The sequence below is a fragment of the Micromonospora xinjiangensis genome (assembly GCF_056150165.1).
Genome location: NZ_JAXCFO010000001.1, coordinates 347,698 through 400,284, shown reverse-complemented (window position 1 = coordinate 400,284; position 52,587 = coordinate 347,698). Strand labels below are relative to the sequence as shown.

General features: G+C 69.1%; 73 protein-coding genes (2 of these 73 cut by a window edge). 53 read left to right on the top strand and 20 right to left on the bottom strand.

Annotated features, from left to right (window positions below):
* The 5 genes from SM573_RS01960 to SM573_RS01940 form a co-directional block, all read right to left on the bottom strand.
* A protein-coding gene (locus tag SM573_RS01960; protein ID WP_474615318.1) for a hypothetical protein crosses the window boundary here: on the bottom strand, positions 1–129 show its 5' portion. Its footprint begins 78 nt before the window's first position; 129 of the gene's 207 nt are visible here — the first part of the coding sequence; its start codon is at positions 127–129; its stop codon lies beyond the left edge, outside the window.
* A 124-nt stretch (positions 130–253) separates the two neighbouring features.
* The gene (locus SM573_RS01955; protein ID WP_474615317.1) at positions 254–604 is read right to left on the bottom strand and encodes a hypothetical protein; all 351 of its coding nucleotides are present in this window, start codon (positions 602–604) and stop codon (positions 254–256) included.
* A gap of 80 nt (positions 605–684) precedes the next feature.
* Positions 685–930: a hypothetical protein gene (locus SM573_RS01950; RefSeq protein ID WP_474615316.1), complete on the bottom strand. Its 246-nt coding sequence runs from the start codon at positions 928–930 to the stop codon at positions 685–687.
* Between the two features lie 92 nt (positions 931–1,022).
* Positions 1,023–1,406 carry a hypothetical protein gene (locus SM573_RS01945; protein WP_474615315.1) on the bottom strand — a complete coding sequence of 128 codons (384 nt, stop codon included), beginning with the start codon at positions 1,404–1,406 and terminating at the stop codon, positions 1,023–1,025.
* 1,172 nt (positions 1,407–2,578) lie between these two features.
* The gene (locus SM573_RS01940; RefSeq protein ID WP_474615314.1) at positions 2,579–2,764 is read right to left on the bottom strand and encodes a hypothetical protein; all 186 of its coding nucleotides are present in this window, start codon (positions 2,762–2,764) and stop codon (positions 2,579–2,581) included.
* 614 nt (positions 2,765–3,378) lie between these two features.
* Here SM573_RS01940 and SM573_RS01935 point away from each other — a divergent pair.
* Positions 3,379–3,693, top strand: coding sequence for an HNH endonuclease (locus SM573_RS01935; RefSeq protein ID WP_474615313.1), 315 nt, complete (start codon positions 3,379–3,381; stop codon positions 3,691–3,693).
* Between the two features lie 123 nt (positions 3,694–3,816).
* Here SM573_RS01935 and SM573_RS01930 read toward each other — a convergent pair whose 3' ends face one another.
* Complete coding sequence (locus tag SM573_RS01930) at positions 3,817–4,089, bottom strand: hypothetical protein (protein ID WP_474615312.1); 273 nt, start codon at positions 4,087–4,089, stop codon at positions 3,817–3,819.
* Between the two features lie 100 nt (positions 4,090–4,189).
* Here SM573_RS01930 and SM573_RS01925 point away from each other — a divergent pair, with 100 nt between their 5' ends.
* The 26 genes from SM573_RS01925 to SM573_RS01800 all read left to right on the top strand — a co-directional run bounded on the left by SM573_RS01925 (position 4,190) and on the right by SM573_RS01800 (position 25,291).
* Positions 4,190–4,441: a hypothetical protein gene (locus SM573_RS01925; protein WP_474615311.1), complete on the top strand. Its 252-nt coding sequence runs from the start codon at positions 4,190–4,192 to the stop codon at positions 4,439–4,441.
* Positions 4,438–4,590, top strand: a complete 153-nt coding sequence (locus SM573_RS01920) for a hypothetical protein (protein WP_474615310.1) — start codon at positions 4,438–4,440, stop codon at positions 4,588–4,590. The genes SM573_RS01925 and SM573_RS01920 overlap by 4 nt, the downstream gene beginning before the upstream one ends.
* Before the next feature lie 15 nt (positions 4,591–4,605).
* The gene (locus SM573_RS01915; protein WP_474615309.1) at positions 4,606–5,037 is read left to right on the top strand and encodes a phage terminase small subunit; all 432 of its coding nucleotides are present in this window, start codon (positions 4,606–4,608) and stop codon (positions 5,035–5,037) included.
* Entirely contained in the window at positions 5,037–5,189 is a 153-nt protein-coding gene (locus SM573_RS01910; RefSeq protein ID WP_474615308.1) for a hypothetical protein, read from the top strand. Before SM573_RS01915 ends, SM573_RS01910 begins: the two co-directional genes overlap by 1 nt.
* 4 nt (positions 5,190–5,193) lie before the next feature.
* Positions 5,194–6,873, top strand: coding sequence for a terminase (locus SM573_RS01905; RefSeq protein ID WP_474615307.1), 1,680 nt, complete (start codon positions 5,194–5,196; stop codon positions 6,871–6,873).
* 34 nt (positions 6,874–6,907) lie between these two features.
* Positions 6,908–8,332 (top strand): phage portal protein, encoded by a 1,425-nt coding sequence (locus SM573_RS01900; protein WP_474615306.1) that lies wholly within the window; start codon positions 6,908–6,910, stop codon positions 8,330–8,332.
* On the top strand, positions 8,329–9,375 hold the full coding sequence (locus SM573_RS01895; protein ID WP_474615305.1) for a VG15 protein: 1,047 nt from the start codon (positions 8,329–8,331) through the stop codon (positions 9,373–9,375). The genes SM573_RS01900 and SM573_RS01895 overlap by 4 nt, the downstream gene beginning before the upstream one ends.
* Positions 9,372–9,905, top strand: coding sequence for a hypothetical protein (locus SM573_RS01890; RefSeq protein ID WP_474615304.1), 534 nt, complete (start codon positions 9,372–9,374; stop codon positions 9,903–9,905). The genes SM573_RS01895 and SM573_RS01890 overlap by 4 nt, the downstream gene beginning before the upstream one ends.
* A 67-nt stretch (positions 9,906–9,972) precedes the next feature.
* Positions 9,973–11,016, top strand: a complete 1,044-nt coding sequence (locus tag SM573_RS01885) for a hypothetical protein (RefSeq protein ID WP_474615303.1) — start codon at positions 9,973–9,975, stop codon at positions 11,014–11,016.
* 78 nt (positions 11,017–11,094) lie between these two features.
* Positions 11,095–11,556: a hypothetical protein gene (locus tag SM573_RS01880; protein ID WP_474615302.1), complete on the top strand. Its 462-nt coding sequence runs from the start codon at positions 11,095–11,097 to the stop codon at positions 11,554–11,556.
* A gap of 2 nt (positions 11,557–11,558) precedes the next feature.
* Positions 11,559–11,888, top strand: coding sequence for a phage head-tail adapter protein (locus SM573_RS01875; protein WP_474615301.1), 330 nt, complete (start codon positions 11,559–11,561; stop codon positions 11,886–11,888).
* The gene (locus tag SM573_RS01870; protein ID WP_474615300.1) at positions 11,888–12,418 is read left to right on the top strand and encodes a hypothetical protein; all 531 of its coding nucleotides are present in this window, start codon (positions 11,888–11,890) and stop codon (positions 12,416–12,418) included. The genes SM573_RS01875 and SM573_RS01870 overlap by 1 nt, the downstream gene beginning before the upstream one ends.
* Complete coding sequence (locus SM573_RS01865; protein ID WP_474615299.1) at positions 12,418–12,912, top strand: hypothetical protein; 495 nt, start codon at positions 12,418–12,420, stop codon at positions 12,910–12,912. Before SM573_RS01870 ends, SM573_RS01865 begins: the two co-directional genes overlap by 1 nt.
* A gap of 72 nt (positions 12,913–12,984) precedes the next feature.
* Complete coding sequence (locus SM573_RS01860; RefSeq protein WP_474615298.1) at positions 12,985–13,548, top strand: phage tail tube protein; 564 nt, start codon at positions 12,985–12,987, stop codon at positions 13,546–13,548.
* Positions 13,549–13,671: 123 nt separating this feature from the next.
* Positions 13,672–14,016, top strand: coding sequence for a phage tail assembly protein (locus tag SM573_RS01855; RefSeq protein ID WP_474615297.1), 345 nt, complete (start codon positions 13,672–13,674; stop codon positions 14,014–14,016).
* Positions 14,017–14,081: 65 nt separating this feature from the next.
* Positions 14,082–14,387, top strand: coding sequence for a hypothetical protein (locus SM573_RS01850; protein ID WP_474615296.1), 306 nt, complete (start codon positions 14,082–14,084; stop codon positions 14,385–14,387).
* 3 nt (positions 14,388–14,390) lie between these two features.
* On the top strand, positions 14,391–17,846 hold the full coding sequence (locus SM573_RS01845) for a phage tail protein (RefSeq protein WP_474615295.1): 3,456 nt from the start codon (positions 14,391–14,393) through the stop codon (positions 17,844–17,846).
* Positions 17,847–17,850: 4 nt separating this feature from the next.
* Positions 17,851–18,708, top strand: coding sequence for a phage tail family protein (locus SM573_RS01840; protein WP_474615294.1), 858 nt, complete (start codon positions 17,851–17,853; stop codon positions 18,706–18,708).
* A gap of 1 nt (position 18,709) precedes the next feature.
* The gene (locus tag SM573_RS01835; protein WP_474615293.1) at positions 18,710–20,878 is read left to right on the top strand and encodes a siphovirus ReqiPepy6 Gp37-like family protein; all 2,169 of its coding nucleotides are present in this window, start codon (positions 18,710–18,712) and stop codon (positions 20,876–20,878) included.
* Between the two features lie 9 nt (positions 20,879–20,887).
* Positions 20,888–21,178 (top strand): hypothetical protein, encoded by a 291-nt coding sequence (locus tag SM573_RS01830; protein WP_474615292.1) that lies wholly within the window; start codon positions 20,888–20,890, stop codon positions 21,176–21,178.
* A gap of 71 nt (positions 21,179–21,249) precedes the next feature.
* A complete protein-coding gene (locus SM573_RS01825) occupies positions 21,250–21,936 on the top strand; it encodes a hypothetical protein (RefSeq protein WP_474615291.1) in 687 nt (228 codons plus the stop codon).
* 10 nt (positions 21,937–21,946) lie between these two features.
* Positions 21,947–23,305, top strand: a complete 1,359-nt coding sequence (locus SM573_RS01820; RefSeq protein ID WP_474615290.1) for a fibronectin type III domain-containing protein — start codon at positions 21,947–21,949, stop codon at positions 23,303–23,305.
* 10 nt (positions 23,306–23,315) lie between these two features.
* On the top strand, positions 23,316–23,672 hold the full coding sequence (locus tag SM573_RS01815) for a DUF2746 domain-containing protein (RefSeq protein WP_474615289.1): 357 nt from the start codon (positions 23,316–23,318) through the stop codon (positions 23,670–23,672).
* Positions 23,669–24,082, top strand: a complete 414-nt coding sequence (locus SM573_RS01810; protein WP_474615288.1) for a deoxycytidylate deaminase — start codon at positions 23,669–23,671, stop codon at positions 24,080–24,082. The genes SM573_RS01815 and SM573_RS01810 overlap by 4 nt, the downstream gene beginning before the upstream one ends.
* 4 nt (positions 24,083–24,086) lie before the next feature.
* Entirely contained in the window at positions 24,087–24,968 is an 882-nt protein-coding gene (locus SM573_RS01805) for a hypothetical protein (RefSeq protein WP_474615287.1), read from the top strand.
* Between the two features lie 17 nt (positions 24,969–24,985).
* Positions 24,986–25,291, top strand: a complete 306-nt coding sequence (locus tag SM573_RS01800; protein WP_474615286.1) for a hypothetical protein — start codon at positions 24,986–24,988, stop codon at positions 25,289–25,291.
* A 49-nt stretch (positions 25,292–25,340) separates the two neighbouring features.
* On the opposite strand, the gene SM573_RS01795 is transcribed toward SM573_RS01800, so the two are convergent.
* On the bottom strand, positions 25,341–25,577 hold the full coding sequence (locus SM573_RS01795; protein ID WP_474615285.1) for a hypothetical protein: 237 nt from the start codon (positions 25,575–25,577) through the stop codon (positions 25,341–25,343).
* Between the two features lie 196 nt (positions 25,578–25,773).
* Between SM573_RS01795 and SM573_RS01790 the strand changes: the two genes are divergently transcribed.
* The gene (locus tag SM573_RS01790) at positions 25,774–26,238 is read left to right on the top strand and encodes a hypothetical protein (protein WP_474615284.1); all 465 of its coding nucleotides are present in this window, start codon (positions 25,774–25,776) and stop codon (positions 26,236–26,238) included.
* Between the two features lie 63 nt (positions 26,239–26,301).
* On the opposite strand, the gene SM573_RS01785 is transcribed toward SM573_RS01790, so the two are convergent.
* Both SM573_RS01785 and SM573_RS01780 read right to left on the bottom strand, forming a co-directional pair.
* Positions 26,302–27,798 carry a hypothetical protein gene (locus SM573_RS01785; RefSeq protein ID WP_474615283.1) on the bottom strand — a complete coding sequence of 499 codons (1,497 nt, stop codon included), beginning with the start codon at positions 27,796–27,798 and terminating at the stop codon, positions 26,302–26,304.
* 108 nt (positions 27,799–27,906) lie between these two features.
* Positions 27,907–28,317 (bottom strand): hypothetical protein, encoded by a 411-nt coding sequence (locus tag SM573_RS01780; protein ID WP_474615282.1) that lies wholly within the window; start codon positions 28,315–28,317, stop codon positions 27,907–27,909.
* A 246-nt stretch (positions 28,318–28,563) separates the two neighbouring features.
* Here SM573_RS01780 and SM573_RS01775 point away from each other — a divergent pair, with 246 nt between their 5' ends.
* The 17 genes from SM573_RS01775 to nrdJ all read left to right on the top strand — a co-directional run bounded on the left by SM573_RS01775 (position 28,564) and on the right by nrdJ (position 38,677).
* Positions 28,564–28,818, top strand: a complete 255-nt coding sequence (locus SM573_RS01775; RefSeq protein ID WP_474615281.1) for a hypothetical protein — start codon at positions 28,564–28,566, stop codon at positions 28,816–28,818.
* Positions 28,815–29,744 (top strand): hypothetical protein, encoded by a 930-nt coding sequence (locus tag SM573_RS01770; protein WP_474615280.1) that lies wholly within the window; start codon positions 28,815–28,817, stop codon positions 29,742–29,744. Before SM573_RS01775 ends, SM573_RS01770 begins: the two co-directional genes overlap by 4 nt.
* A 95-nt stretch (positions 29,745–29,839) precedes the next feature.
* A complete protein-coding gene (locus SM573_RS01765) occupies positions 29,840–30,334 on the top strand; it encodes a hypothetical protein (RefSeq protein WP_474615279.1) in 495 nt (164 codons plus the stop codon).
* Positions 30,331–30,495 (top strand): hypothetical protein, encoded by a 165-nt coding sequence (locus SM573_RS01760; protein ID WP_474615278.1) that lies wholly within the window; start codon positions 30,331–30,333, stop codon positions 30,493–30,495. Before SM573_RS01765 ends, SM573_RS01760 begins: the two co-directional genes overlap by 4 nt.
* Before the next feature lie 16 nt (positions 30,496–30,511).
* Positions 30,512–30,778: a hypothetical protein gene (locus SM573_RS01755; protein ID WP_474615277.1), complete on the top strand. Its 267-nt coding sequence runs from the start codon at positions 30,512–30,514 to the stop codon at positions 30,776–30,778.
* A gap of 64 nt (positions 30,779–30,842) precedes the next feature.
* Entirely contained in the window at positions 30,843–31,295 is a 453-nt protein-coding gene (locus tag SM573_RS01750) for a hypothetical protein (protein ID WP_474615276.1), read from the top strand.
* A 78-nt stretch (positions 31,296–31,373) separates the two neighbouring features.
* A complete protein-coding gene (locus tag SM573_RS01745; RefSeq protein WP_474615275.1) occupies positions 31,374–32,201 on the top strand; it encodes an AAA family ATPase in 828 nt (275 codons plus the stop codon).
* The gene (locus tag SM573_RS01740; protein ID WP_474615274.1) at positions 32,201–32,632 is read left to right on the top strand and encodes an endonuclease VII domain-containing protein; all 432 of its coding nucleotides are present in this window, start codon (positions 32,201–32,203) and stop codon (positions 32,630–32,632) included. The genes SM573_RS01745 and SM573_RS01740 overlap by 1 nt, the downstream gene beginning before the upstream one ends.
* On the top strand, positions 32,625–32,834 hold the full coding sequence (locus SM573_RS01735; RefSeq protein ID WP_474615273.1) for a hypothetical protein: 210 nt from the start codon (positions 32,625–32,627) through the stop codon (positions 32,832–32,834). The genes SM573_RS01740 and SM573_RS01735 overlap by 8 nt, the downstream gene beginning before the upstream one ends.
* Positions 32,835–32,893: 59 nt before the next feature.
* Positions 32,894–33,217, top strand: coding sequence for a CHC2 zinc finger domain-containing protein (locus SM573_RS01730; RefSeq protein WP_474615717.1), 324 nt, complete (start codon positions 32,894–32,896; stop codon positions 33,215–33,217).
* On the top strand, positions 33,099–33,716 hold the full coding sequence (locus tag SM573_RS01725) for a toprim domain-containing protein (RefSeq protein WP_474615716.1): 618 nt from the start codon (positions 33,099–33,101) through the stop codon (positions 33,714–33,716). The genes SM573_RS01730 and SM573_RS01725 overlap by 119 nt, the downstream gene beginning before the upstream one ends.
* A complete protein-coding gene (locus SM573_RS01720; RefSeq protein ID WP_474615272.1) occupies positions 33,713–34,126 on the top strand; it encodes a hypothetical protein in 414 nt (137 codons plus the stop codon). The genes SM573_RS01725 and SM573_RS01720 overlap by 4 nt, the downstream gene beginning before the upstream one ends.
* Entirely contained in the window at positions 34,119–34,388 is a 270-nt protein-coding gene (locus tag SM573_RS01715; RefSeq protein WP_474615271.1) for a hypothetical protein, read from the top strand. The genes SM573_RS01720 and SM573_RS01715 overlap by 8 nt, the downstream gene beginning before the upstream one ends.
* A gap of 222 nt (positions 34,389–34,610) precedes the next feature.
* On the top strand, positions 34,611–35,798 hold the full coding sequence (locus tag SM573_RS01710) for a hypothetical protein (RefSeq protein ID WP_474615270.1): 1,188 nt from the start codon (positions 34,611–34,613) through the stop codon (positions 35,796–35,798).
* On the top strand, positions 35,798–36,118 hold the full coding sequence (locus SM573_RS01705; RefSeq protein WP_474615269.1) for a hypothetical protein: 321 nt from the start codon (positions 35,798–35,800) through the stop codon (positions 36,116–36,118). Before SM573_RS01710 ends, SM573_RS01705 begins: the two co-directional genes overlap by 1 nt.
* Positions 36,111–36,581 carry a sigma factor-like helix-turn-helix DNA-binding protein gene (locus tag SM573_RS01700; RefSeq protein ID WP_474615268.1) on the top strand — a complete coding sequence of 157 codons (471 nt, stop codon included), beginning with the start codon at positions 36,111–36,113 and terminating at the stop codon, positions 36,579–36,581. The genes SM573_RS01705 and SM573_RS01700 overlap by 8 nt, the downstream gene beginning before the upstream one ends.
* A complete protein-coding gene (gene nrdJ / locus SM573_RS01695; RefSeq protein WP_474615267.1) occupies positions 36,578–38,677 on the top strand; it encodes a ribonucleoside-triphosphate reductase, adenosylcobalamin-dependent in 2,100 nt (699 codons plus the stop codon). The genes SM573_RS01700 and nrdJ overlap by 4 nt, the downstream gene beginning before the upstream one ends.
* A gap of 207 nt (positions 38,678–38,884) precedes the next feature.
* Here the strand turns inward: nrdJ and SM573_RS01690 are convergent, their stop codons facing one another.
* Entirely contained in the window at positions 38,885–39,073 is a 189-nt protein-coding gene (locus SM573_RS01690; RefSeq protein WP_474615266.1) for a DUF397 domain-containing protein, read from the bottom strand.
* Positions 39,060–39,857 (bottom strand): helix-turn-helix domain-containing protein, encoded by a 798-nt coding sequence (locus tag SM573_RS01685; RefSeq protein ID WP_474615265.1) that lies wholly within the window; start codon positions 39,855–39,857, stop codon positions 39,060–39,062. Before SM573_RS01685 ends, SM573_RS01690 begins: the two co-directional genes overlap by 14 nt.
* A 500-nt stretch (positions 39,858–40,357) precedes the next feature.
* Here SM573_RS01685 and SM573_RS01680 point away from each other — a divergent pair, with 500 nt between their 5' ends.
* Complete coding sequence (locus SM573_RS01680; protein ID WP_474615264.1) at positions 40,358–40,510, top strand: hypothetical protein; 153 nt, start codon at positions 40,358–40,360, stop codon at positions 40,508–40,510.
* Between the two features lie 55 nt (positions 40,511–40,565).
* A complete protein-coding gene (locus SM573_RS01675) occupies positions 40,566–40,751 on the top strand; it encodes a DUF397 domain-containing protein (protein WP_474615263.1) in 186 nt (61 codons plus the stop codon).
* Between the two features lie 59 nt (positions 40,752–40,810).
* Here the strand turns inward: SM573_RS01675 and SM573_RS01670 are convergent, their stop codons facing one another.
* Both SM573_RS01670 and SM573_RS01665 read right to left on the bottom strand, forming a co-directional pair.
* Complete coding sequence (locus SM573_RS01670) at positions 40,811–41,647, bottom strand: DUF2637 domain-containing protein (protein ID WP_474615262.1); 837 nt, start codon at positions 41,645–41,647, stop codon at positions 40,811–40,813.
* Positions 41,647–42,243 (bottom strand): hypothetical protein, encoded by a 597-nt coding sequence (locus SM573_RS01665; protein WP_474615261.1) that lies wholly within the window; start codon positions 42,241–42,243, stop codon positions 41,647–41,649. Before SM573_RS01665 ends, SM573_RS01670 begins: the two co-directional genes overlap by 1 nt.
* A 142-nt stretch (positions 42,244–42,385) precedes the next feature.
* Here SM573_RS01665 and SM573_RS01660 point away from each other — a divergent pair, with 142 nt between their 5' ends.
* Positions 42,386–42,871 (top strand): HhH-GPD-type base excision DNA repair protein, encoded by a 486-nt coding sequence (locus SM573_RS01660; protein WP_474615715.1) that lies wholly within the window; start codon positions 42,386–42,388, stop codon positions 42,869–42,871.
* 39 nt (positions 42,872–42,910) lie between these two features.
* Here SM573_RS01660 and SM573_RS01655 read toward each other — a convergent pair whose 3' ends face one another.
* The gene (locus SM573_RS01655; protein ID WP_474612484.1) at positions 42,911–43,222 is read right to left on the bottom strand and encodes a hypothetical protein; all 312 of its coding nucleotides are present in this window, start codon (positions 43,220–43,222) and stop codon (positions 42,911–42,913) included.
* 13 nt (positions 43,223–43,235) lie between these two features.
* Positions 43,236–43,523 carry a hypothetical protein gene (locus SM573_RS01650; protein ID WP_474612358.1) on the bottom strand — a complete coding sequence of 96 codons (288 nt, stop codon included), beginning with the start codon at positions 43,521–43,523 and terminating at the stop codon, positions 43,236–43,238.
* A gap of 117 nt (positions 43,524–43,640) precedes the next feature.
* Here SM573_RS01650 and SM573_RS01645 point away from each other — a divergent pair, with 117 nt between their 5' ends.
* Positions 43,641–43,997 (top strand): DUF3099 domain-containing protein, encoded by a 357-nt coding sequence (locus SM573_RS01645; RefSeq protein WP_474612357.1) that lies wholly within the window; start codon positions 43,641–43,643, stop codon positions 43,995–43,997.
* A gap of 6 nt (positions 43,998–44,003) precedes the next feature.
* Here the strand turns inward: SM573_RS01645 and SM573_RS01640 are convergent, their stop codons facing one another.
* Positions 44,004–44,903: a carbohydrate kinase family protein gene (locus tag SM573_RS01640; RefSeq protein ID WP_474615260.1), complete on the bottom strand. Its 900-nt coding sequence runs from the start codon at positions 44,901–44,903 to the stop codon at positions 44,004–44,006.
* Positions 44,900–45,835: a pseudouridine-5'-phosphate glycosidase gene (locus tag SM573_RS01635; protein ID WP_474615259.1), complete on the bottom strand. Its 936-nt coding sequence runs from the start codon at positions 45,833–45,835 to the stop codon at positions 44,900–44,902. Before SM573_RS01635 ends, SM573_RS01640 begins: the two co-directional genes overlap by 4 nt.
* Positions 45,836–45,922: 87 nt before the next feature.
* Here SM573_RS01635 and SM573_RS01630 point away from each other — a divergent pair, with 87 nt between their 5' ends.
* The 3 genes from SM573_RS01630 (at position 45,923) to SM573_RS01620 (ending at position 48,749) form a co-directional block, all read left to right on the top strand.
* Positions 45,923–46,141 carry a DUF3039 domain-containing protein gene (locus tag SM573_RS01630; protein ID WP_091590693.1) on the top strand — a complete coding sequence of 73 codons (219 nt, stop codon included), beginning with the start codon at positions 45,923–45,925 and terminating at the stop codon, positions 46,139–46,141.
* A 40-nt stretch (positions 46,142–46,181) separates the two neighbouring features.
* On the top strand, positions 46,182–46,838 hold the full coding sequence (locus SM573_RS01625; protein ID WP_474612354.1) for a trimeric intracellular cation channel family protein: 657 nt from the start codon (positions 46,182–46,184) through the stop codon (positions 46,836–46,838).
* A 177-nt stretch (positions 46,839–47,015) separates the two neighbouring features.
* Complete coding sequence (locus SM573_RS01620; protein ID WP_474615258.1) at positions 47,016–48,749, top strand: DEAD/DEAH box helicase; 1,734 nt, start codon at positions 47,016–47,018, stop codon at positions 48,747–48,749.
* A 179-nt stretch (positions 48,750–48,928) separates the two neighbouring features.
* On the opposite strand, the gene SM573_RS01615 is transcribed toward SM573_RS01620, so the two are convergent.
* Both SM573_RS01615 and SM573_RS01610 read right to left on the bottom strand, forming a co-directional pair.
* A complete protein-coding gene (locus tag SM573_RS01615) occupies positions 48,929–49,162 on the bottom strand; it encodes a DUF7455 domain-containing protein (protein ID WP_474612352.1) in 234 nt (77 codons plus the stop codon).
* A gap of 245 nt (positions 49,163–49,407) precedes the next feature.
* Entirely contained in the window at positions 49,408–51,018 is a 1,611-nt protein-coding gene (locus tag SM573_RS01610) for an RNA polymerase sigma factor (RefSeq protein WP_474612351.1), read from the bottom strand.
* Positions 51,019–51,307: 289 nt separating this feature from the next.
* Between SM573_RS01610 and SM573_RS01605 the strand changes: the two genes are divergently transcribed.
* Complete coding sequence (locus SM573_RS01605) at positions 51,308–52,123, top strand: inositol monophosphatase family protein (RefSeq protein ID WP_474612350.1); 816 nt, start codon at positions 51,308–51,310, stop codon at positions 52,121–52,123.
* A 107-nt stretch (positions 52,124–52,230) separates the two neighbouring features.
* Here SM573_RS01605 and SM573_RS01600 read toward each other — a convergent pair whose 3' ends face one another.
* On the bottom strand, positions 52,231–52,587 hold the 3' portion of the coding sequence (locus SM573_RS01600) for a LytR C-terminal domain-containing protein (protein ID WP_474612483.1). The gene runs 156 nt beyond the window's last position; 357 of the gene's 513 nt are visible here — the last part of the coding sequence; the start codon falls outside the window, past its right edge — the gene reads right to left on this strand; it ends in the stop codon at positions 52,231–52,233.

Here is a 52,587-nt window from a genome sequence, read left to right as displayed (position 1 = left end):
ATCGTCGTCCTCACCCTCGTAGGTGAGCCAAGGCTTCTCGGTGCCCTGCTCGATCAGCTTCCGCCACTCGGTCAGCGCATCCAGCAGGACGTGCGCGTGGTCGACGGCCAGCTCGGCAGCGCTTGACATGGTGTCAACCTTCCTGTATCGGCAGCCATCATCAGCGAGGGGATGCCAGCCCCCCGGACGCCTCCCGGCGTTTCGGCTTGTGCCCGGTGACCTTCGCTCTCGCGTGATCCCGCCGGGCGGTGTGTCAGTAGCTCTCGACTCGCACTCCGCCACGCGGACCCACGGTCAGCCGGGCGTACGGGTAGTCGCTCACCCGGTACTTCCCGCGCCCGACGCGGTCGGCGGCGTACAGGTCGATTCGGGTCTCGGCATCGACGCAGGGGCGCAGGCTCCCGCTCGACTCGCCGAGCGTGGCAACGCCGTCCTCGTCGACGTTCACCACCTGGGCGCGGGACGCACTGCTCCAGTGCCCGCAGTTCAGGCGATCGATGAGGTCGGCCTTGGCGTCGGCCAGCGTCGGCCAGGACTCCCCGTCCGTAGGCATCTCGCCAAGGGAGTAGCCGTTGCCGCCGTACCACAGTCCGAAGACTCGCATGGTGTCAACCTTCCACTATGGCAGCCATCATCAGGGGCGGGATGCCAGCCCACCCGACGCCTCCCGGCGTTTCGGCGTGATCACCCGTGGTTGACGCACTTGCAGACGCACGGGCGAGCATCACGCTTCGCCTGCTCTGCCGCCTGGCGCTTGCCGACCCACTCCAGGACGGCGGCGCGGCTGTACGTCGTGCCGAACACGGGCGCAGGGAAGTCCTGGTGACGCTTCGCCCAGTTGGCGAACGCCGCCCGGCTGACGCCCACCTCACGCGCCAGCGTGGCGGGCGAGGCCATGTCGTCCGGGTCGATCAGGATCATGTTGCCCACGTGTCAACCTTCCAGTTTGGCAGCCATCATCAGGCAGGACATGCCAAGTCCTGCGACGCCTCCCGGCGTTTCGGCCTGTCAGCCTTGCAGTATCAGCCAACGATGTAGTCGGCCGCGAAGATGGTTCGCTCGCCCCCGAGGTCGTAGATCGCCAGCTCGCCCCGCGCAGTGGCGTCGGCGAAGGCAGGCATGACCTCCGAGTGCACCCGGACCACGTCCAGGTAGGTCACACCCTCGTGCACCCAGATGCCCAGGTATAGGCCGGGGTGGAACGCAACCTCCGGCAGCACCTTGGCAACCCACGCCTCAGTGGCCTTCAGCAGGTCTTCCCCGGTCTCGGTGACCTTGATCCCGTGCTGCCCAACGGCGTACCCGCTGGTCGGGACGAGCTGCCCAGCCATGGCGGGCACCGTCCCACCCTCACCCTGGTTCAGCAGGTCGAAGGCGATGGCGGCAGCGTCACGGGTGGTAGCCATGTCAGACTCCTCGTGTGTCAGTGTGTCAACGATGCAGTATCACGCGGGCGCTTCCCGCGCTTACCGCGCCCTCATGCCAGACTCTCGACGTCTGGTAAGCCCATCCCTCCGGCAGGTTGATGCCATCACGGGGACGCTTCAGAGGGGACGGGCAGCGAGTCTGTCAGCGTGGCCGGATCGAGCGCATCGCCGGCCGCCGGGACAGAGTCCTCCCGTCGTTCTCTATGTCACGCTATGTAGTTCTCAACTTACGACCTACCGGCGCTTCCGAGCCCCCACCAAGGTTGGCCCCTCAGCTCGCCCCAGGCTTGCTGTGTTGCGTGTAAGCCTTGCAGTTTCGATCCGGCTTGTCAAGCCGCCCGCTTGGCTTCGGAGGGTGCCTGCTGGGCTGCGGCCGAACCGTTCTAACCCGGTACCCCCGGCGAGCGCTGCCCGCCGTCCCTGCCTTGCGGAACCGAGCCTAGGTGATCCGGCCCGATACTGCAAGTCTGACATCCGTTCCGCTGGTCGGAGCATGTGGGTACCGGGCCCTGGCAGGTGGGGTAGCGACGCTACCCGGCATCCCTGCCGCCCGTTCCCGCTCAACTCCCGGCGAGTCCGGCCCGCTCCGCCGTGGTGGCCGGTGCGATGGGAAGAACGCTAGTGCCAGCCTTGCAGTATCGCAAGCTGGAGTGACCGCGCTCACATCTTCGCCCGTCTTCCCTGCTCAGGTGGGGTGAGCGTGACGCCATGCGGTGACGTTTCTCTATGCCTGCCTGGTGGACCAACGCTGTGACCAGGCACAACGGCCTGAGCGCCAATCTCCGGCCCCGTCATGGGCCGACCCATCCGACCATACCCAGCCGCGCCCGTTCGCCCGCGTGTCAGCTCTACAGCATGGCCGCTGTGCGTTCTGCCTGATGGGCCCTGCCCTGGCAGCGGCGCGTCTCTTCGTTGGGGAGGAACCGTGCGCCGCGTGGTACAGCACAGCGCTCGCCCTGTCTATGTGCGCTGCCTCACGCTTGACGTCGCGCGGGGGAGTGGGGTACAACCCCTCGGCCTCGTCAGGGGGACCGCCACGTGATAGCAGCTCCCATCGCGCCACGGTTTCCAAGTCGATCAAGACACGAAGAAGCGCCGCCCCGAAACGGGAACGGCGCTGCTCGTCGGCGGGATGCTGGGCCCCTGGAGGCTCAGTCCTCCCGGTGCATAATCTCGTCAAACTCCTGCGGGGTGATCTCGCCCAGCCGGAGCCGGCGGGCGTTGGCCGCGAACTTGCCGAGGCCCTGGCCGACCTGAGACGGCGTGACCAGCTCGTTGCGGATCATCATGTTCTCGAACTCGCGGTTCGTCTCCTGCCGGCTCATCTGCTCACCCATGCTGCAAGCATAACATCGGATCGCCGATGCTGGCCCCCTCCTGGGGGCCCCTGCCGGCCTGCCGGCGAGGGGTTGGGGTTGAAGCGAAGCGAGAGACAAGATCGGTTCTCTGACGGTTCAAGGACGGTTAGGGCGAAGCCCGCTTCGTGTCGCTCGGAAGCCGGCTTCGTGTCGTTCGGAAGCCCACTTCACCCCGGTCGCCACCGGGGCGAAGCCCACTTCGCGTCGGTTGACCTGGCATCCCCCCGATCCGCCGATGCAGCGAAGCGACCGGGGCGAAGCCCACTTCATGCCGGTTGGCCTGGGGATTCTCTGAACCCTCCTTCCCCTCCGCCGCTGCCTGGATACTGCAAGGGTGACATGGCTCACCCTCACGCAACTTCCGTGCCCGCCGACCGGGATACATAGATGTAAGGGTTAAACAGCTAAGCCGCGACGCTGGTAGAGACCCCTTCGGGGTCAACATGGCGAGCCAGCAGAGGCCCCTTCGGGGCCCACATGCTTCGCCGCTACGCAGCTTCGCAGGCACCCTTCCTTGATCTGGGCCCTGGGTCGGCAGCTCACGAGCACACGTCGTCGGGGCCATCCCTCATCACGGCAAGGGGGGAGCCGCGTTGCCTGGTTGGCAGAACTCAGACCGGCGCGACCGGCTCCCCCCTAACTGGGACAAGATCCGCAAGGACGTCCTGAAGGACGCCGGCTACCGCTGCGAGGCGACGAACGCCTACGACGAGCGGTGCAACGAACGTGCGGTCGACGTCGACCACAAGCGGCGCGGCGACGACCACAGCCGAGAGAACCTACGGGCGCTGTGCGAGTGGCACCACGACAAGAAGTCGGGTGGCGAGGGCGCGGCGGCCCTGGCGGCGAAGCGTCGCCGGATCAGCAAGAAGTTCCGCAGGACCGAGGTTCACCCCGGCCTGATGTAGTGCGCTCCGGGTGGCCATCCCCGTAGAGCGCTCCGAGGGGTTAGAGCGACGCGCACAACCTGCCCGCTCCCTCTCGTTGGCCCCTGCCCTGCCACCCCTCTCCAGGGCAGGGGCCACACAGCGTCAGCGCGGCACGGTCACCTTGTGCTTCTTGGCGAACAGCCACGCGAGGAACCAGACCGGTGCCCACAGTCCGCACGTGAACAGCGTGATCATCGCGTGCATCCCGTGGCGAGCCCCGCCGGTCTTGATGACCTTGAACTGCTGTTGCGGGGGCATCTGCTGCGGCGGCGGGTACGCCTGCGGCGGGTAGGGCTGCTGCGGATACGGCTGGGGCGGGTAGCCCTGCGGACCCGGCTGCTGAGGCGGATACGGCTGGTACTGCTGGTCGCTCATGGTTCCCCCATGCGATCGGACACACAGGATGCCGATCTTGCCATCACCGTACGACAACCAGTGACCGACGAACGGCCCAGAGCCGAGGACGGAGCGACGAGTGGATAACCGGTATCGCCGGCTCTGGGCCGCCATCTGGAGGATCTGGCTGGTCCTGGTGGCGGTCAGCTTCGCCGTCCTGGAGGGCCTGGCGCTGATCAAGCGCAAGCCGGGGGACACCCTCAGCGAGAACACCCGCACATGGCTGCGGGTCGACAAGGGATGGAAGTCCGCCGGCCCGCTCGCCTTCATGGCGGCGCTGATCGCGTTCGTCATCTGGTTCATCCCGCACATCGTCTGGGAGACCTGGTGAAGCTGGCCCTGCACTTCGAGTGGGGCCAGTTCCGCCTGGCCGTCGAGCACGCCGCCAAGGCGCTCGACGAGCTGGCCGACGCGATGGATGACGAGCCGGTCGACGAGGAGCCGGTGCCAGGGGAGCACCGCGACGGCATGTACCTGTAAGAGGAGGTGACCACGATGGGCGTACGAGGCCCGGTCCCGAACCGCGAGGAAGACCTCGCGCGACCGCGAGAGCGGAAGGGCGGCGACGTCCAGGAGGTCACCAAGGGCATCGCCCTGCCGACGAAGGTTCCGCACGCGGACCAGGACTGGCACCCCATCGCCCGCAAGCTCTGGGACGGCGTCAAGGCCAGCGGCCAGACCGCCTACTACCAGCAGAGCGACTGGGCCTACCTCTACTCGCTGTGCGACGACCTGAGCCACTACAAGAAGTCGTTCAAGCGCAGCTCGCAGATGGCGCAGGTCATCTACTCCGCGCTCGGGAACCTCCTCGTCACCGAGGGGGACCGGCGACGCGCTCGCATCGAGCTGAGCGAGCCGGAGCCCGAGCAGAAGCCGGCGGCCGTAATCGCCATCGAGGACTACAAGCGCGACCTCGGGATTGCCTGATGGCACGCCGCAGCCGGCGGTGCCGACGCAAGGGCTGCCGGCTGACCGCCGAGGAGCACGAGCTGGTCGCCTGGCTGGAGCGCCTGAAGCTGACCACCGTCAGCCCCGACCTGCAACCTCCCCCGAACGGAGGCACCCCCGAGGGGAGGTGATCGCATGGCCGACGAGCCGCAGTCGTTGACCCGCGAGGAGATCGAACTCCTCCAGCCGATCTACATCGGACCTACCTGGAAGCGGAACCCAGACGGCAACTGGCTCCTGCCGGAGCGGACCCTCGGCTGGCAGATCGCCGGCTGGTGCGCGGAGTACCTGCTCGCCGCCGATGGCGGCCCCTGGAAGTTCACCAGGGAGCAGCTTCGCTTCATCCTCTGGTGGTACGCGGTCGACGAGAACGGCCGGTTCATCTACCGCAAGGGCGTCCTCCAGCGCATGAAGGGCTGGGGCAAGGACCCCCTGCTCGCGGTGCTCTGCCTCGTTGAGCTGGTCGGCCCGAGCCGGTTCTCCCACTGGGACGACGCTGGCAACCCGGTTGGCGTACCGCACCCGCAGGCATGGGTGCAGGTCACCGCCGTCAACCAGTCGCAAACGACGAACACCATGGCCTTGATCCCGTCGCTGATGTCGGATCACTTCATCAAGACGTACCGCATCAAGGCCGGCGCGACGCTCATCCGCGCCAACGGCGGGAAGTGCCGACTGGAGGCCGTTACCTCCAGCTACCGGGCGCTCGAAGGTAAGCGCACGACCTTCACCCTGCTAAACGAGACGCACCACTGGATCGCCGGCAACCACGGCCACCAGATGTACCAGACGATCGACGGTAACGCGACGAAGCTCGATAGCCGTTACCTGGCCATCACGAACGCCTACCTGCCCGGTGAGGACAGCGTCGGCGAGCGGATGCGCGAGGCGTACGACAAGCTGGAGGAGCGCCGCCAGCGGGCGCGCTTGACCGGCGAGGAGCTACAGGCCGTCGACATCGGCTACCTGTACGACAGCATCGAGGCCCACCCGAAGACGCCGCTCACCGAAGAGGCGCTGGAGATCGTCCTCCCGAAGATCCGGGGCGACGCGGTCTGGCTGAACGTCAAGACGATCATCCAGTCCATCCACGACACGACGATGAGCATCGCCCGCTCACGGCGCATGTGGCTCAACCAGGTCGTGGCCGACGAGGACGCCCTCTACGGGCCGGGGGACTGGGACCCGCTGAAGGACGAGGAGCTGATGCTCCGTCCGGGCGATGAGATCGTGGTCGGCTTCGACGGCGGCAAGACGGACGACAGCACAGCCCTCGTCGGGCTGCGGCTGCGCGACCAGGCCGCCTTCGTCCTGGGGCTCTGGGAGAAGCCGGACGGGCCAGCCGGCGACGGCTGGGAAGTCAACCGGATGCAGGTCGACTCGGCCGTGCACGAGGTCTTCCGCACGTTCAAGGTCAAGGCGATGTTCGCCGACGTCGCACTCTGGGAGAGCTTCATCCTCGACTGGGAGTCGGCATACGGGGAGGGCCTGGGCGTCAAGGCGTCCGAGCGTTCCGCCATCGGCTGGGACATGCGCCAGTCGCTCCAGCGGGTCACCCGCGCGCACGAGCGCCTGGTGACCGCGATCCTCGACGGGAAGATCAAGCATGACGGCGACCGCGCGCTGCGTCGCCACGTACTCAACGTGTTCCGCCGCGAGAACAACTACGGCGTGAGCTTCGGGAAGCAGTCCCGTGAGAGCAAGCGCAAGGTCGATCTCTACGCCGCCCTGATGCTCGCGCACGAGGCGATGCACGACCTCCGCACTCGCGGCAAGAAGCAGAAGGTCAAGACCGGTCGGGGCTACTTCCTCTGACCGATACTGCAAGGCTGACAGGACGGTGATGAACATGCCGGCTGCGAGTCCAACGGGCCTGGCGAAGCAACTGCTTGCCGTCCTGCACAAGGACCGCGACACGCTCCTGCGAATCGACGACTACCTCCAGGGCCATCACGACGACCCGTACATGCCGGAGAACTGCTCGGACGAGTACAAGCTCCTGGCCAAGCGGTGCGTCTCGAACTGGATGCCACTGCTCGTCGGTACGCCGGCTCAGGCGATGTACGTCGACAGCTTCCGGCGCGGCAACCAGAGCGAACGGCCCTCCGGCAACGTCGTGCTGCCCGAGTGGCGGCACTGGCAGGAGTCGCGTCTCGACGCCCGGCAGATCGCCGTGCACCGGGGCGCGCTGACCTACGGCCACGCCTTCACCGTCACGGAGAAGCTGCGGAACAACAAGGTCCGCACCAAGGGCCTGTCGGCCCTGCGCACCTCGGCGCTGTTCGAGGACCCGGCCAACGACCTCGTCCCGGTGGTGGCGCTCACGGTCACTCGCTTCCCGCAAGGGGAGGAGGACAAGGGCAAGGCCCGGATGTGGGATGGCCGGCGCGAGTACGAGGTGACCTTCAAGTCGCTCGGCGACGACGAGGGCGTGACCGTCAAGAAGATCAGGGCCCACGGCGCGACCGAGTGTCCGGTGACCCGGTTCGCCGCAGCGGTGGACCTGGAGGGTCGGACCTGCGGCGTGATCGCGCCCATGATCGAACTCCAGAACCGCATCAACCAGAGCGTCTTCGACTTGCTGGTGGCGCAGACCTACAGCTCGACGAAGGTCCGCACCGTGACGGGCATGGCTCCGCCCCTGGAGCGCGACGAAGAGGGCAACCTCGTCCTCGACGAGCGGGGGCAGCCGAAGCCGCTGCCCATCAACGCCAACGCCTCCCGCTTCCTCTTCGCCGAGGACAGCGACGTCAAGTGGGACACGCTCGACGAGACGCCGCTCGGCGGCTTCATCGAGTCGATCGACATGTCCATCCGGCACCTGTCGGCGCTCAGCCAGACCCCGCCCCACCACCTGCTCGGCCAGATCGCCAACCTCTCGGCCGAGGCGCTTCTCGCCGCCGAGACGGCCCTCGCTCGCAAGATCGAGGAGTTCCGCAAGAGCTTCGGGGAGAGCTGGGAGCGGGTCTTCCGCCTGGCCGCCGAGATGGAGGGCATCACCTCCTCCGCCGAGGACTACTCCGGCGAGGTGCTGTGGCGCGACATGGAGCAGCGCTCCCTGGCGCAGGCTGCGGACGCGCTCGGCAAGCTGCGCGAACAGCTCAACATCCCGGCTCGTGGCCTGTGGGCCCGCGTCCCTGGCGCGACGAAGAACGAGCTGGACGAGTGGGAGCGCATCGTCAAGGAAGACGACCTGGAGCGCCAGTTCGCCGAGGCCCTTCACCGGGCCAGCGGTGGGGCTCGCTCCGGTGACCGCGAGCGCGTTCCGGCGTGACGACCGCCGCGCGGGCGGCGGAGGCTGACAAGGCTTCCGTCGCCTACCACGCCGCACTGACCAAGATCGGTGCCGCCACCATCGAGGACGCCCTGAAGCTCTGGGCGGGCGTGCCTCCGACCGCGACCGCCGCGACCGCCGCGAAGTGGCTCGCTGACGCGGTGCACCTGGTCATGACCCGCCGGTCGCGCTCGCGCGATCTGGCCATGGCCTACTACCGGCTGGTCCGGGCCCTGCGTACCGGCAAGACCGTCGCAGACCCGCGCCGGCCGGACCCGCCCTACGTCACGCTCGACATGCTCCGCCGCGAGTTCGCCGCGCTGGCAGGTGATCCCCTGACGCCGCCCCTGGAGGGCGGGCAGGACACGAGGCCAGCCCGAGACGACAGGCCGGCGGAGCCGTCCGATGAGCAGGACGCAGAGCTGATCGAGGTCGAGGAGATCCCCGGCTCCGACCGCGAGGAAGACCGCCTGGAGCGGGACGCCGAGCAGGAAGCCCGAACCTCCTTGGTCCAGACCGGCCCTCTGCTGCTCCGCAAGAAGCTCCAGGACGTCGACACCAGCAAGCCGGCCACGACGGTCGACGAGCAGCGCGACGAGGCGCACCAGGCCGCCGGCAGGCAGCAGGCCGCAGCCGCAGAGCGCGTCACCCTCGACGGCGCACGCGGCACGGTCTGGAACTACGCCCAGCGGGACCGCCGGGTCATCGGCTACGTCCGGCTCTCGCGCACCGGCACCCCCTGCTACTGGTGCGCGATGTTGATCAGCCGGGGCGCGGTCTACAAGAGCAAGCGCGGTGCCGAGTACAGCGACGGTGACCGCTACCACAACAACTGCCACTGCTACGCCGAGCCGATCTACAGCGACGACCAGTTCGACACCTCCGACCTCACCGCCTTGAACCGGGAGTACAAGGCGCTCTGGCCCGAGGTCACGAAGGGCTTGTCCGGCAAGGCGGCCATCAAGGCGTGGCGGGACTTCTTCCGCAAGCAAGAGCAAGACCGCGCCCAGGCGGCGCGGGATAACGACGTCCAGGAGGCGTGACCGTGCCGAAGCCCGGCGAGACCAGCACCGACGAGACCACCGAGCAGACCGGCTCCGAGACCCAGCAGACGGAGAGCCCGGCCGAGAAGCCGGAGACCCCGGAGACCGAGGTCGACGAGCGCGACAACGAGCTGCCCGAGTGGGCCAAGAAGAAGCTGACCAAGGCCAACGCCGAGGCGGCCAACTACCGGACCCGGCTGCGGGAGGCGGAGGCGAAGCTCGCCGACGCCAAGACGCCCGAGGAGCTGGAGGCCGCCGTCGCCGAGTTCAAGCAGGCCAACGCCAACCTGGAGCGCCAGCTCCTCATCCGCGACATCGCCGACGAGCACGGCCTCCCGAAGGAGCTGGCGGCCCGGCTCCAGGGCGACACCCGCGAGGAGCTGGCGGCCGACGCCAAGGCCCTCGCCAAGCTCGTCGTCCACGAGGAGCGCGAGCACGGAGAGCTGCGCGGCGGCCTGGACCCCTCCGACGACGAGGGGGCCTTCGACCCCGTGAAGGCGGCCCGCGAGGCACGCGCCCGCCGCTACTGACCAACCCCCAGACCGCAGGCCCGAGTCGCTGTGACTCGGGCCTTCTTCATGCCCAGGAGGGCTTCGAGTGGTACACCAGGTAGTCAAGCCGGAGAAGATCGCCGCGACCGCAGCGGTCCTCCTGGAGCAGAGCCTCGTCGTCCCGGCCGTGTTCCGGCGCGAGGGCATCGACGCCTACAAGGGCGCGGACAACGACACCATCAACGTCACCGTCGAGGGTGTGCTGCCGTGGCGGACCTACGGCTGGCGCAACGACCGGTCGACCGAGATCCAGTTCGACGAGTACAAGGAACGGAAGATCGGCGTCACCTTCGGTGGCGACATCTACAACGCGGTCAAGCTGACCGACGAGCAGAACGAGTTCGACCTCCCCGGCTGGGCGAAGCTGGCCCGGAAGCAGACCGAGGCCATCGGCAAGGGTCTGGAGGCCCTGGCCACCGAGGAGCTGGTGGAGGCCCCGTACACCGTGGCCCTCGGCGTCGACTCGGCCAACCTGAAGGCCGGTCTGATCCGGGCCCGCGCGGTCATGAACAAGCTGCACGTCCCGGCGGGTGCCCGGACCATCCTGGTCGGCACCGACTGGGAGGCCGCGCTCCTGGAGGACGAGAAGCTGAACCTGGCGTCCAACGTCGGTGAGGCCGAGGCTGTCTCCCAGCTCCGCGAGGCCACCCTCGGCCGGCGCTACGGCTTCAACTTCGTCGTGGCGCAGGAGCTTCCGGGCACCATGGCCGTCGCCATGGTCGACTCGGCGTTCATCTTCATGACCGGTGCGCCGACCGTGCCGCAGTCCGTGCCGTTCGGCGCGAGCGCCAGCTACAACGGCGTCGCCCTGCGGTGGCTGCGGGACTACGACAGCACTCGCTTCCAGGACCGGTCGATCTTCAACACGTGGCAGGGCTTCCGCTACGTGGACGACATCCTGGTGGGCACCGACGCCCAGAACCAGCGCTTCGTCGGCCAGTACGAGCACTTCATCCGGGCGATCCGGCTGGACCTCGACGGCACCGACTCGCTGCCGGACGGCACCAACGGCCGGGCTGCGATCGGTCGCTCGGCGGCCGAGGACAACGAGCTGGCCACCATCACGGGCATCGGCACCAAGGCTGCGTGACCCCTCTGAGCAGGGCTGATGCTGCAACGCTGGCATCGGCCCTGCTCAGGTCCCCCTCGTGAGTAAGGAGACCACAGCTTGGCTGACTTCGCCTCGCTCGACGAGCTGAAGAACCGGCTGGACTGGACCCTCAGCGAGGACGAGGAGCGGATCGCGGCGACCGCGCTGGAGGACGCCTCGGACCTGGCCCGGATGTACGGGAAGGACTGGGACGCGGAGACCGCGCCCCGCCTGGTCCGCACGCTCGTCCTGAAGGCATGCGCCCGGTACATGCGCAACCCGGACGGCTACACCACCAGCCGCGCGGGAGACGAGACCCTGGCGTGGAGTGACGCCGCCGGCCGCGACGCCGGCACGGTGCACTTCAACCGCGAGGAGCAGCGCCTCCTTAAGACGCTGGCCGGCGGCAGCGTGGGGATCTACTCCACGCCGATGTTCGCCTGGAACCCCGGCCCCACGAAGACCGGCACCACCACGGTTCGCACCGCCGGCACTGACGAGCCCTTCGAGTTCTGGGCGTCGGGGGTCGATCCCTGGTGAGCATGCAGCGCAGGCGCGGCCAGCTCGCCAAGGTCTGGAAGACGATCGAGACCACCGACAACAGGGGGAACAGGGTCAAGGTCGCGGTCGCGGCCGACCCGCACGAGGTGCGTGCTGCGTTCATCCCGCAGCGCTCGGCCCGCGCCGAGGTCCCCGGCCAGCAGCAGATCAACGTCGTACGGATGATCGTGGCCGCCGACCTCGAAGGCGTCGACCTGTGGTCTCGCGTCGAGTGGGACGGCAAGGTCTGGGACGTCGTCACCCCGCCGGCCCACCACCACGGCAGTCGTCACACCCGGCACTGGTCCCTGGACCTGCGGGAGCGGCCCTGATGGCTGAGGTGTACCGGCGCGTCCAGGGAGTGGGCGCGGGCATGGAGATCCAAGAGGCCATCGCCAACCAGGTCGACGTGCAGAGCTGGTTGGAGTCGTACGCCTTCCAGGCCAAGGCCAAGGGCGACAACCTGCTCCTCGCGCACCACCTCGACGACGACGCCGCTGAGACCAAGGTCGACCCCGCGACGGGCGAGGCAGAAGGCCACGCGGAGATCCTGGTCGAGCACGGCGACGTCGACTGGTACGTGATCCTCTCCGACGAGAGGGGCGAGAACGCGGCGCTGAGCATCGAGTTCGGCCGCGCCGCCGGCTACTACGAGATCGAGGACCAGAACGGCAACGTCCGTCGCGTCGAGTATGCCGCGATGGAGGGGACGTACATCCTCCACGACGCCACGAACCTGCCTCGCAAGGGTGGCCGCAGCAAGCCCGTCAAGGTGACGCCGAAGCGGATCAAGATCGACTATGCCAAGCGGAACGCAAGCCGCCGGCGCAAGAACTGGCGGAAGCGGGGGCTGATCACCTGATGGCCGGTCTACCGCCCGAGGTCCGGGCGCTCGCTGAGCTGAGCCCCGTCGAAGACCTCCTCCTGCCGATCCTGCGCGAGGGCCTTCCCGGCATCCGCGTCCAGAGCCTCATCGAAGACGACCAGCAGTTCCCCATGGTGATGCCTCGCCGGCTTCCTCACTTCGGGGAGTGGGCGGCCGATAGCCGCTTCACCGACGAGGCCGACATCTCGGTGCAGTGCTTCGTGCAGGACCCGGACGGCGACGAGGACGCAGCGATCCTCTCCGAGGCTGTCCGCGTCGTCCTGCGTGACGCCGGCCTGGCCGGCAAGGTCGTCCCCGGTCGCGGACGGATCATCAGCGTCCGCATGACCTCCGCTCCTCGTCGAGCCACCGACTGGGCGACCGCGACTGGCCCTGTCCAGTACGCCGACCTGCCCACGGGTGTCGTCCGGTACGAGACGCAGTACCGGATCAACATCCGCAAGCCGCGCGTGCGGCCCTACTCGTCCTGATCAGCCCTGCCTCAACCCTGTCCGCGACGCGCGGGCGGGGCCTTCGGCATGTCCCCGTAAGGAGCCGCCCTCGTGGCACTCAACGATGCCGCCACTCTCGTCATCGGCAGTGGCAACTTCTTCACTGCGCCGACCGGCACGGAGCTGCCGCTCGACCTGACCGCCATCACCACGCCGTGGGAGCCGGTCGGTCACACGTCGCTGGAGGACATCTTCACGATCACCTCCGAAGGCGGCGAGGCGACCACCCTCGGCACGCTCCAGAACAAGTCCCTGCGGACGCGCTACAGCCCGCGCCAGGAGACCTGGGCCTACACCCTCCAGCAGTTCGACACGCCGGGCCTGAAGCTGTTCTACGGCTCCAACGCCCCGGTCCTGGAGAACGGCCTGGTCGGTGTGCCGCAGGACCCGGTGCCCACCGTCTGCGCCTTCCTGGTCGTCTTCGTGGACGGCGAGAACCACTTCGGCTTCTACGCGCCGAAGGCGGAGGTGTACCGCAACGACGACATGTCGCTGTCGGACACCGAGACGCTGGCCGGTCTGCCGCTCGGCGTCAAGCCGATGATCCTCGGCACCAACTCCTGGGCCTACGCGGTGACGCCGCTGGGCGACGCGCCCGAGGGCGCGGGTGCCTGACCGGCACTGATGAGCCACCCCGCCCGCGATGCGTAGCGGACCCGTCGCGGGCGGGGCCCCTCACGGGGCTCTCCCTGGTCCGCTCCCTCTTCTTCAACCCCATCCCTGGAGGTCCGCTACCCCATGGCCACGATCACTCTCGACTCCATCCGCGAGGCCGCCGAGGCGAAGTACGGCTCGCTCGACATCGACCTTGGCGGCGAGGTCGTCCGCCTGCTCAACCCGCTGCGCCTGTCCAAGGAGAACCGGGACGCGCTGCTCGCGGTGCAGAACCGGCTGAACGACGACGCCGACAACACCGACCAGGGCGAGCTGCTGACCGACGCGCTGCGCCTGGTGGTCGAGAACAAGACCAAGGGCGACAAGCTCGTCAAGGCGCTGAACGGCGACCTGACCCTGCTCGCCGAGGTCTTCGAGAGCTACGTCAAGGGGACGCAGGCGGGGGAAGCCTCGGGCTCGCGCGACTGATCGACGAGCACGGCGAGGGGCTGTATCCCGACCTCCTCCATCACTACCAGGTTGACCTGGTCGACGTGATCGAGGGCCGGGGTCCGGCCCCTCGCCTCGCGCTCGCCCTCGCGCTGGGCCTACCCGACACCTCACTCACCTCCGCCCTCGCGTCCGGCGGCAGGGAGTTCTTCGGCTGGGGCGTGGACCGCCACCTCCGAGCCGACCTGTTCGACGCGATCAACGCCAACACCCGAGCCACCGGCAACTGGAAGAAGGGCAAGGCCCCTGACTTCCCGGCCTGGCCTCGGCCGAAGCGCAAGGCGGCCGAGCCCGAGCAGAAGAAGCCGGTCTCCGTCGCGGATCTCTTCCACCGCCTGACACGGAGGTAGCTCATGCCTGCCGGCACGATCATCGGCCGGATCAGCGTCAAGGTTCTGCCGGACACTGACGACTTCCGCCGGGACGCGAAGAAGAAGCTCGACGCGATCGAGAAGGGCCTCCAGATCGAGGCCCGCGTCGAGCTGAACGACACCGGCCTCGCCCAGCAGGCGAAGGCGGCCAGGGCCAAGGCCCAAGCGCAGATGAAGGATCTGACGCTGAAGGTCAACCTGGACAACCAGAAGTCGCTCATGCGGGCGATCGGCCAGGTGCAGCGCGAGCTGGACAAGCTCGACGACACGGAGCTGAAGGTCGGGCTCAACCGCGATGACCTCAACGCCGCGACCGAGCTGCTGAAGGAGCGCCTGGACGAGGTCGCCACCCTCGACCTGAAGATCGACCGCCAGTCGCAAGCCGGCCTGGAGTCGGCGATCAGCCAGATCAACAAGCAGCTCGTCGAGATGGAGAAGATCGACTTCTCCGTCAAGCTCGACCGGGCGTCGCTGATCAAGGCGCGCGACGAGATCCAGACTGAGCTGGAGCAGAAGATCCAGCTTCAGGTTGAGGTCGACCGCCGGCAGCAGAACTCGATCCGGTCGCGGATCATGGCGCAGCTCCGCGACATCCCGATCAGCACCACGCTCGACCAGGGATCGATCACCAAGGTCTTGCGCCAGATCGAGGGCTACCTCGACCAGATCGAAGACCTGAAGGCGCTCATCACGCCGGAGATGGACGAGCGCGCCAAGGCCCGCGTCCAGCGCGACATCGACGACATCAAGGACAAGATCGACGACCTGAAGGCGACGATCAAGCCCGATGTCTCGCTGCCCTTCTGGGCCAACGCCTGGAAGACGCTGGCGACGCTGACGCGGGACCGCCTGGTCCACATCTACCCGATGGTCAACAAGGCGGCGCTGGCTGCCGCCACGACCGCGCTCAACCGGCTGTCCGGGGCTCGGGTGGTTACCGACATCGTCCGCGAGCTGGGCGAGTCCCTGGGCAACCTCGACAAGAGCGCTCCGAAGATCGCCGGCATCACCGCCGGCATCCTCGCGCTGGGCGGCGCAGCTACCAACGCGGTCGGCTCGGTCCTCTCGCTGGCTGGCTCGCTGATCAGCATGGCCCCTGCCGCGCTCGCGCTGCCCGGCCTGCTGACCGGCATGGGCCTCGGCGCGCTCGCCGCCGGCCTCGCCTTCCAGGACTTCAGCAAGCACGTCCCTGAGCTGAAGACCCGCTGGGATGAGCTGCGGGCAACCGTCTCGGACAACTTCTGGGACAAGGCCGCGAAGCCGATGCGGGACCTGGTCTCCACCCTGTTCCCGCAGTTCGCCGCCGGCATGTCGCTCATCGGCACCAAGGCCGGCGAGTTCTTCGGCAAGTTCGCCACCTCCCTGAGCACCGCGCTTGACGGCCGGCTCGAAGGGATGTTCGCCAACCTCGGCAAGTCGATCGACATCGCGGGCAACTCGACGGGCGCTCTCGCCAACATCATCGCCATCCTGGGCGACCTGGGGTCGCAGTACCTCCCCCGGCTGGCGCAGTGGTTCGTCGACATCACCCAGAAGTTCTCCGACTTCCTCACCCGAGCAGAGGCCAGCGGCGAGCTGAAGACGTGGGTGGACAACGGCATCGCCGCGTTCATGCAGCTCATGTCCGTCCTGAAGTCACTCGGGTCGATCTTCCTCAGCCTCTCTGAGGCGGCGACGCTCGGCGGCGGCGGCACCCTCGGCGGGATGGCCGACACCCTCGGCCGTATCGCGGAGGTCGCCAAGGACCCGGCCTTCCAGGGGAAGCTCGCCGAGTTCTTCCGCTCCACCCGCGAGTCGATGGACCTCATCGGCCAGCACGCCGGGCCGGCGGTGGAGAAGATGTTCGGCACCCTGCTGGAGACCTTCTCCAAGGTGCTGCCCACGGCCGCAGTCGCGGTCGGCATCGCGCTCGACGCCATCGCCACGGCGCTGTCCGACCCGGCGTTCTCCGCCGGCCTGGCGTCGATGCTCGACGGGCTGAAGGTCGGCATCTCCGGCCTGGCTCCGGTGGTCGCCACCCTGGGGCCCGTCCTCGGCATGCTGGCGCAGGTCATCGGCACCGTACTGGCTGCGCTCGGCCCGCTCATCGCGGCGGTCCTGTCGGCCCTGCTGCCGGCGCTCTCGTCGCTCCTGCCGGTGCTGATGCCGATCATCACGATCCTGGGCGGCGCGCTGACCCAGATCGTCACGGCGCTCGCCCCGATCCTGGCCGTGATCGCCCAGTTGTTCGCTCAGCTCCTCGCGGCGGTGATCCCGCTGCTGGAGCCGCTGATCCAGCTCGTGATGGCGATCCTGACGCCGCTTCTCGCGGTGATCCAGCAGGTCATCACGGCGGCCATGCCGCCGCTGATCGATGCCTTCACCCGCCTCTCGGCGGCGCTGGCTCCGGTCATCGAGATCCTGACCGTGGTCGTGAACGTCCTGATGGCCGTCCTCGCGCCGGCTATCGAAGTCCTGGCCACCGCGATCCTCAACACGCTGATCAAGGCAATCGAGGCCATCGCGCAGGTCTTCGAGGGCGTCGTCGGCATCGTCATGGGCATCTGGAACGCCTGGTCGGCCGCCTTCCGGGGCGACTGGGAAGGCGTCTGGAACGGGATCAAGCAGGTCTGGCAGGGCGTCTGGAACGTCATCGCCGGCCTGTTCAACGTGGTCCTGGCGCAGTTCAAGGCGACGTGGAGCGCGACCACGAGCTTCCTCAGCAGCGTGTGGTCGTCCTGCTGGAACGCCATCAAGTCGTTCTTCAGCTCGATCTGGAACTCGATCCAGGGAGCCTTCAGCTCCGGCACGAACGCGATCCAGAACGCCTGGCACGCCTCGCTCAACGCGATCCAGGGTGCCTGGTCGAGCGCCTGGAACGCCCTGCGTGGCGCGATCAGCACCGCGTTCAACACCGTGGTCAACACGATTCGGACGCAGCTCAACACGGCCATCTCGACGGTCCGCGAGCTGCCCGGCCGGATCACGGCGGCGCTCGGCAACCTCGGCAACCTGCTGACGAACGCCGGTCGGCAGCTCATCCAGGGCTTCATCAACGGCATCCGCAACATGTTCGGCGACGTCCGCAGCACCCTGGGCAACCTGACCGACAGCCTCACGAGCTGGAAGGGCCCCGAGTCCCTGGACAAGGTGCTCCTCGTCAAGGCCGGTCAGCTCGTCATCGGCGGCTTCATCAAGGGCCTGGAGTCTCGGTACGCCGAGGTGAAGCGGTCCCTCGCCGGTCTGACCGACGACATCGGCGGCATGGCCATCGACGGCCCTGCGGTCAACGGCTCCGCCGCTCGCGGCCTGGCCGACAAGCTCTCCGCCGCCATGGGCGAGGTGAGCACTGACGGCCCCGTCATCAAGCAGTTCGTCTACAACGCCGCGCCGAACCAGTCCCTCGACTCCGAGGAAGACCTGTTCCGCGCGGTCAGCCGCGCACGTTGGGGGTGGTAAGTAGGTGCCTCGACTTCAACTGGAGTCGGCGGCGGATGTGCTGAACCTCGACGACGTCTTCCACAAGGACGTCGGTGTGCAGGCCCTCGCCGGGGCAACCGGCCTGGGCCTGCCCGAGGTTTCCACCCAGTGGTTGGAAGGGGCCGGCGACGGCGGCCTCTTCCGGGGTAAGCGCGCCCGCCCCCGCGACATCGACCTGCCGCTCTACGTGGCGGGCAGGAACCGAGCCGAGCTGGTGGACCTGCTCGACCGCCTGGCCCTGATGCTGGACGGCGAGTGCACGCTCCGCCTGGTGGAGGACGACGGCACCGACTGGTCGACGAAGGTCCATCACGTGGCCGGCGGCGACTACGCCTACGGCCTGGATACCACGGGGGAGCGCGACCTCCTGACGGTCGTCACGCTGCGAGCCGGCGACCCCTACTGGACCTACTCCGTGTCCTCCTCGAAGCGGATCACGAACAGCGGGGCGGGGCGCGGCCTGATCGGCAAGCTCGCCAACATGCAGGTCAGCTCCAGCCAGGCCATCGGCACGATCACGCTGGAGAACATCGGCACCGCCCCGGCCTTCCCGGTCTGGACCGTGGTCGGCCCCGGCCGCAACTTCATGGCTGTCCCGACCGTGGGGCGCGGCTTCACCTGGACCGGCTCGCTCGCGGCCGGCGAGACACTGATCGTCGACACGCAGCGCGGGACCGTCATCGACAGCCTGGGCCGCAACCGGTACAGCGAGCTTGCGTCCGCGCCGAGGCTGTGGAGCATCCCGCCCGGCACGACCGAGGCAACCGCCTCCCTGGAGAACGTAACCAACGCCAGCTCGATCACGTGCACCTGGCGACCGCGCAAGAGGGTGGTGGTGTGACGTGAAGCTGGCGGACATCACCGTCGAAGTCAGGGACAAGAGCCTGGCAAGGATCGGCCAGATCCGGCCCGAGGAGCTGGACCTGGAGCTGTCCGACCTGCACAACAACGTCGGAAGCTGGAAGCTAACGCTAGCGGCGGAACACCCCCTCGCGGGCGTTCTGCGCCAGCCCGGCTCCGGCATCATCGTCACCGGCCCGAGCGACGTGCTGCTCTCCGGGCCCACGGTGAAGCCGGAGAACCAGGCGACGTCGATCGACCCCGAGGGCACGGTCACCTTCGAGGGTGTCGACGACACGGTCCTCCTGGCCGACGCGCTCGCGTTCCCGCAGCCGAGCAACGCCAACCCCGAGACGCAGGCGCAGGCGCACGACATCCGTACGGGGCCCGTCGAAACGCTGATGCACCAGTTCGTCAACGCGAACATCGGCCCCGGCGCTCCGGCAGCTCGACGAGCAGACGGCCTGCTGGCGGCCAAGCTGACGATGGGCCCGAACCTCGCGCGTGGCCCGGTCACCACCAAGAGCGCCCGCTTCCCCGTGCTGGGCAACCTGCTCGCCGAGCTGGCCGCCACGGCGGACCTCGGCTTCCGCATCGTCCAGCGGGGGAGTGGCCTGGTCTTCGAGACCTACGCCGTTACGGACCGCAGCCAGGAGATCCGGCTCGACATCCGCAACAACACCCTCGCCGGCCACCGCGTGGCGATCAGCCCACCCGGCTCCACCCGCGCGATTGTCGCCGGCCAGAACGAGGGCGTCGACAGGCAGTTCCTCCAGGTCACCACGCCGGAGTCCCTTGCCGGCGAAACCGACTGGGGCCGGCGCATCGAGCGCTTCGTGGACCAGCGCAACACCGACAAGATCGAGGAGCTGCGCCAGGCCGGGCTGGAGAAGCTGGCCGAGGATGGCGCATCCACCCTCGCCGTCCAGGCGGTCCCGATGGAAGACAGCGCCATGGACTTCGGCCGGGACTGGAACGTCGGCGACAAGGTCGGCGTGGTGGTCGAGGACCAAGAGCTGGCCACAACCGTGACCGGCTACATCATGAAGGTTAACAAGGACGGCTTCCGCCTCGGCGCGCTGATCGGTGATCCGGCTGGCTTCGATCCTGACGCCGCGCTCGCCAAGCGGGTGCAGAACACCGAGTCGCGCGTGAGCGCCCTGGAGCGCAACGCCGAGAGCCCGCTGAGCCGCATCGAGGCGACCGAGAAGTTCGTTCAGGAGCGGTTCGCTCCGATGGCCCCCACCCAGTCGAGCGACCCGCTGAGCAACTACCCGTCCGGCATCTCGATGCTGGGCATGCAGGGCGCTGACGGCCCGGCCTGGAACTCGATCCCGCCGACTCAGTACGGCACGGTAGCCACCTTCAACGCCAGCACCTTCCGAGCCTTCCAACTGATGCAGGTCGAGGACGGGTACTTGCACTTCCGCCGCTTCCGCGAGAACGAGGGCGGCTGGCGGCCCTGGACGAAGGTGCTGACTGAGCAGCGCCTCAGCCCGGCGGACTTCACTCAGTTCCGAGCCTTCACCAACTACCCGTGGGGCACGTCCTTCCTCTACTTGAACGACGTCGAGTCCAGGGACGGCGACTGGGACTTCGCTGGGAACTACGGCCTGCTGACCACCTATCGCTGGAGCGACGACTTCGCCGTACAGACGTGGGCACGCCACGCGGGCGGATCTTCCAGTGAGACCGAGTTGTGGCAGCGCACAGCCAACTCCGCGAGCGGCTGGTCCCGCTGGCGCATCATCGCCGGCAACGTCCTCCGCACGGTCTACAGCCCCCGCGACACGGCCTCGCGCACCTACACGGGCACGACCTTCGGCCCGATCACGGGCGCGGAGGTTGGCGTCGTGTTCGTTGCGCCGCCCAGCGGCCAGGTGGAGATCACCTGGGATGCCGAGATGGCAAGCACTGGCGGCGGGGCAGGCATGACGTCGATCACCGTTCGGCAGGGCGGCACTGTGGGCCAGGGGACGGTGATTCTGCCCGGCGCTTCCAACTACGCCCTGCGGATACCGGCCGGCTCGGACTGGTTCCACGCACAGATGGCCGAGATGGTGACTGGCCTGACGCCTGGGGCCACGTACAACGTGCGCCAGGTGCACCTGGCTGCCAGCGGCACGATCCAGGTTGCGAACCGGCGAGTCCGTGTACGCCCGGACCTGTAGGAGTTCAGAGTGTTCAAGATCGAGGCATACGACTTCAGTGCGTTGACGTGGCTTCTCCTGCGCCAGTACATCGAGGAGTGGGAGCGGCAGGGCTTGTACGACGCCAACATCGTGGACGGCAGCATCTACAGCACCACCGACCCTGATCCCGAGGTCGAATCAACGTTGGGTCCGGGCTGCTCCGTGTTCCGGTTCGTGGATCAGGAGACCGGCGAACCGCTCCCGCCCATCGAGCCCGAGCCGGAGCCCGAGCCGGAGCCGGAGCCCGAGCCGGACCCTGATCCTGAGCCGACCGTCTGACCTTCCCGCCAGAAGCCCCCTGACCTGCTACGGGTCGGGGGGCTTCCTCATGCCCGCAGGAGTCCCGCTCAGTGGCTATCACCTCCTACCCCTTCGACAACCAAGACACCAGCGAGGTCCAGTACAGCAAGCTGTTCCGCGAGCTTCAGGACTCCGGCGTCGTCGACACCATCACCGGCAACGGCTTCCAGGTCTCGGCCGACTCCACCGGCATGAACGTCAAGGTCCAGGCCGGCTTCGCCATCGTGCGCGGTCACGCGGTCAGCTCGACTGCGATAGAGCAGTTGCCCATCACGGCGTCCACCTCGGCGGCGCGCATCGACCGGGTCGTGCTGCGCCTGGACCCCACGGCGAACGCCATCGACCTCACCGTCCTGGAGGGCACCCCCGGCTCCGGCCAGCCCTCGCTGACCCAGACCGATACGGGCATCTACGAGATGGGCCTCGCCAAGGTCACGGTCGACGCCAACGTGCTGACGATTGCCCCGGACAAGGTCGCCGACGACCGGCGCTACGCCGGCCAGCGCATCGGCTCCTGGCGCACCGGAACTCGACCGACGAACGCTCGCTACGGCCGGCTCGGCGTGAACCTCGACACCGGCAAGTGGGAGTGGTGGAACGGCTCGCAGTTCGTCGAGCTGATTCCGAGCACCGTCGACAACGCCGTCCGGTGGAACGGCTACTCCCTCGTGGTGTCGAAGACGACGCCGGCCGGCACGCCGACCACCGACCGCATCTGGATTCAGCCGACGAGCTGAGGAGGGCTGAGTGGCTACTACTTACGGTTCCGCCGAGGGCCATCTTCAGGTCGGCATCGACTGCTGGACGTCCACGCCGAGTGCGAGCAGCACGTCCGTCACGGTCTCGCTGCGGGTCTACGTCCGCGTCTACGACCAGAACTGGGACTACGACGACGACGAGAACTACAGCATCACCGGCTCCACCAGCGCGTCGGGCACGTTCCACAACAACCTGTCCGGCACTGGCGCGACCAAGCTGATCTACAGCCGCGACTTCAGTCAGGCGATCAGCTACAGCGGCGGCCCGACGCTCACGTGGACCGCCTCAATCTCCGGCATGTATAACGGCGGCACCCCGAGCCACACGCGGTCGATCACGATGCCCAAGCGCCCGGCTTCCGCGCCGGGTGCGCCGGGCACCCCCTCGGCCAGCTCGGTCACCGCAACCACCGCAACGCTGTCCTGGTCGACGCCGGGCAACAACGGCTCTGCCCTGAACGGCAACGACGGGCAGGTGTCCACGAACTCGGGCTTCACCAGCGTGATCCAGACCTGGAGCCAGGGCTGGGCAACGAGCCGCGCGCTGACCGGCCTACCGAAGGGCACGCAGCTCTGGGCCCGCACGCGGGCGCACAACGCGGTGGGCTGGTCCGGCTACTCCGGCGTAGTCAGCTTCAAGACTGGGATCACCGCTCCCGGCGCGCAGGCTGCCCCGAGCGTTGGCAGCATCACCGCCACCACTGCTTCGGTCACTTGGTCCGAGCCGTCCGACGATGGCGGCGCGACCCTGGACCGCCACGCCGGCCAGGTGTCCCGCAACTCGGCGTTCACCGACATCATCCAGAGCTGGGACGTGGCGGGCTGGGGTACCAGCCGAGCGCTCTCGGGTCTGCCGAAGGGCACCGTGCTCTACGTCCGCACCCAGACGCACAACTCCGCCGGCTGGAGCGCGTGGTCGCCGTCGCGGACCTTCACGACCGCCATCACGGTAGCCAGCGCGCCGACCACGCCCAGCGCCGGTGGCGTCGCGGCCACCACGGCATCGCTGTCCTGGTTCGCCCCGTCCGATACGGGCGGCGCGGCCATCACGAGCTACGAGATCCAGCGGGCCACGAGCACGTCCTTCACGGACGCAGTCGCCGTGACCACCGCCAACTCCTCAACTTCGCTGTCCGGCCTGCTACCGGGCACCACCTACTACACCCGCGTCCGCGCGAACAACGCTGCCGGCGCGGGTGCATGGTCCTCCACCGCCTCCTTCCAGACGCTCTCGGGCGTCCGGGTGGGCGACGGCACGAAGTGGCTCGACGCCATCGTGTGGGTCGGCGACGGATCGAAGTGGGTGCTTGCCCAGGTCAAGTCGGGCGACGGTTCAACCTGGAAGTGAGTCCCCCTCCGTGAGCCTGGCCCTTGCCATGGAGCCGCCTGTCCAGGCGGCCATCGTTACCGCCTGCGGCACCGTCACCGTCGCACTGATCGGCGTCGTCGTCGAGCTGCTGCGCCGGCAGCACAAGAAGCTGTCCGAGGTCAAGGAGCACGCCGAGGCGGCGCGCGACCAGGTCCAGAACAGCCACAAGACCAACTTGCGCGACGACCTGGACAAGGTCATCGCCGGCCTGGACGACGTGAAGGAGCTGCTGCGCAGCCAGGGCCGCGACATCGGCGGCTTGCGCGACGAGATCCGCCACGAGCGTGCAGAGCGCCTGGAGGTCGAGCGCCGGGTGGATCTGCTGATGCTGAACACCAAGCCGTGACCCGTCCCGACTGGGACAGCTACTACCTCGACATCGCCCGCGCGGTCGCAGCCCGCGCCGACTGCACTCGACGTCAGGTCGGGGCGGTCATCGTCAACACAGACCACCGGCAGATCGGGCAGGGGTACAACGGTGCCCCGCCCGGTGAGCCTGGCTGCCTGACCGCTGGAGCCTGCCCGCGAGGGCGGCTTGGCCCGGACGTTGTCCCACCGGGCTCCTCGTACGACACAGGCCCCGGCTCATGCATCTCGGTGCATGCCGAGCTGAACGCAATCCTCGACGCGGGCGGCCGTGCCGCCTGCCTCGGAGCAACCCTCTTCGTCACCGACGCCCCCTGCGACGGCTGCGCCCGGATCATCCGCGCCGCCGGCATCGCCCGCGTCGTCACCCCTGAATCCCTGGAGGCATAGCCCCGTGGCTGAGAACTACGACGACTCGATGTACGAGCTGGCCCAGGACATCATCGCCCTGGAGCCGAAGGATCTCGTCCTCGCCGGCATCTACGCCGACAAGCGCGGCTACCACAACAAGCGCAAGAACCTGCCGAGCAGCGACTACAGCGTGCAGCTCGCGGCCGACAAGAAGGGCCCGAGCGACAAGGCGTCGGCACTGGACATCACCAGCAAGTCGGCCCAGGGCGGGAACTACACGATCATCAAGAAGTACAGCAACCGGCTGTACGCGGCGGGTAAGGCCAAGGACCCGCGCCTCGCCGGCTGGCGGGAGTTCTTCGGCCAGACCGACAACGACGGCACCGTTGAGGGCTGGGACTTCGCCAAGGGCAAGGAGTCGACCAGCGCAGACAAGTCGCACCTGTGGCACATCCACATGTCCGAGCTGAGGGAGTTCATCACCAGCAAGGACAACAAGGAAGCCATCCTCTCGGTGCTGAAGGGCGAGACCCTGGCCGCGTACCTGGCTCGTGGCGGCAAGCTGGTCGGGAAGGCCCCGACCGCGCCGGCCAAGCCGCCGGCCAAGCCCGCTCCGGCGAAGCTCGCGGAGGACGGCAAGCTCGGCCCGCTGACCATCAAGCGCTGGCAGCAGATCATGGGCACCGAGGCGGACGGCGTGATCAGCCGCCCCTCCGAGCTGGTGACGGCCGTGCAGCGCCACCTGAACAAGCACGGTGCGCGCCTCGCCGTGGACGGCGACGGCATCCGCCAGGACGGCAAGCGCTACCAGACCGCCCGCGCTCTCCAGCGCTACCTGGGCGTGCCGGCGGACGGCATCCTCTCGACCCCCGTGTCCCCGACCGTCCGGGCGCTCCAGAAGCGCCTGAACAGCGGCAAGTTCTGATCAGGAGGCACCACCCAGTGTCCGATGAGTACACCCCGAAGCACTCCGCCCCGGAGGTCGAAGTCAAGACCGCCGACCGGCGTAAGCGGATTCGGACGGCGTTCCAGTCCTTCGTGTCCGCCTGCGCTGTCCTGATGGTCGGCGTCCCGGTGGCGATGAAGTTGCTGGAGAAGCAGCTCGCCCCCGAGCAGTACGCGGCCCTTGCCGGCGTCGCAGCGGTCATCACCGCTGGAGCCACCCTGGTCACTCGCGCCATGCAGGCCGGGCCGGTCAAGGCGTTCATCGACCGGTTCGTCCCCTGGCTGTCGGCCGAGGAGCAGTAAGCACGAAGCGCCCCACCTGCACATCGCGGGTGGGGCGCTTGCTTCGTCTCTACTTCCTGCTGGCGGCCTTCTCCGCCTCGATCTCCTCCAGCGTCTTGACCTTGCCCCGGCTGCGCCGTCGTGGCTGCTCAGTGGCCGCCTCGGTGAAGACCTGCTCGAAGACCCTGCCGTGCTGAACGCACCGGACCGTCTTGGCCTTCTCTCCGTCGCGCTCGATGACATACGCCTTAACGGTGCGCTTAGGGTCCTTGCACGTGTCGCAGACCTCAATCTCGATCGTCGCCACTCTGGAACCCCTTGATCATGCTGCGGATATCGGACACTGGAACCTTAGCAGGCATAGATCGGGTTGCGTTTAAACGATCAGGGTCGCTATGCTCAACTTGCAGTATCCAAGTGAAGCTGTAACCTGAACATAGCGGCGATACGCGAAGCGCCGTTCCTATGTTTGATCCGCGAAGCGACAAGAGGGGGCACTTGCAGTGGCACCGCAGCCGAAGATCCAGAACGCCGATGAGGCGATTCGCTGGATCAAGGAAGGTAAGACCTACGCCTGGATGACAGCCGAGCACGAGCGGAAGTACGGCATCAAGATCAGCCCGTCTGGCTGGAGCTACTTCCGCCGGAAGAACGGGCTCGACGCTCGCGCTGTCGCTGACGAGGAGCTGGTGCCGTGGTCAGTCAAGCATGAGCACCGGAACAACTACTACCTCTACTGCCTCCGACAGGAGAGCCGGCGGCGTCACGGCAAGAAGCTGGACCCGAAGGCCGAGGTGCGGGTGAACGCCTTCCTTCGTGACCTAGCCGAGAACAACGCCGTGGTGCACTACGACCCGGACACCGAGGAGGGTTTCCACCTGATCCCGCGCGAGGCGCAGGACAAGGACGGCCTGGTTCGTCGGCCACCGAAGGCAGTTGCGCGGAAGCGGCGTGGCGCAGATGAGTAACCCAGCCCGCCCACGCTGAAGGCCCCCAGCAGTTGATGCCGGGGGCCTTCTTCGCATCTACCGTCAGGCGGCATGCGGAACCGCGTGGTGCCTGTGGTGCTTGGCGACCAGCCTGAAGATGGGCGGGTCCGCGCCGTGCTCCTCGGCCACCTCGTCATGCGTCGGCGTCGGCTCATCCGCCGGCACGGTGATCGGGTCGTTCAACGGGTCCTGCGCCGGCTGCTCAGGCTGCTCGTCCTGCTCGGGCTGCGCCGGCTGCTCCCCGGTCCCCTGCTCCGGCGTCGGTACCTGCTCGCTCGGCGGCGTCGGCGCAGTGCCCGAATTCTCCGAGGGCGGCGCGTAAACAGGGCCGTCCGAGGGGGCCGGCTTCACCGGCTCCGTGGGGGGCTCGACGACCGGCGGTTCGGGCTCGGTAGTCGGCGGCGTGGTAGTCGGCGGTTCGGTAGTCGGCGGCGTGGTCACCGGGGGAGTGGTCGGCGGCGTCGACTCCTCGGGCGGGGCGGGGCTCTCCGGCCCGCCTTCGACCGGAGGCTCACTCTGGCTCGGCGGGTCGGCCGAGGCCGGCGGCTTAGTTTCGACCGGCGTAGTGTCGGCAGGCGGCTCGATCGGCACTTCGATGGTGGTCGGATCAGGGCCGATGGGCGTGATGGTGGGCTTCGGCAGGGTGCGATCCCCGTTGACGATGCGGACCACGGTCTGGCGAAGGTTCGGGTCGACGGTCCTCAGCTCGACTTCGTTGGCCGGCTGCCCCTCGCCGGGCTTGGGGATCAGGCCCATGGCGAACGCCGCCTCCGCCATGTCCGCCGGCAGGACGATGTCGCTGTTCATCGACTTCGCCCACCTGGCGATCCGCGTACGGTCCGTGCCGTAGAGCACCCAGCGCTCGCCCTTGATGAGGTTCGGGAAGGCCACCACCCCTTCATCTGCGGCAGACGTTCCGAGCCAGTTGTCCCTGCCCGCCGCCGAGCCGAAGACCTTCATCCGGTTGCGCTGGTGAAGATGGGTCTTCGGGTCGTCGTACGAGAAGATGAAGGTGAGGCTGTCGGGCCCGACCCACGCCTCCACGCGCATCACAACGCCATCCCCGGTGATGCATGTGGCGATGAGGTCCGTGTTGTCGGTGCCCGAGCACTCCCAGTCGGAGCCGGTCTGCACCGCGCCGAAGACCGGGTTGGCCCACGCCTCCTGCTCCGAGACCGGAGCGACCCCGTGACCCATCAGCGAGGGGCCGACGACCGCGCCGAGGATGGCAGTCACGCCCAGCAGGGCGAGGCGCTTGGTGCCATCGGCGAGGCGGTCGCTGATCTTGCGGATCTCCACGCGATGAGCGCCGGGCCTGCGGTTGGCGACCTGGTCGCCGATGAAGGTCGACGCGAGGGGCGGGACGGTCGGGATCGTGCTCTCCACCCAGTGCGCGATGGCGTCGGGGTGAGCGAGCGGCATCGTGCGCTGGATCAGTCGGACGACGGTGTCGTGATTGAGAGTCGGGTCAACGAAGATGACCCCCCTCGCGGGGATCGGCACACAGGGGGCTCCCGTGTACGCCTGGATGACCTTCACGCGCTTCCTTGGAGCAGGAGGGGTGGACCGGCCCCACGGAGGGGTCGGCTTGCACTGTTCTTACTGTTGTTTCAACTAGGACGACTGTCTATGGACAAGTAGCCTGGGTCACGAATCCTGCGCCTCGTCTGGGAGTTCGCGCAAGAGGGCTTCTACGCGCCGAGCCACCTCCGCGACTTGCGAGGGTGACAGTTGCTCCGTGTGGGCGATGATGATCTCCGTTCCGGTGTCTGGCGTTCTGTCTTGATACACGTGTATGTCAGCCAAGCCGGCGGCCTCCTCTGCCGCCCGCAGTACCGCTCGGTACGGCAGGTCGAGTGCCCGAGCCAGTGCTTCGAGCACGTCTCGCTTCGGCATGGCTGGGTGCTGGTCGGTGGCGAGCTGGTGAACCCGTGACTTAGAGAGAGCATCGCCGCCCCGTTCGGCGATGTCTCCGTAGGAGTCGCCGTCCCACAGCCGGGCTCCGATGAGCCGGCCGAGAGCGTGGTCGGCGACCTCTACCTGCTTACGTCTTGGCACGTGTGCCTCTCTTCTCGGGGCTGGTTGCGGCGTGACCCTACCCTTACTTCCTCCGTTCGTCCAAACTTCTGAACGACCGTCCTGAAAACTGGACGCTGAAGATCGTGGACATGTAGCGTTCGCTGGCGGGCAGGAATCGCCATCGAACAGGTGTGCGAAACTGTGTCGGCTGCCACATGATCAACCGCAACGGGGCTGTGTTATCCTTGCAGTATTCGACCCGGCCCCAAGGAGGTATCACCCCGAGTGAGTGACGAGCAGACTGTCGCCTTGGCGACCAAGCGCCACGAGTCCCCGGACGCCCTCGCGGTTCTGGTGGAGGACGACGAGAACTTCGCGTACTACGCGGACCTGAGGCCGGGCTCGGACGCCTGGCACATCGAGTGGATGGACGACACCGCCGGCCGGCTCGGGCTGGTGCGGGTCGACGAGTACCCGGCCGAGGTCGTGGGCGACTCCATCCGCTACTGGTTCGCTCCGTCCGACGTGGAGGCCGAGTGACGGCAGCCCTGATGAAGCCGAGCCAGCTCGGCAGCGCGCAGCCCTCGGTCATGGAGCTACCCCGCAACGGGAAGAAGCAGCCGCTCATCGTTCCGGTGGGCGGCGGTAGGCCGAAGGCGTACACCCGCGTCACGACCTACATCGACTGCCTGGAGGACAAGACCAACCTCAGCCACTACGGCGAGCGGTACGTCTTGGCCGGCGTCGCCCTCCAGCCCACCATGCTCAACCGCGTGATGGGCCTGAACCCGGACGACAACCAGGACAAGAAGACGTACAAGCAGGTCGCGGCCAAGGCCAAGGCCACGGCCGGGCAGCAGGACAAGGCCGACAGGGGCACGCACCTGCACGACCTGTCGGAGTACGTGGACCGAGGCGAGCAGCTTCCGCCCTGCTCGGACGCGGACCTGCTCGACATGGCGGCTTACAAGGTCGCCACGGCCATGCTGGACGTCAAGCACATCGAGCAGTCCGTAGTGGTCGACGAGAACGGCACGGCCGGCACGCCCGACCGGGTCTCGCACTACGACGGCCTGGACCCTGACGGGAAGCCGGCGGGCAACCTCATCACCGACCTGAAGACCGGGTCCATCGAGTACGGCGCGCAGAAGATGGCGATGCAGCTCGCGGACTACAGCCGGGGGAAGCTCTACGACCCCTCGCGCTTCCCGGTCGACGTGACCGACGAGGACGCCTTCGAGGAGTGGAAGAAGACCGAGTTCACGGCGGAGGAGGCAGCCGCCGCGTACTCCGACCTGCCCAACGTCAACCAGCGGTGGGGGCTCATCGTCCACCTGCCGGCGGGTACGGGGCAGTGCACCGTCTACTGGATCGACCTGGAGGCGGGGTGGCGCGGCGTCATGCTGGCCGGCGAGGTCCGGGCTTGGCGTCGCACGAAGGTCATGCGGCCCTTCCTTCCGGTCTGATACTGCAAGGATGACACACGTCACAGTAGCTTGCCGGACGGATTACTGCAAGGCTAACATAGTGGAGTAAGCGAGAGAGGGGAGTGCGACCACCAGTGAGTGTCGCTACTGAGCCGACCGGTCGCGGGGTCACCGTGACCATCAAGCACGGCAAGGGCTACCAGGACACCTGGAGCGTGTTCAAGGGCCTGCCGCACGAGGTGCGCGAGGATCTGATCGCGTACTTCAACATCCCGTACGAGCAGCACCACGACCTGAGCCTCCACGAGGTGGTCGTGAACGCGACGACGATCGCTCACGGCGTGGGCAACGTCGCGGGCAAGCTCGGCGGCACGGTGCTCTCGCAGGGCGCGCAGGACTCGCCGCCCTGGAACACCGGCACCAGCTCGGCCAAGCCGACCGGCGACCCATGGGCGCAGGCGCAGGCGACGCCGGCCGCGCCGGCTGAGAACCCGCTCCTGGCCGTCATCAAGAACGCGGAGGACGTCAAGTCGCTCCAGCGGATCTGGGCGGAGAACCAGGCCGCCTTCAAGGACTCGGCCGTCATGGACGCCTGGAAGGCCCGTGGCCGCGAGCTGAGCGGCATGTGAGCCAGCGGAACAAGGACACCGCTGCGATCATCCTGGCCCTGCTGATCCTGCTCTCCGTGGGCTTCGGGATCTGGGCGCACTACAAGGCCCCGTGCGGGCTCTACCGGTTCAGCAAGGCGGCCGACGTGCCCGCCCGCTGCGTCAGCTACTACTCCCACTGAGAGGGGAACCCCAACCGTGGCCTTCGGCCTGAGCAAGACCAACGAGACCGTCCAGCCGACCCTGGAGGAGCGCGTCAACGCGGCTGCCGCCTCGGCTGCCTACGCCCGCGACACCTTCGAGGCCGCCGCCTCCGAGCTGGAGAAGGCCGCCGCCGAGCAGGCGGCCATCCGTGACGCCGCCCTGGCCGAGACCGAGCGGCTGAACGACCTCGCGCTGCACGCCGACGACGAGGCGAACCGCAACGCCGAGGCCGCCGCGAAGATTCGCGCGCTCGTCGCCTGACGCCTCTTCTTCGCCCGATACTGCAACGCTGACATCCAACCCAACCAAGGGAGTGCTTCAACCAGTGAGTGGTTTCTCGTTCGCCAAGCCCAGCTCGTTCGCCGGTGGCACCTTCTTCAAGGTCGCCGACCACATGAACGACCTCGCGCTCCTCGTCGAGCCGAAGCGGATCACCAAGGGCGTGCCGAACACCTACAACGGCAAGACCACCCTGCGCGACGAGGTGACGGCCGACGTCACGATCTTCGCCACCAGCGAGGCGCTGGAGAAGGGTGAGCCCAGCGAGGTCATCAAGGACGCGAAGTTCGTCCACGGCATGCTGACCTCCACCCTGGAGCAGGTCATGGGCGGGGCGCTGGTCGGCGTCATCCGCCGCATCCCGACCGCGAACGGCTCGGGCTACGCCTTCCGCGACGTCACCCCCGAGGTGGAGGCGCAGGTCGGCAACTACTACGTCAAGCGCGAGGCCGCCGTCACGGCCGCGCTGGAGTCGGGCGACATGCCCTCCTTCGAGTGATCGCCCTGGCGGGTGTCGGGCTGATCGCTCGGCACCCGCCCTCTGGGCTGCGCTCACAAGGAAGGAGGAACACCCCGAGTGCTGACCCCTGGTAGGTCGCTCACCCTGCACGCGGAGGCCGGCAAGGAGCTGCCCCGCGTGCCCGCGTTCAAGCCGCTGTACGACCGAGGCGTCCGACCCCGGCACGGTCAGGTCATCATGGTCGCCGGCCGCAGCGGTACGCAGAAGTCCGGCTTCGCGTTGTTCTGGGTCGCGCAGATGAAGCTGCCGACCTTGTACTTCAGCGCCGACATGAGCGCCTTCACCGCGTCGTCTCGCCTCGCCTCCATGGCGGTCCGCGAGACCACCGAAGAGGTGGAGGCCGGCATGGCGACCAACCCCGAGAAGTACGTCAAGGCCCTGGCCGACCTCCCCATCACGTTCTCGTTCGGCTCGCCAATCACGTGGAAGAACGTGGACGAGGAGCTGGAGGCTTGGGTCGAGCTGCACAACGACTACCCGCGAATCATCTGCTTCGACAACCTTATGGACTTCGAGGGTGCCGAGAGCGACTACACGGAGCAGATGGCCGTGATGTCGCAGGCGACGGAGCTGGCCCGTGCCACCGGGGCGACCGTCATCCTGATGCACCACGCCAGCGACAAGAGCTGGGAAGCCAAGAGCGACCCGTGGGCCCCGCCCAGCCGGGACCAGATCAAGGGCGGCCTCAGCGAGAAGCCCGAGCTGTCGCTCAGCGTCGCGCTCGACCCGAACGACCTGACGTACCGGGTCGCCTGCATCAAGCAACGCATGGGCCCCTGCGACCCGACCGCGAGGAGCTACGCGGTCCTGTTCGCCGAGCCCGAGTACACCACGTTCCACGCCACGTCGCCGCTGCAACGACGGACTCTTCAGGCGGCGGCGTAGTGGCCGGCTCCGAACGCCACCGGGGCAAGCCCTGTGTGGACTGCGGCAAGAAGAAGGGGCCGAACCAGCAGACCGACCTTCGGTGCTACCGGTGCGGCCTGGCCGTGAAGCGCGAGCGTCGCAGCCAGGCCCACGGCCGGCGCGTCGAGCAGGTCTACGGCATCACTGGCGACGAGTACGCCGCGCTCCTGACCCACCAGGGCGGGCGGTGCGCGATCTGCCAGCGGGCCAAGGGCTTGACGAAGCGGCTGGCCGTCGACCACGACCACGCGCTGGAAGCGGAGCAGGGCAGCCGGGCATCGGTGCGCGGCCTGCTCTGCGGCCCCTGCAACTCGGTCCTGGCCCACGCCAGGGACGACCTGGAGTTCCTACGCCGGGCCATCGACTACCTGATCAACCCGCCAGCAAGGGAGGTGCTGCACCTTGGCTGACCGACTGGCCGAGCTGGCAGTAGAGCGTGGCGGGGAGTGGGCGAAGTGGCTTGCTCTCCGCGAGTGGCCACAGGCCCCGAACCTGGCCACGGAGCACTTCGAGTACGACGCGGCCGATGAGTGCTTCTTCCGGGGCGAGGACCACTTCGGCGTGCGCCAGATCATCGCCGTCGAAGACCTCTTCGGGGTGGCCTTCGGGTGAGCGACGAGCGTCCGGCACTCACGGCAGTCCTCGACTACTACGACGTGCCCTACAACCCGATGAAGGTCTCGCAGATGGTGCGGTGCCCTCTTCAGGAGGAGGACCGGACGCCGTCCATGTCCATCCACACAGAGAAGGAGCTGTGGCGCTGCCATAGCTGCGGGAAGGGCGGCGACGCCTGGACCTTGATCATGGAGAAGGAGGGGATCGACTATCGAGCAGCACGAGCCCTTGCGGCCTCTGTCGGATTCGCAACGGGAGGCGCTGGAGGAGGCGACGAGCGCCTATCAGGGTCAGCTTACGGCGGACGTCGCAAGGTACCTGCTCGCAAGGGGAATCGGCCAGGAGGAAGCGGTTACCGCCCGTCTTGGCGTCGTTCTTGACCCCTTCCCTGGACACGGCCGGTTCCGAGGCTGGCTGTCCATCCCGTACCTGGACCGCAACGGCAGCCCGTTGCAGATCCGCTTCCGCTGCCTTCAGGAGCACGATCACCGGGCGCTCGGCCACGGCAAGTACCTGACGGTGGCCGGCGAGTCCTCGCGGATGTACGGCATCGAGTCGATCCACAACGCCGACGACGAGATCCACGTAACCGAAGGCGAGCTGGACCGGATCATCCTGCGCCACAAGCTCGGCGTCCACGCCGTGGCCGCGCCGGGCGCGAACAACTGGAAGGGCCGGCACCGCCGGATGCTCGCCGGCTTCAGCCGGATCTGGGTCTGGGGTGACCCGGACGACGCGGGCGCGGAGTTCACGCAGCGGATCACCCGAGCGCTGCGGCAAGCCAAGGGCATCAACCTGCGACAGGGCGATGTCACCGATACGTACCTGGCCGGCGGCACGGACGCCCTGCTCGCGGCCTGGAAGGGGGGCGCTCAGTGAGCGACGAGGTCAACGAGAACGGCGAGACCATCGACGAGCAGTTCGTCGAGCTGGCGTCCCGGCTCTACCAGGACAACGGCCTGGAGGTCACCGAGGCCACGCTCCTGCGGGTGCGCCAGCGCCGCGAGCGTTTCCGCCAGGAGATCCCGCAGGTGCAGTCGCTCCCGATGTACCCCGCCGGCAAGGCGTGGGAGGTGGAGTACGGCCACCAGTTCCGGCGGTGGGAGGAGGCCAACCAGCTCCGCGCCAACGTCCGGCAGTACGCCTGGGACGGCATGATCCTCATGTCCGCCTACTGCGCCCTCGCGCAGGAGAACGACGACGCGCGGGAGTCCGAGCTTCTGGACCTGGCGGCCATCGTCATCGGTGCATACGAGGCCAGCCGGAAGCGGAGGGCGCAGGGTGCCTGAGCTGAAGGATGGGGACCTCGCGCTGGTCCGCGTGCGCAACTTCCCCGAGAACGCACCGAAGCTCGCCCGGTTCCGCGATATCCGCGACGACTTCGCCTGGGACGACGACGGCGAGGACGACGGCCTCACCTGGTGGCAGTTCTTCGGAACCGAGATCACCGAGCGCCCGGAGAACGTCGAGATCGTCGCTCGGGTGCGGGCCTTCACCGTCACGACCTTCAACGGCGAGGTCGGCCTGACGTCCATCCCGCAGACCGCATGACCGAAGGCGACCCGGCCGAGCTGCCGGGCAGACCTGGACCACGGCTGAAGGCCGCCTGGGACGCGATGAACACCGCGACTCGGGCGGCCTTCCTGCCTCACCTGCTCGGCACGACGAGCGCGGAGTACCTGGCCGACTGGCTCGATCGAGCTGGCACGCCGGTCTCCGCCTCCACCATCCGCACGTACCGGCGAGCCCTCGCCAGACAGGAGCGATTCACCAGTGAGCGACCTGCTCAACGAGCTGACGAGCAAGCCGGTCGGACCCGAGATCCCGGCTAGGCTGACCGACCCCGAGCGTGACTTCACCTCCAAGCTGGAGGTGAACGGCAACGAGGCGGTGGCCGAGCTGCGACGCGGCGTCGGCGAGACCACCAACAACGCCGCCCGTGAGTACCTGCTCAACCAGGGACTCAACCCCGACGAGTGGGAGCAGGTCGGCTACCGGCGCAGTGAGTGGACGATGCCCAGCGGGCAGCAGGGCGAGTCCGCGCGGTTCACCTTCCGCCGCATCGGCTCGGCCGGCGCGGAGCGGCCCGGTCTCGACGAGCTGTTCGCCGCCATCGAGCCGTATGCCGGCCTGAAGCACGAGGACCGCCCGCAGGGTGACCACGGCTTCATCGTGGCCCTGGGCGACATGCAGTTCGGCAAGATCGACGGCGACGGCGTGAAGGGCACGCTGGAGCGCACGATCGGCTGCATCAACCGGGCGGCCGACGTGCTGACCGAGCACCAGGCGCGCTTCGACATCGGTCACGTCCACATCGCCTGGCTCGGCGACCACGTCGAGGGCTTCGTGAGCCAGGGCGGGGCGAACACCTGGCGTACGCCGCTGACGCTGACGGAGCAGATCCGGCTGACCCGGCGGGTGATGCTGCACGCGCTGACCACGTTCGCGCCGTTGGCCGAGCGGCTGACCATGGCTGCCGTCCCCGGCAACCACGGCGAGGCAGTTCGGTTCAACGGCAAGGGCGTGACCAGGTACGACGACAGCCACGACACCGAGTCGCTGATCGCGGTCGCCGACGCTGCGGCGCTGCACCCGGAAGCCTTCCGTCACGTCGAGTTCTACGTGCCGCAGACCGACGAGCTGACCGTGGTCCTGGACGTGGCCGGCACGGTCGTCGCTCACGCGCACGGCCACCAGTGGCGGCCCGGCAAGCACTTCGAGTGGTGGCGTGGCCAGGCGTTCAACCGCGCCTCGGCGATGCACCAGGCGGACCTGCTCCTCGCCGGCCACCTGCACCACGAGCACGTCGACAGCGACGGGCCGAGAACGTTCATCCAGCCGCCGGCCCTGGAGAGCGAGAGCACCTGGTGGCGGCACGCCAAGGGCACCACCGGAGCGCCCGGCCTCATCGTCGCCGTCACCAAGGACGGCCAGACCAACCTGAAGGAGGTGGTCCGATAGTGGACCTGATCAACTGGGAGCTGGCACAGCTCAGCGGAGTGCAGCGGGCCATCCATGTAGCGGCGGCCCGCGTCACCCGCGACCGGGGCGGCGTCGTCGAGTACGACGACATGCGGCAGGAAGCCATCCTCTGGGTCGCCACGCACCCCGAGCAGGTGGACCGCTACCTGCTGCCCTCCTGCGTGGGTGAGCCGGCGGTCGACGTGCCCCTGCTGGCACACCGGCTGTACTCCCGGCTGCTCAACCTGAGCGAGGGCGACGCCGCCCGCGCCGAACAGACCAGCTCCTACGAGGCCGCCCGTGAGGGTGCCGGTGAGTAGGTACGACCGCCGGCTCGTCGAGCAGCTTCTCCCGGCCGTGTGGGACAAGGACTACGCCTACGGCATGGCCAATCCCGAGGCGGCGCGGCCGGTACGGGGGTGCCAGATCCACGCTCGACGGGACGGCACGCCGAAGGAGGACTGTGCCTGCTGCGACCCCTCGGTCCGCAAGGCCACGGTCAACCCGAAGCTCGGCAACACGCTGTACGCCCACCTGGGCGACATCCACGCGGCCTGGCGGCACGCCGGCCTACCGCTGGAGGAGCGCCAGACCCTCCTTCTGAGGTACGGCCTGGACTGGACGCTCGACGAGGTCGGCCGAGCCTTCGGCGTCCCCAAGAGCACGGCCATGCGGCGGGCTGAGCGCGGCGTCGGCCGCCTGGTGGCCCACCTGAACGGCGACACCTACGAAGACATCGACGATACTGCAACGCTGACATCTGGGAGTGACACCAACCAGTGAGCATCATCGACCTGACCCCGCCCTTCACCTTCGGCCCCACGGGCGAGGTGGTCTACGACCGGACGTACTCCCGCACGCAGGCTGACGGCTCGAAGGAGACCTGGCCGGACACCGTCGAGCGGGTGGCCGCCGGCAACCTGGCCCTGGTCTACGGGCCGAAGGCGACCTGGTCCGACGAGGTGATGGCGGAGTACGAGCGGCTGAAGAAGTACATGCTGCGCTTCGCCATCATCCCCGCCGGCCGGCACCTGTGGGCCACGGGCGTCAGCGGAAGACAGTTCTTGTTCAACTGTCACCTGTCCGGCTGGCAGAGCGACAAGCTGTCCGACCACTTCCAGTTCTCCTTCCTCCGCCTCATGGAGGGCGGGGGAGTGGGGAGCAACTACTCCTCGCGCTTCCTGGAGAAGTTCGGTGCGCCGCGCCGGCAGCTCCGCGTGCACGTGGTCTGCGACCCGATGCACCAGGACTACGAGGACATGAAGGCCGCCGGCCTGCTCTCCGAGGAGTACGACTCCAACTGGGCCGGCGCGTTCGAGGTGGAGGACTCCCGCGAGGGCTGGGCCGCTGCCCTGGTCGACCTCATCGACACCTACATGACCGACGACGAGGTCAAGCACGAGAACCGCGTCTACGACGTGTCGCGGGTCCGCTGCAAGGGCTCGCGGCTGAAGACCTTCGGCGGGACTGCCTCGGGTCCGGCCCCGTTCGCCCAGCTCCTCCACCGCACGTCCGAGGTGCTGAACAAGGCGGAGGCCCGCGCCGACGAGCTGCCCTTCGACGGCATGATCGTGACCCCGCTCGACGCGATGGAGATCGACCACGCCATCGCCGAGTGCGTGGTGTCGGGCGGCAACCGGCGCAGCGCTCGCATGGCCATCGTGCACTGGCGCGACCCCTTCATCCACGACTTCATCACGGCGAAGGCCGACACCGGGCTTCACTGGACGACGAACATCAGCGTCGAGATCGACGAGTCGTTCGTGCGCCTGCTGATCGACGGCGACCCGGAGGCGGTCGAGATCCACCGCATGGTGACCGAAGGCGCGCTGACGAACGGCGAGCCGGGCTACTGGAACAGCGACTACTCGAACATCGGCGAGATCAACGAGGTCGTGGCGACCAACCCGTGCGGCGAGATCCCGCTCCCCGCCAGCGGTGCGTGCGTGCTCGGTCACGTCAACCTGGACGCCTTCGCGCCGACGCGCAAGGGCGGACCGGTCGACTGGCTCGGCCTCGACGAGGCGCACGAGCTGATGACGCGCTTCCTGGTGCGGGCGACGTTCGGCGACATGCTCGACCCTGGCCAGAAGGCGGTCATGGAGAGCGAGCGCCGGATCGGCGTCGGGCACTTCGGGGTACAGGCGTTCTACGCCAAGCGGGGGTACCCGTACTCGAAGGTCCCGAAGATCGCCGGCCTGCGGCGCGAGCTGGCCGAGATGAAGGCCAAGGTGAGGGAGGCTGCCCGGCAGTACGCCTTCGACCTGCGCATCCCCGAGCCCGTGAAGGTGACCACCGTCGCGCCGACCGGCACGATCGCCAAGCTGCCCGGCACGACGGAGGGCATCCACCCGATCTACGCCCGGTTCTTCATCCGCCGGGTCCGCTTCAGCATGGCGGACGCCGACCAGCGGGCGAAGGTGGAGGAGTTCCGCGAGCAGGGCTTCCACACGGAGGTCTGCCAGTACGACGCCTCCGGCAACACGATGGTCGTCGAGTTCCCGACCAAGGACAACCTCCTTGATGAGGTGGAGGCCCTGGGCTACGACAAGTACGAGGCCGCCGACCTGGTCGAGAGCGCCGACGAGATCAGCCTCGACGACATGCTGTCCTTCCAGGCGATGTACCAGAACTGCTACGCCGACAACGCGGTCAGCTTCACGGCCAACGTCCGGCCCGGCTTGGACGCGGACGAGGTCGCCGCGACGATCAGGAAGTGGCTGCCCTGCCTGAAGGGCACGACCATCATGGTCGACGGCACCCGACCGCAGGCCCCGATGGAGCGGATCTCCGAGGGCGCGTACCGCATGGCCAAGGCCACGCTGGTCTCGGACGGCATCGACGAGGAGTGCGCGTCTGGTGCCTGCCCGGTCCGGTAGGTAGCCTGCCGGCATGGACGACCGGCCGAGCGTCTACGTGCTCTACACGCGGTACGCGCGGTCGGTCGGCTGGGCCCTGAAGCTCAGCCAACCCAAGGCCCCTGTGCTGCTCGCTATCGAGGCGAGAGAGGCGAGGCGGCGTCGGATACCTGAAGACGAAGAAGGCCCCTCAGCGTGATGCTGGGGGGCCTCTTCTTGTGCATCTGGTCAGTGCTGCTTGGCGTACTCCACGAACGAGCGCCAGGTCTGCGGGTCGAAGGCGAGCACGGGGCCCGCCGGGTCCTTGCTGTCGCGGACGGCAACCACGCCGGGGAGGTTGTCGGCCACCTCCACGCAGTCGCCACCGCTCGTGCCGCTGCGGGTGGACTTCTTCCACTGAGCGTTACTGAGGTCCATGCTGGCTCTCAACTTCCTTCATCAGGGCGACAGACAGGGCTTGCGGGAGGGCGACGCCCCTCACGCTCTCCCATCTCGCCAGAAGCGTAGCCATCCCATCCTCGCCATCGACCACAAGCCCTGCAAGCTGGTTCTCCAGGTGGCCGACCCATCCACCCTCTGCGGACCTGGCCAGCGCCAACGGCCCGGAGAGCCCGACGTGCAGCCCGGCGTCGCCGGGGATGACGTGCAGGTGGATGTGGGGCAGCTCGGCCATGCGCAGTAGGTGCGCGAGCTGTTCCGCCATGATCGCGTCGCGGCGGCGGAGCGCAGCCTCGTCGATGACGGCCACCACGAGAGGCGGGCGGTCGCGGGTCAGGATCTCCTGTCGTTCGAGCCGGCTGGCCACCGCCTTCTCGACCTCTTCCTCCGGCCTGGTGTCGTCGAAGCGCAGGACGGCGCGGGCGTAGTTCGCCGTCTGGAGCAGGCCGGGGATCAGGGTCGGGTTGAAGTACCGGAGCTGCTTCGCGGCGCGCTCAGCTTCCAACCAGGGCTTGAACCAGCTCGGCTGGCCGTCTCGCTGGGCGTTCTTCAGCAGGGTCTCGAACAGACCGCCGGTCTCCAGGATCTCGTCAGCTCGGCGGGCGTATGCCAGGTCGATCGGCCTGGTGCCGGTCTCCACTGCGGAGACAGTGGACCCTGAGTAGTTCGCGCGCTTGCCGAACTCCTCTTGCGACATGCCGCGTAGGGCCCGCTGCTTGCGGAGCTGAACGCGAATCAGCTCGAACGCCTCGTCGTGTTCCACCCGACCTCCAGGGAATCGCCAAGATCGCCAGCCAGTTCCAGCCGCGCCACAAGATCGCCAGACCCTCACCGCGACCTGCCCGAACGCCTTCCGAGCGTAGCTGTGTCCTTACAAGACTGTCATCTATGCGGGCCTGCTGGCTGCCGAGGGGGGCGTCAGTGGGTCTTGCCAGGGGCCGCCCTGCTCCCCCCGTGGTGGGGCGGCCTCTTCCCAACTCCCGAGGAGGTTGAGGTGTCGCCGTGGTTCAACCGCAGGATCGTTCGGCCAGCGCGCAAGCCCGGCGAGAACCCGCCCGCTTGGATGCGGGAGCCAACAAGGGCGTACTCGACGCTGGATGTCGGCCGCGTCGGCAGGCTAACCCCGGCCCAGTGGTTCCGGGCGAACGGCGGACGTCGACTGTGAGCGCTCGGCGGCCAGTCGTTCCGCACCAGCCGATCCGACCGATCTGGCTGTGTCGCAACTGCGCCGCCGAGTGGCCCTGCCAACCGGCGCGACTGAAGTTGCTGGTCGACTTCCGCAACAACCGCACCGGACTCCTGGTCTACCTCGCCTCACAGATGGCCGAGGCTGACGGCCAGCTTCACCAGCTCAACCCGAGCGAGAAGCCCCGCGACCTCAGTGAGCGCTTCCTGAACTGGGCACGCGCTCGCTGACCACCCCGCAAGACGACCGACCGCACCGGGCGGCCGGCAGAACAAGGAGAACGAGATGGAACAGCTCCAGCCCAAGTGGCGCACCCTGAAGTGTGACAACTCCGGCCCGAACTGCCCGGAGATCGCGTTCGGCGACAACGTCGTCCTCCTGCGGGACAGCGAGCACCCGGAGGGCGTCGCCCGGTTCCCCCTGGCGTCGTTCGAGACGCTGAAGCAGAAGGTTCTCGCTGGCGAGGTCTGAGCCCATCGCGTAGGGGCCCCGGTACCGCTGATTGCCGTCAGCGGTACCGGGGCTCACTGCTACGCGGGTACCGATACCTTCGGCTCGCGCAGGCCGAGGTCGTCGAGAAGACGCCGCGCCCTGTCCGGCCCGGTACCCAGTACCTTCGCCGCGACCTTCACCGGTACCGTCCCGTCCGGCTTCCGGGGTACCGCCTCGGGGTCTAGCAGTACCGCCTTCAGCTCCGCGTCAGGTCGAGTACCGGCAGGCTTCCGTACCCTCCGCTCGGGGCCCGGTACCACGATCGCGGGTACCGGCTCGCCGGGTACCGCCTGGTCAGGTACCGGTACCGCCGTCTTCGGTACCTCGGGTACCGGTACTGCCGGGGTACCGGGTACCGGCCTCGCGGGTACTGCCATCGCCGGTACCGGTACAGCCTGAGCCGGTACCTTGCGGGTCGGCACCTTCCGTACCGGTACCTCGGCAGTACCCGGTACCCGCTTGGCGGCCGGTACCTTCCCGTCCAGTACCTTCACCGCCGCGCCGGCCAGTACCAGCTTCACGAGACCCATGAAGGCGATGGCGGGTACCGCCGACACGATGCCGCCGGACAGGCCGGGCTTGGCGACGGCGAGCTGAGCGGTCAGGGACAGGGTCGTCGCCGCGACGATCAGTACCACCGGGAAGACGATGCCCCGCCCGTCCCGCTTGCGCCGCCGGATCTCGATCAGCGCCGCGATGGGGATCAGCTCGGAGATGCCGGCGTTGACCCAGCCGGCCCCGGCCGGCACGTGCTCGGGGGAGTTGGCCATCGTCCAGTCGTGGACGTGGGTGAAGCTGACGTAGCCCGCCGAGATCCCCACGGCGAGGAGGATGGCCACCTGGACTCGGCGCTCCCACTTCTCGGCGCGGCTCATCAGGCCACCCCCTTCGCTTCGCTCTTGCACGGCGTGCAGTTGTTGGCGAGCTGGCCCCGGTGCTTCCGGCACTTCTTCGCACCCGGCTCCGGCGGCAGGGCAGCGCCCCGCTTCTCGTCGAGCTTCTTGCGGGCCGCCCTGAAGGCCGCCAGGCCGGTCGGCTGCGCCGGGCGGGCCGGACGTGCCGGCTCCGGCTCCGGGGACTCCACAGGCTCGATGAAGGGCTCCTCGTGGCCGTCGTCCGGCACGGCAGCCGACTTGCCCGACACCGGCTCCGCCTCGGGGAGCAGGTCCAGCGGGATCTCCCGCTTCCGGTGCATCGCCAGGTTGTAGACCACGGGCCGGCGGTCGGCCGGGATGTAGGCAACGTGGCGCTGGTCGCCTCGCGCGATCAGCCCGTCCTCCAGGAGGTGCTTCAGGCAGTCCTGCGTGGCGCGGACGGTCTTGCGGGCGTAGTGGGCCAGGAGCTTCTGGCCGGGGTAGGCACCCTTGCCGTTGGCGTGCGCGTGGTTGGCCAGTCCGAGCAGGACCGGGACGCAGCACTTCCGTACGTCAGGGGCCTCGTTGAAGGCCCAGGTCAGGGCTTCCACGCTCATCGCGCGCCCCGGACAGTGATAGACTTCGAGTACACGGCGGACCTCCAGCGTCCGTCTGGCCCCGGCGGTGTTCGCGCACCGACCGGGGCTGTTTCTTGCCCGACCTCTCTTCTATGGGTCGGCCATCTGCTGAGACCAGCAGATCCCCATGGAGAAGGCGTTCTCCTCGCCGTACGTGCTGACGCAGCGGCTCGGGCACGACCTCGACGCCCGGGAACTCGCCGGGTACGACCCGGAGCAGCTGGTGGCGATCTTCGCCCAGCCGCCGGCCCTGCACCGGTTTCCCAAGGCGATGGCCGCCCGGGTGCAGGAGGTCTGCCGCACGCTCGTCGAGCGGTACGACGGCGACGCCGCCGGGCTCTGGGCCGGTGTGGCCGACGGGCGGGAGCTGCTCCGCCGGATCGCCGAGCTGCCCGGCTTCGGCAAGCAGAAGGCGCAGATCTTCCTCGCCCTGCTCGGCAAGCGGTTCGACGTCCGGCCGGAGGGCTGGCGGGAGGCGGCCGGCGGGTACGGCGACGCGGACGCGTACCGCTCCGTCGCCGACGTGACCGACGGGGAGTCGTTGCGCCGGGTCCGGGAGTACAAGCAGCAGATGAAGGCCGTGGCGAAGGCGAAGACGAGCGCCTGACGCAACGCCGGTCCCCGGCCCCACCCCTGTGACGGCTGTTCAGGCGGCGGTGGGGTGGGCCAGTGAGGCGATCGCCCGTCGGACGTCGGCGAGCGAGACGGTGGCGGAGTCGTCGAGGTCGGCCAGGCCCGCCTCGATCCACTGCCGCATCAGGGTGGTGACCCCGATGCCGCGCGCCTCGGCGGCCGCCCGCACCCGTTCGTACGTCTCCAGCGGCAGCCGCACCGACCTGCTCACCATCGGCACGTCGGTGTCGGGGGTGGGCAGCGCCGCCGGCTGGCTCTCGTCGATCAGCTCCGCGAGCCGGTCGTCGCCGCTGTGGAACTGCTTCATCGCGTCGTTACGGTGCATCGTCACCGCCTCCTCATCGGCGCTCTCTCCGCACGGCCTCGTCGTAGCGCTTCGACTCGACGTCGCTCAGTTCGCGGGCGGAGAGGATGTCCCAGTCGTTGTCGGTGTCGTCGGCCTCGGCGAGCAGCACGGCCAGCCGACGGCCCCGCCGGGCGGCGGCGTAGACGACCATCACGTCGTCGCCCAGGTGGCGGATCACCCGCCGCGCGCTGTGGAGCGCCTCCCAGACTTCCCCCGGCGTGACGTCGTAGACCTTCAGGTTGGCCAGCGCCTCTTCGGTGAAGCTGAACCTGCTGCCCACGGGCGGAGCGTACCACGCACGTAACACGAGCGGGATGTGCACCGCGGCTGCCCTGAATGTCGCTGATCACGGCCGGTGAGTGTCAGGATGAGGCGTAACCCCTCGAGGAGGTCCGTGGTGAAGCGTCAGGCGTACCAACCGATCCTGATCACCGATGCCTCACGCAGCCAGGACGATCAGCTCACCAGTCGGCAGCGGCGTTACGTGCTGATGATGGGCGTCCGGGTCGCCTGCCTGGTCGTGGGCGCGATCCTGGTGGGTGCGCAGGCCCCCATGCTCTGGCTGTGGCTCCCGCTCTGCGGCCTCGGCATGGTGCTCATCCCGTGGCTGGCGGTGCTGCTCGCCAACGACCGGCCGCCCAAGGAACAGCACCGGCTGGCCAACCGCTTCCACCAGCAGCACCAGGACACCGCCCCGCCGATGAGCCTCACCGCCGAGGAGCGCCCCCACAAGGTCATCGACGCCGAACCGTGACGAGCGTCAGGGCCGCGGCCGGGCGCCGAGCGTCGAGACCGCCACCGCGCCGAGGTCACCGGCCCGCGCCAACGCCGCGTCCGGCCTCGCGCCGCCCAGCCAGGCGGTCAGCAGCCCCGCGGCGAACGCGTCCCCGGCCCCCGTGACGTCGAGCACCGCCACCCGGCGGGCCGGCGCCGCGCTGAGCATCCCCGTACGGTCCGCCCACACCGCGCCGGCCGCGCCGCGCTTGACCACCACCCGCCGGGCCGTCGCCGACAGCGCCCGCGCCTGGGCCGCCGGCTCCAACCCACCGGCCAGCACAGTCGCCTCGTCCGAGTTGACCAGCAGCAGGTCCACGTCGCGTACCCAGGCCAGGAACGCCCCCGCACCGACCCTCCGCAACGGCTCCGCGGAGGCCGCGTCGACGCTCGTGGTGAGCCCGCGCTCGCGGGCCACGGCCAACGCCCGCAGCCCGGCCCCGCGCGACTCCGGGTCCAGCAGGGTGTACGCGGACAGGTGCAGGTGCCCGGCGTCGGGCACCGCCGCGACGGCCCGCTCGACGTGCGCCGCGGTCAGCCGCAGGTTCGCCCCGCGCTGGCTGACCATCGTCCGCTCGCCGTCGCGGGCCAGCACGATGACCGTGCCGGTCGCCGCCCCCGCCACGCGCTCGGCGGCGCAGTCCACGCCCGCGGCCTCCAGCTCGACCACGCGGTCGCGCCCCTCCGGGTCGTCGCCGACCGCGGCGACCAGCGTCACGGACGCGCCCTGGGCGGCGAGCCAGGCGGCGGTGTTGGCCGCCTGGCCGCCACCGCTGAACCGGATCTCGGCCGCGGTGTCCGAACCCGTCGCGAGCGGTCCGGAGAGCACCGCGACCACGTCGGTGATCACGTCGCCGACGACGACGATCCGCGGGGCGGGGTTCATGCCCCGGTGTCGGCGCGGCGGGCGGCCGCGGCCACCGCGATCCGTGCCGCCAGGTCGGCGTTGCGCAGGATGATCCGCACGTTCACCGTGAGGCTGGCGCCCTCGGTGGCGGAGTGGAAGTGGGCGAGCAGGTAGGGGGTCACCGCCTTGCCGGTCACCCCGTCGCGTTCCAACAGCGCGAGACCCTCGGTCAGGGTGCGGTCGTGCAGCGCCGGGTCCAGCTGCTCGTTGGCGGGGAGCGGGTTGGCCACCACCAGGCCGCCGGCCTGGACGCCGTGCGCCGACCGGGCCGCGAGCACCGCGGCGATCTGCTCGGGCGACTCCACGGACCAGTCGAGGTCGAAACCGCCGTCGGTGAGGTAGAAGCCCGGGAACCGGCGGGTGCGGTAGCCCACCACGCTCACCCCGAGCGTCTCCAGCCGCTCCAGCGTCGCCCCGACGTCGAGGATCGACTTCACGCCGGCGCAGACCACGGCGATCGGGGTCCGCGCGAGGGTGGTCAGGTCGGCCGACTCGTCGAAGGTGTGCGAGGCCTCCCGGTGCACGCCGCCCAGCCCGCCGGTGGCGAAGACACCGATCCCCGCCGCGGCCGCCACGGCACTGGTCGCCGCCACGGTCGTCGCGCCGTCCGCGCCGGTCGCCGCGGCCACGGCCAGATCGCGTACGGAGAGCTTGGCCACACCGTCGACGGTCGCGAGGCGGGTCAGCTGCGCGTCGTCGAGACCGACCACCAGTTCGCCGCCAACCATGCCGATGGTGGCCGGCACCGCCCCGGCCGCGCGGACCGTGGTCTCGATCTCACGGGCCACCCGCAGGTTCTCCGGCCGGGGAAGACCGTGCGAGACGATGGTGCTCTCCAGGGCGACGACGGGACGGCCGTCGCGCAGCGCGTCGGCCACCTCGGCGCCGTAACGGATGTGAAAGTTGGTCACGGTGATCACCGTACGGCCCGCCCCGGACCGGGGTGAAGTGGACCGGACCGTGGTGAGCTGCCAAACTTGTCGGTTGGAGGTGCAGACGTGAGCACACAGGTTCTCGAGCGTCCCGAGCTGAAGGACGCCGACACCGGTCCCGAGATGTTCCACTACGTCCGGAAGGACAAGATCGCGGAGAGTGCCGTGATGGGCACCTTCGTCGTCGCGCTGTGCGGGGAGACCTTCCCGGTGACCAAGGCGGCGAAGCCCGGCTCGCCGGTCTGCCCGAAGTGCAAGGAGATCTACGACTCCTGGGGCGACTGACCCCGGCACCCGCTCCGTGCCGCGCGCGTAACCTTCGGCGGTGACCACCTCCACCGCCCTGCTCATCGCCGACCTCGTCGGCGTCGCGGTCTTCGCCGCCTCCGGCGCCTCGGCCGCGGTGGCCAAGCGGCTGGACCTCTTCGGGGTCGTCTTCGTCGGCTTCGTGGCCGCCCTGGGCGGCGGGATCTTCCGCGACCTCGTCATCGACGAGGTGCCGCCGCTGGCCTTCGCCGACTGGCGGTACGCGGCGGCGGCCGCGGTCACCGCCGCCGCCGTCTTCTGGTTGCACCCCCAACTGGCCCGGCTGCGCACCACCGTCCTGGTGCTCGACGCGGCCGGGCTCGCGCTCTTCACGGTGACCGGCACGCTGAAGGCCCTCGACGCGCGGGTCCCGCCGGTCGGGGCGTGCCTGATCGGCATGCTCACCGGCATCGGTGGCGGGCTGGGCCGGGACCTGCTCACCGGCGAGATTCCGGTGGTGCTGCGTCGCGAGATCTACGCGCTGGCCGCGCTGGCGGGGGCGGTCCTCGTGGCCGTGCTCCACGGCCTGGGGCAGGCCGGGCCGGCGCCGCTGAGCGCCGCGGCGGTCCTGGTGTTCGTCGTACGGCTCGTGGCGCTGCGGCGGCGCTGGACGGCGCCGGTGGCGGCGCTGCGGCCGCCGCGTACCCCCGACCGGGGGTCGGGCCCGCAGTGGTGACGGGCGGCACGCCGCGACAGATGTGACCAGCGTGGCGTCGCCTGGGAGGGCGGGCGCCGGCTGGTTATGCTGAGTCGGCCTTCGCGGCATCTTCTGCGCGGAGGCGTTTTCATGGGCGGTGCGGACCGGTGGCCACGCGCCGAGGTCCGCTCTTGTGCGGTCGGAGAGGAGCCTCGGGTGGCAGCCCCGTTGCCGGCGATCGACACGTTTCCGGCACTACGCGCCTGGCAGCGCAAGGCGCTGGTGGAGTATCTGCGTCGACGCGCCGAGGACTTCACCGCCGTCGCGACGCCCGGGGCCGGCAAGACGACCTTCGCCCTGCGGATCGCCGCCGAGCTGCTCGCCGACGGCACCGTGGAGGCGGTCACCGTGGTCGCCCCGACGGAGCACCTGAAGACGCAGTGGGCGCAGGCCGCCGCCCGGGTGGGCATCCAGCTGGACGCCGCCTTCCGCAACGCCGACGTGCACTCGTCGGCCGACTTCCACGGCGCGGTGGTCACGTACGCCCAGGTCGGCATGGCCCCGCAGGTGCACCGGCGTCGCACCATGACCCGGCGCACCCTGGTCATCCTCGACGAGATCCACCACGCCGGTGACTCCCGCACCTGGGGCGACGGCGTGAAGGCCGCCTTCGAGCCCGCGGTGCGCCGCCTGATGCTCACCGGCACGCCGTTCCGCTCCGACGACAACCCCATCCCGTTCGTGACCTACGAGCGCGGCGACGACGGGCTGCTGCGCTCGCGCGCCGACTCGGTCTACGGCTACGCCGACGCGCTGCGCGACAACGTCGTCCGGCCGGTGCTGTTCCTCGCGTACTCGGGAGAGACCCGCTGGCGGACCAACGCCGGGGACGAGCTCGCGGCGCGGCTCGGGGAGCCGATGACGCAGGACCTGATCGCCCAGGCCTGGCGGACCGCCCTGGACCCGGCGGGCGACTGGATGCCGCAGGTGCTGCGCGCCGCCGACGCCCGGCTCAGCGTGCTGCGCAACGCCGGTATGCCGGACGCCGGTGGGTTGGTGATCGCCAGCGACCAGCAGGCCGCCCGCTCGTACGCCAAGCTCCTCGAGCAGGTGACCGGCGAGAAGGCCGCGGTGGTGCTCTCCGACGACGTCGGCGCCTCCGCGCGGATCGCGACGTTCGCGGCGTCCGAGCAGCGGTGGCTGGTGGCGGTGCGGATGGTCTCGGAAGGGGTGGACATCCCGCGCCTCGCCGTCGGTGTCTACGCCACCAGCGCCAGCACGCCGCTCTACTTCGCGCAGGCCATCGGCCGCTTCGTCCGGGCCCGCCGGCCGGGGGAGACCGCGTCGGTCTTCCTGCCCAGCGTGCCGCACCTGCTCGGGCTGGCCAGCGAGATGGAGGCCGCCCGCGACCACGTGCTGGGCAAGCCGAAGGATCGCGAGGGCTTCGACGACGACCTGTTGGAGCGGGCGCAGCGCGACGAGCAGGCCAGCGGCGAGCTGGAGAAGAGGTTCGCCGCGCTCTCCGCCACCGCCGAGCTGGACCAGGTGATCTTCGATGGCGCGTCCTTCGGCACCGCGGCCCAGGCCGGCACGCCCGAGGAGGAGGAGTACCTGGGCCTGCCCGGCCTCCTCACCGCCGACCAGGTCGCCACCCTGTTGTCGAAGCGGCAGGCCGAGCAGCTCGCCGCGCAGCGCCGCAGAGCGGCCGCGCGGGCCGCTGAGCCGGCCGCTGAGGCCCCCGCCGCGCCTGCCGCACCACTGAGTGCCGCCCAGCGCCGGGTGGCGCTCCGTCGCCAGCTCAACGCGCTCGTGGCCGCCCGGCACCACCGCACCGGCCAACCGCACGGCAAGATCCATGCCGAGCTGCGCCGGCTCTGCGGTGGCCCGCCGAGCGCCCAGGCGACGATCGAGCAGCTCGAAGAGCGGATCGCCACCGTCCAAACCCTCTGACCCCGCCCCCGGAAGCCCCGGTGATCAAGAGGGTTGCGTCGGGAATCGGGCGCGGCGCCACGCAACGCTCCTGGGCACCGCGGGAGGGGCGGACGGCGCCGTTCGGGAGGGATACAGAAAGGCCGGCCGGAGGCGCCCTTTCTGGGGCCTCCGGCCGGCTCTATGTCGGGTTGCGGGTGTCAGTTCGCCATCAGGTCAGCGCCACGCCAGCTGAAGTCGGGGTCCGTCGCGTACCGAACGGTGATCTTCACGAGATCCTCGGCGTACTTGTTCGCGTGGTGCCCACAGAACACCAGCTCGCCCCCACCGGCCAACGTGATGCGGAGCTTGCCAGCAGCATTGCAGCGGTCGCACCGTTCATCGGCGGCCGGGGGGCTCACCGTCTCGGGCGGCGGCGTGAGGGTCGGGGTCATCGCCTTCCTCCTCTGGTCGTCACCGATGAACAATCTCTTCGGTCGTTGCTCACCTATCGTGCAACATCCTTGTCGCGCCTGGCCTTCCCTGTGTGCCCGCGGGCGACCGAGGTCACACATGGCAGGGACAGTGTGCCGTGCACCAAGGGTGCCACGTCAACGATCACAATCGTGCAACCGGCGGGTCACCATCCGGCGTTGCACGCCAGGTGATCAAAAAGACACGCTCGGTTGACGACCCGGGCTCAGTCCAGGTAGTCCCGGAGAACCTGCGACCGCGACGGGTGGCGCAGCTTGGACATGGTCTTCGACTCGATCTGCCGGATCCGCTCCCGGGTCACCCCGTAGACCTGGCCGATCTCGTCCAGCGTGCGCGGCTGGCCGTCCGTGAGGCCGAAGCGCAGGCGTACCACGCCCGCCTCGCGCTCGGAGAGCGTCTGCAGCACCTGCTGGAGCTGGTCCTGCAGCAGGCTGAACGAGACCGCGTCGACGGCGACCACGGCCTCCGAGTCCTCGATGAAGTCACCGAGCTGGCTGTCACCCTCGTCGCCGATGGTCTGGTCCAGCGAGATGGGCTCCCGGGCGTACTGCTGGATCTCCAGCACCTTCTCCGGTGTGATGTCCATCTCCTTGGCCAGCTCCTCCGGGGTGGGCTCGCGGCCCAGGTCCTGGAGCAGCTCGCGCTGGATCCGGCCCAGCTTGTTGATCACCTCGACCATGTGCACCGGGATGCGGATGGTGCGGGCCTGGTCGGCCATGGCGCGGGTGATGGCCTGGCGGATCCACCAGGTGGCGTAGGTGGAGAACTTGTAGCCCTTGGTGTAGTCGAACTTCTCGACCGCGCGGATCAGGCCGAGGTTGCCCTCCTGGATCAGGTCGAGGAAGGCCATGCCACGCCCCGTGTAGCGCTTGGCGAGCGAGACGACCAGCCGCAGGTTGGCCTCGAGCAGGTGGTTCTTGGCCCGCTCGCCGTCCCGGGAGATCCACATCAGGTCGCGCTGCATCTCGCGGGTGAGCTTCTCCTCGCCCTCCTCGGCGGCGCGCAGCCGCTCCGCGGCGTAGAGCCCGGCCTCGATCCGCTTGGCGAGCTCGACCTCCTGCTCGGCGTTGAGCAGCGGGACCTTGCCGATCTGCTTGAGGTAGGCCCGGACCGAGTCGGCGGAGGCCGTGAGCTCGGCGTCACGCCGAGCCTGCTTGAGCGCCTCCGACTCCTCGTCGTCCCACTCGAAGTCGTTGTCGCTGGCGGAGTTGGCGGCGTCGGCCTCGGCGGCCTGGGTGAGCTCGGCCGGCTCCTCGACCACCACGTCCTCGATCTCGGCGGCGAGCTCCTCCGGATCGATGTCGCCCTCGGCGCCCTCGTCCCCCTTGGCCTTCGCGGGGGCGGCCTTCGTCTTGCCGCCGGCCGCGGCGACGGTCGCCTTGGTGGCCCGGGTGGACTTGGCGGCCTTGGCCGGCGCCGCGGCCTTGGCCACCTCGGCGGTGGTGCCGGCGCTCTTGCGCGCGGTCGCCTTCCGCGGGGCGGGCGCCGGAGCCTCGTCGGCGGCGGGCGCCTGCTTCGGCGCCGGGGCGGCGGCCTTCTTGGTGGTCTTGGCGGTGGTGGCCCGGGACGCCGGGGTCGCGGACCTGGCGGCGGCGACCCGGCGGCGGGTGCTGGCCGACCCGTCCACGACCACGGTCACTCCCGCCTCGGAGAGCGCCCGCAGGATCTTCTTGGCCTGGGCCGGCGTCACCTCGGCGGACTCGACGGTGCGCGCGAGCTGGGCCGACGTCAGCTGGCCGCCGGCGCTCTGCGCGTGGGCGATCAGGGTGTCGGTGAGCGAGCGAACGTCGGCGCCGGTCTGGCGGGGTTCTGTCACGAATGACCTTCCGGAGGCGAAGAGCGAGCACGGCCGGGTCGACCGGCGCAGCAGGGGCCACCGCGCCGGGCGATGTGATTGAGGAACCCCCGTGTCCCGGGCCGGCCGGTCGTCGGCCGTCCGTGGCGCGTGGGCAGGGGTGAATTGTAGCGCCGTCTGCGGCGATCATCCTGCGCCGCACGGCGGATCGGCTCTCGGGGACCGCCGATTCGGCGCAGATGTGGACTTTGTAAGGATGATAACCGCGCACGAACCGGAACGCCCCGGTCGTGCGGGAAGGGGACCAGGGATGGAAGGCACCGGGCCGTCGCCGCGGGAGCTGCTGGAGATCGCGGTCGAGGTGGCCCGGGACGCCGCGGCGACCGCGTACCGGATGCGGGCCGAGGGCGTCTCGGTGGCCGCCACCAAGAGCACGGTGACCGACGTGGTGACGGCCGCCGACCGGGCCGTCGAACGACAGGTCCTCGACGCGCTGCGCCGGCTCCGGCCCGGCGACGCGGTGCTGGGCGAGGAGTACGGGGCGGGCGAGAGCGGAACCGGCGGGGGCGTGCGGTGGATCGTCGACCCGATCGACGGCACCGTCAACTACCTCTACGGGCTGCCGTACTGCGCGGTGTCGCTCGCCGCCGAGGTCGACGGCGAGGTGGTCGCCGGGGTGGTGCGCAACGTCACCACGGGCGAGGAGTGGACCGCCACCGCGGGCGGCGGCGCGTGGCGCGAGGGCGAGCGGCTGCGGTGCTCGACCGAGACCGACCTGGGGCAGGCGCTCGTCGCCACCGGCTTCGGCTACGACCCGAAGCGCCGGGCGCACCAGGCCCGGGTGGTGGCCGAGCTGATCCCGCACGTCCGCGACATCCGTCGCTTCGGTGCCGCGGCGCTGGACCTCTGCCTCGCCGCCGAGGGGCGGGTCGACGCCTACTACGAGAAGGGACTCGCCGCGTGGGACCAGGCGGCCGGGGCGTTGATCGCCACCGAGTCGGGGCTACGGGTGGCCGGGCTGGGCGGCCGGCCGGCCGGGCCGGACCTGGTGCTCGCCGCGCCACCGGCGCTCTTCGGCCCGCTGCACGACCGGCTCGCCGACCTGGACGCCTCCGGCGGGCCGTGACCGCCGCCGGGCGTCGCCCGCCGCGCGCCCGGCCGGCTCAGGCCGCGTAGGCCGTCGTCGGATCTCCGACACCGCCCGGCGGGGCGCCGCCGCTGTGACGGGGCGGCTCAGTCCTCGGAGGCGGGGCAGCTGCCGGGCGGCGCGACCGGCGAGCCGAGGTCGCCGAGGGACTGGTTCACCTCGGTCGTGGTGGCCAGCTGCTGGAAGTTCTCACCCAGCACCACGTCCACGGTGTCGTCGGTGCGCTTCGGGTCGTACTGCTGATCGGCGTTGTCGAGGAAGTAGGCGCGGAGCAGATGCGCGGAGCCGACGCCCTTCGGGCCGAACCGCAGCACGGCCACCTCGTCGACGCCCTTCGGCGCGTTGCCCACCTTCTGCACCTGGAACTTGCGGTTGCGGAAGTCGTCCGCGACGTTCGTGGCCCGGCCGGACTCCTCGGTCGCGTTCAGGACGTTGATCTTCAC

Excerpts from the sequence above, each read along its gene's own strand:
- SM573_RS01955 (WP_474615317.1), bottom strand. The coding sequence starts at position 604 with ATGCGAGTCTTCGGACTGTGGTACGGCGGCAACGGCTACTCCCTTGGC.
- SM573_RS01945 (WP_474615315.1), bottom strand. The coding sequence starts at position 1,406 with ATGGCTACCACCCGTGACGCTGCCGCCATCGCCTTCGACCTGCTGAAC.
- SM573_RS01940 (WP_474615314.1), bottom strand. The coding sequence starts at position 2,764 with ATGGGTGAGCAGATGAGCCGGCAGGAGACGAACCGCGAGTTCGAGAAC.
- SM573_RS01930 (WP_474615312.1), bottom strand. The coding sequence starts at position 4,089 with ATGAGCGACCAGCAGTACCAGCCGTATCCGCCTCAGCAGCCGGGTCCG.
- SM573_RS01915 (WP_474615309.1), top strand. The coding sequence starts at position 4,606 with ATGGGCGTACGAGGCCCGGTCCCGAACCGCGAGGAAGACCTCGCGCGA.
- SM573_RS01910 (WP_474615308.1), top strand. The coding sequence starts at position 5,037 with ATGGCACGCCGCAGCCGGCGGTGCCGACGCAAGGGCTGCCGGCTGACC.
- SM573_RS01905 (WP_474615307.1), top strand. The coding sequence starts at position 5,194 with ATGGCCGACGAGCCGCAGTCGTTGACCCGCGAGGAGATCGAACTCCTC.
- SM573_RS01900 (WP_474615306.1), top strand. The coding sequence starts at position 6,908 with ATGCCGGCTGCGAGTCCAACGGGCCTGGCGAAGCAACTGCTTGCCGTC.
- SM573_RS01875 (WP_474615301.1), top strand. The coding sequence starts at position 11,559 with ATGCAGCGCAGGCGCGGCCAGCTCGCCAAGGTCTGGAAGACGATCGAG.
- SM573_RS01870 (WP_474615300.1), top strand. The coding sequence starts at position 11,888 with ATGGCTGAGGTGTACCGGCGCGTCCAGGGAGTGGGCGCGGGCATGGAG.
- SM573_RS01865 (WP_474615299.1), top strand. The coding sequence starts at position 12,418 with ATGGCCGGTCTACCGCCCGAGGTCCGGGCGCTCGCTGAGCTGAGCCCC.
- SM573_RS01855 (WP_474615297.1), top strand. The coding sequence starts at position 13,672 with ATGGCCACGATCACTCTCGACTCCATCCGCGAGGCCGCCGAGGCGAAG.
- SM573_RS01845 (WP_474615295.1), top strand. The coding sequence starts at position 14,391 with ATGCCTGCCGGCACGATCATCGGCCGGATCAGCGTCAAGGTTCTGCCG.
- SM573_RS01730 (WP_474615717.1), top strand. The coding sequence starts at position 32,894 with ATGAAGGTCTCGCAGATGGTGCGGTGCCCTCTTCAGGAGGAGGACCGG.
- SM573_RS01690 (WP_474615266.1), bottom strand. The coding sequence starts at position 39,073 with ATGGACCTCAGTAACGCTCAGTGGAAGAAGTCCACCCGCAGCGGCACG.
- SM573_RS01675 (WP_474615263.1), top strand. The coding sequence starts at position 40,566 with ATGGAACAGCTCCAGCCCAAGTGGCGCACCCTGAAGTGTGACAACTCC.
- SM573_RS01670 (WP_474615262.1), bottom strand. The coding sequence starts at position 41,647 with ATGAGCCGCGCCGAGAAGTGGGAGCGCCGAGTCCAGGTGGCCATCCTC.
- SM573_RS01665 (WP_474615261.1), bottom strand. The coding sequence starts at position 42,243 with ATGAGCGTGGAAGCCCTGACCTGGGCCTTCAACGAGGCCCCTGACGTA.
- SM573_RS01655 (WP_474612484.1), bottom strand. The coding sequence starts at position 43,222 with ATGCACCGTAACGACGCGATGAAGCAGTTCCACAGCGGCGACGACCGG.
- SM573_RS01640 (WP_474615260.1), bottom strand. The coding sequence starts at position 44,903 with ATGAACCCCGCCCCGCGGATCGTCGTCGTCGGCGACGTGATCACCGAC.
- SM573_RS01615 (WP_474612352.1), bottom strand. The coding sequence starts at position 49,162 with ATGACCCCGACCCTCACGCCGCCGCCCGAGACGGTGAGCCCCCCGGCC.
- SM573_RS01605 (WP_474612350.1), top strand. The coding sequence starts at position 51,308 with ATGGAAGGCACCGGGCCGTCGCCGCGGGAGCTGCTGGAGATCGCGGTC.